This window comes from Microcoleus sp. MOSTC5 (genome assembly GCF_036701825.1).
In the GTDB taxonomy this organism is placed as follows: domain Bacteria; phylum Cyanobacteriota; class Cyanobacteriia; order Cyanobacteriales; family Microcoleaceae; genus Microcoleus; species Microcoleus asticus.
In genome coordinates this window covers 57,053-114,723 of the sequence record NZ_JAUBRK010000009.1, presented here as the reverse complement: position 1 = coordinate 114,723, position 57,671 = coordinate 57,053, and the positions used below count along the sequence as shown (strand labels likewise).

Annotated in this window: 53 protein-coding genes and 1 pseudogene (2 of these 54 running past the window's edge); 22 read left to right on the top strand and 32 right to left on the bottom strand. The window is 45.3% G+C overall.

Going from position 1 to position 57,671, the window contains the following annotated elements; translation table 11 throughout:
- Both QUA54_RS06785 and rnc read left to right on the top strand, forming a co-directional pair.
- Nucleotides 1-461 carry the 3' portion of an NYN domain-containing protein gene (locus QUA54_RS06785; protein WP_333413927.1) on the top strand. The gene continues 94 nt to the left of window position 1, outside the view, so the window shows 461 of its 555 coding nt (coding positions 95-555); its start codon lies beyond the left edge, outside the window; the stop codon is at nt 459-461.
- 333 nt (nt 462-794) lie between these two features.
- A complete protein-coding gene (gene rnc / locus QUA54_RS06780; protein WP_333413926.1) occupies nt 795-1,508 on the top strand; it encodes a ribonuclease III in 714 nt (237 codons plus the stop codon).
- A 40-nt stretch (nt 1,509-1,548) separates the two neighbouring features.
- Here the strand turns inward: rnc and QUA54_RS06775 are convergent, their stop codons facing one another.
- Nucleotides 1,549-1,728: a hypothetical protein gene (locus QUA54_RS06775; RefSeq protein ID WP_333413925.1), complete on the bottom strand. Its 180-nt coding sequence runs from the start codon at nt 1,726-1,728 to the stop codon at nt 1,549-1,551.
- On the opposite strand from QUA54_RS06775, the gene QUA54_RS06770 reads away from it, so the two are divergent.
- Complete coding sequence (locus QUA54_RS06770; protein ID WP_333202220.1) at nt 1,727-2,155, top strand: DUF1824 family protein; 429 nt, start codon at nt 1,727-1,729, stop codon at nt 2,153-2,155. The genes QUA54_RS06775 and QUA54_RS06770 overlap by 2 nt on opposite strands.
- Nucleotides 2,156-2,427: 272 nt before the next feature.
- On the opposite strand, the gene glgA is transcribed toward QUA54_RS06770, so the two are convergent.
- The 3 genes from glgA to hemC all read right to left on the bottom strand — a co-directional run bounded on the left by glgA (nt 2,428) and on the right by hemC (nt 6,494).
- Nucleotides 2,428-3,855, bottom strand: coding sequence for a glycogen synthase GlgA (gene glgA / locus QUA54_RS06765; protein WP_333413924.1), 1,428 nt, complete (start codon nt 3,853-3,855; stop codon nt 2,428-2,430).
- Nucleotides 3,856-4,249: 394 nt separating this feature from the next.
- Nucleotides 4,250-5,077: a S1C family serine protease gene (locus tag QUA54_RS06760; RefSeq protein ID WP_333413923.1), complete on the bottom strand. Its 828-nt coding sequence runs from the start codon at nt 5,075-5,077 to the stop codon at nt 4,250-4,252.
- Nucleotides 5,078-5,522: 445 nt separating this feature from the next.
- Nucleotides 5,523-6,494, bottom strand: coding sequence for a hydroxymethylbilane synthase (gene hemC / locus QUA54_RS06755; protein WP_333413922.1), 972 nt, complete (start codon nt 6,492-6,494; stop codon nt 5,523-5,525).
- Between the two features lie 542 nt (nt 6,495-7,036).
- On the opposite strand from hemC, the gene QUA54_RS06750 reads away from it, so the two are divergent.
- Complete coding sequence (locus QUA54_RS06750; RefSeq protein WP_333413921.1) at nt 7,037-7,492, top strand: type II toxin-antitoxin system antitoxin SocA domain-containing protein; 456 nt, start codon at nt 7,037-7,039, stop codon at nt 7,490-7,492.
- Between the two features lie 34 nt (nt 7,493-7,526).
- On the opposite strand, the gene QUA54_RS06745 is transcribed toward QUA54_RS06750, so the two are convergent.
- From QUA54_RS06745 to QUA54_RS06730, 4 genes are all read right to left on the bottom strand, one after another.
- Nucleotides 7,527-7,964 (bottom strand): type II toxin-antitoxin system VapC family toxin, encoded by a 438-nt coding sequence (locus QUA54_RS06745; protein ID WP_333413920.1) that lies wholly within the window; start codon nt 7,962-7,964, stop codon nt 7,527-7,529.
- Nucleotides 7,961-8,197 carry a type II toxin-antitoxin system prevent-host-death family antitoxin gene (locus QUA54_RS06740; RefSeq protein ID WP_333413919.1) on the bottom strand — a complete coding sequence of 79 codons (237 nt, stop codon included), beginning with the start codon at nt 8,195-8,197 and terminating at the stop codon, nt 7,961-7,963. The genes QUA54_RS06745 and QUA54_RS06740 overlap by 4 nt, the downstream gene beginning before the upstream one ends.
- 92 nt (nt 8,198-8,289) lie before the next feature.
- Entirely contained in the window at nt 8,290-9,291 is a 1,002-nt protein-coding gene (locus QUA54_RS06735) for a hypothetical protein (RefSeq protein WP_333413918.1), read from the bottom strand.
- A gap of 145 nt (nt 9,292-9,436) precedes the next feature.
- Nucleotides 9,437-9,997, bottom strand: a complete 561-nt coding sequence (locus QUA54_RS06730) for a hypothetical protein (protein ID WP_333413917.1) — start codon at nt 9,995-9,997, stop codon at nt 9,437-9,439.
- A 191-nt stretch (nt 9,998-10,188) separates the two neighbouring features.
- On the opposite strand from QUA54_RS06730, the gene QUA54_RS06725 reads away from it, so the two are divergent.
- Nucleotides 10,189-11,274 carry a T4 RnlA family RNA ligase gene (locus QUA54_RS06725; RefSeq protein ID WP_333413916.1) on the top strand — a complete coding sequence of 362 codons (1,086 nt, stop codon included), beginning with the start codon at nt 10,189-10,191 and terminating at the stop codon, nt 11,272-11,274.
- 165 nt (nt 11,275-11,439) lie between these two features.
- Nucleotides 11,440-12,288, top strand: a complete 849-nt coding sequence (locus QUA54_RS06720; protein ID WP_333413915.1) for a phosphatase domain-containing protein — start codon at nt 11,440-11,442, stop codon at nt 12,286-12,288.
- Nucleotides 12,289-13,474: 1,186 nt separating this feature from the next.
- Here the strand turns inward: QUA54_RS06720 and QUA54_RS06715 are convergent.
- From QUA54_RS06715 to QUA54_RS06695, 5 genes are all read right to left on the bottom strand, one after another.
- Nucleotides 13,475-14,854: an amidase gene (locus QUA54_RS06715; protein ID WP_333413914.1), complete on the bottom strand. Its 1,380-nt coding sequence runs from the start codon at nt 14,852-14,854 to the stop codon at nt 13,475-13,477.
- Nucleotides 14,855-14,890: 36 nt separating this feature from the next.
- Nucleotides 14,891-16,264 (bottom strand): cystathionine beta-synthase, encoded by a 1,374-nt coding sequence (locus QUA54_RS06710; protein ID WP_333413913.1) that lies wholly within the window; start codon nt 16,262-16,264, stop codon nt 14,891-14,893.
- A 63-nt stretch (nt 16,265-16,327) separates the two neighbouring features.
- Entirely contained in the window at nt 16,328-17,608 is a 1,281-nt protein-coding gene (locus tag QUA54_RS06705) for an aminotransferase class I/II-fold pyridoxal phosphate-dependent enzyme (RefSeq protein ID WP_333413912.1), read from the bottom strand.
- Nucleotides 17,609-18,025: 417 nt separating this feature from the next.
- The gene (locus QUA54_RS06700) at nt 18,026-18,154 is read right to left on the bottom strand and encodes a hypothetical protein (protein ID WP_333413911.1); all 129 of its coding nucleotides are present in this window, start codon (nt 18,152-18,154) and stop codon (nt 18,026-18,028) included.
- 32 nt (nt 18,155-18,186) lie between these two features.
- On the bottom strand, nt 18,187-19,131 hold the full coding sequence (locus tag QUA54_RS06695; RefSeq protein ID WP_333413910.1) for a DMT family transporter: 945 nt from the start codon (nt 19,129-19,131) through the stop codon (nt 18,187-18,189).
- A 230-nt stretch (nt 19,132-19,361) separates the two neighbouring features.
- On the opposite strand from QUA54_RS06695, the gene QUA54_RS06690 reads away from it, so the two are divergent.
- From QUA54_RS06690 to QUA54_RS06660, 7 genes and pseudogenes are all read left to right on the top strand, one after another.
- Nucleotides 19,362-20,984: a mechanosensitive ion channel family protein gene (locus QUA54_RS06690; protein WP_333413909.1), complete on the top strand. Its 1,623-nt coding sequence runs from the start codon at nt 19,362-19,364 to the stop codon at nt 20,982-20,984.
- Between the two features lie 50 nt (nt 20,985-21,034).
- Nucleotides 21,035-21,259, top strand: a complete 225-nt coding sequence (locus QUA54_RS06685) for a hypothetical protein (RefSeq protein WP_333413908.1) — start codon at nt 21,035-21,037, stop codon at nt 21,257-21,259.
- A gap of 614 nt (nt 21,260-21,873) precedes the next feature.
- Nucleotides 21,874-22,152: a hypothetical protein gene (locus QUA54_RS06680; RefSeq protein WP_333413907.1), complete on the top strand. Its 279-nt coding sequence runs from the start codon at nt 21,874-21,876 to the stop codon at nt 22,150-22,152.
- A 188-nt stretch (nt 22,153-22,340) separates the two neighbouring features.
- On the top strand, nt 22,341-23,741 hold the full coding sequence (locus tag QUA54_RS06675) for a hypothetical protein (protein ID WP_333199434.1): 1,401 nt from the start codon (nt 22,341-22,343) through the stop codon (nt 23,739-23,741).
- Between the two features lie 56 nt (nt 23,742-23,797).
- The gene (locus tag QUA54_RS06670) at nt 23,798-24,787 is read left to right on the top strand and encodes a DMT family transporter (protein ID WP_333413906.1); all 990 of its coding nucleotides are present in this window, start codon (nt 23,798-23,800) and stop codon (nt 24,785-24,787) included.
- A 230-nt stretch (nt 24,788-25,017) separates the two neighbouring features.
- Nucleotides 25,018-25,189 (top strand): annotated as a pseudogene (locus QUA54_RS06665) (transposase family protein); the annotation flags it as partial.
- Between the two features lie 68 nt (nt 25,190-25,257).
- A complete protein-coding gene (locus QUA54_RS06660) occupies nt 25,258-25,425 on the top strand; it encodes a hypothetical protein (RefSeq protein WP_333413905.1) in 168 nt (55 codons plus the stop codon).
- Nucleotides 25,426-25,450: 25 nt separating this feature from the next.
- Here the strand turns inward: QUA54_RS06660 and QUA54_RS06655 are convergent, their stop codons facing one another.
- The 6 genes from QUA54_RS06655 to QUA54_RS06630 all read right to left on the bottom strand — a co-directional run bounded on the left by QUA54_RS06655 (nt 25,451) and on the right by QUA54_RS06630 (nt 31,978).
- A complete protein-coding gene (locus tag QUA54_RS06655) occupies nt 25,451-25,744 on the bottom strand; it encodes a TIGR03792 family protein (protein WP_333199438.1) in 294 nt (97 codons plus the stop codon).
- A 263-nt stretch (nt 25,745-26,007) separates the two neighbouring features.
- Complete coding sequence (locus tag QUA54_RS06650) at nt 26,008-28,218, bottom strand: PAS domain S-box protein (protein WP_333413904.1); 2,211 nt, start codon at nt 28,216-28,218, stop codon at nt 26,008-26,010.
- Nucleotides 28,219-28,800: 582 nt separating this feature from the next.
- Nucleotides 28,801-30,009 (bottom strand): AAA family ATPase, encoded by a 1,209-nt coding sequence (locus tag QUA54_RS06645; protein WP_333191097.1) that lies wholly within the window; start codon nt 30,007-30,009, stop codon nt 28,801-28,803.
- Between the two features lie 71 nt (nt 30,010-30,080).
- Nucleotides 30,081-30,626 (bottom strand): RNA 2'-phosphotransferase, encoded by a 546-nt coding sequence (locus QUA54_RS06640; protein WP_333413903.1) that lies wholly within the window; start codon nt 30,624-30,626, stop codon nt 30,081-30,083.
- A gap of 26 nt (nt 30,627-30,652) precedes the next feature.
- The gene (locus tag QUA54_RS06635; RefSeq protein WP_333413902.1) at nt 30,653-31,192 is read right to left on the bottom strand and encodes an SMI1/KNR4 family protein; all 540 of its coding nucleotides are present in this window, start codon (nt 31,190-31,192) and stop codon (nt 30,653-30,655) included.
- Nucleotides 31,193-31,297: 105 nt separating this feature from the next.
- Complete coding sequence (locus QUA54_RS06630) at nt 31,298-31,978, bottom strand: methyltransferase domain-containing protein (RefSeq protein ID WP_333413901.1); 681 nt, start codon at nt 31,976-31,978, stop codon at nt 31,298-31,300.
- Nucleotides 31,979-32,497: 519 nt separating this feature from the next.
- Here QUA54_RS06630 and QUA54_RS06625 point away from each other — a divergent pair.
- Complete coding sequence (locus tag QUA54_RS06625; RefSeq protein WP_333413900.1) at nt 32,498-35,353, top strand: diguanylate cyclase; 2,856 nt, start codon at nt 32,498-32,500, stop codon at nt 35,351-35,353.
- Between the two features lie 146 nt (nt 35,354-35,499).
- Nucleotides 35,500-36,081 carry a Uma2 family endonuclease gene (locus QUA54_RS06620; RefSeq protein ID WP_333413899.1) on the top strand — a complete coding sequence of 194 codons (582 nt, stop codon included), beginning with the start codon at nt 35,500-35,502 and terminating at the stop codon, nt 36,079-36,081.
- Nucleotides 36,082-36,347: 266 nt separating this feature from the next.
- Here the strand turns inward: QUA54_RS06620 and QUA54_RS34405 are convergent, their stop codons facing one another.
- Entirely contained in the window at nt 36,348-36,506 is a 159-nt protein-coding gene (locus QUA54_RS34405) for a DUF6888 family protein (RefSeq protein WP_445301533.1), read from the bottom strand.
- Nucleotides 36,507-36,779: 273 nt separating this feature from the next.
- Here QUA54_RS34405 and QUA54_RS06615 point away from each other — a divergent pair, with 273 nt between their 5' ends.
- From QUA54_RS06615 to QUA54_RS06605, 3 genes are all read left to right on the top strand, one after another.
- A complete protein-coding gene (locus tag QUA54_RS06615; RefSeq protein WP_333024767.1) occupies nt 36,780-37,073 on the top strand; it encodes a hypothetical protein in 294 nt (97 codons plus the stop codon).
- Nucleotides 37,060-38,223 (top strand): DUF6745 domain-containing protein, encoded by a 1,164-nt coding sequence (locus QUA54_RS06610; protein WP_333413898.1) that lies wholly within the window; start codon nt 37,060-37,062, stop codon nt 38,221-38,223. Before QUA54_RS06615 ends, QUA54_RS06610 begins: the two co-directional genes overlap by 14 nt.
- Before the next feature lie 232 nt (nt 38,224-38,455).
- Complete coding sequence (locus tag QUA54_RS06605; RefSeq protein ID WP_333413897.1) at nt 38,456-39,820, top strand: DUF6745 domain-containing protein; 1,365 nt, start codon at nt 38,456-38,458, stop codon at nt 39,818-39,820.
- A gap of 598 nt (nt 39,821-40,418) precedes the next feature.
- Here the strand turns inward: QUA54_RS06605 and QUA54_RS06600 are convergent.
- The 4 genes from QUA54_RS06600 to QUA54_RS06585 all read right to left on the bottom strand — a co-directional run bounded on the left by QUA54_RS06600 (nt 40,419) and on the right by QUA54_RS06585 (nt 46,164).
- On the bottom strand, nt 40,419-41,264 hold the full coding sequence (locus QUA54_RS06600; protein WP_333199458.1) for a nitrate ABC transporter ATP-binding protein: 846 nt from the start codon (nt 41,262-41,264) through the stop codon (nt 40,419-40,421).
- A gap of 184 nt (nt 41,265-41,448) precedes the next feature.
- On the bottom strand, nt 41,449-43,449 hold the full coding sequence (locus QUA54_RS06595) for a nitrate ABC transporter ATP-binding protein (protein WP_333413896.1): 2,001 nt from the start codon (nt 43,447-43,449) through the stop codon (nt 41,449-41,451).
- 285 nt (nt 43,450-43,734) lie between these two features.
- Nucleotides 43,735-44,580, bottom strand: a complete 846-nt coding sequence (ntrB, locus tag QUA54_RS06590; protein ID WP_333191107.1) for a nitrate ABC transporter permease — start codon at nt 44,578-44,580, stop codon at nt 43,735-43,737.
- Between the two features lie 189 nt (nt 44,581-44,769).
- Complete coding sequence (locus QUA54_RS06585) at nt 44,770-46,164, bottom strand: CmpA/NrtA family ABC transporter substrate-binding protein (protein ID WP_333413895.1); 1,395 nt, start codon at nt 46,162-46,164, stop codon at nt 44,770-44,772.
- Between the two features lie 812 nt (nt 46,165-46,976).
- Between QUA54_RS06585 and QUA54_RS06580 the strand changes: the two genes are divergently transcribed.
- A complete protein-coding gene (locus tag QUA54_RS06580; protein WP_333413894.1) occupies nt 46,977-47,396 on the top strand; it encodes a hypothetical protein in 420 nt (139 codons plus the stop codon).
- On the opposite strand, the gene QUA54_RS06575 is transcribed toward QUA54_RS06580, so the two are convergent.
- Nucleotides 47,364-47,657, bottom strand: a complete 294-nt coding sequence (locus QUA54_RS06575; RefSeq protein WP_333413893.1) for a hypothetical protein — start codon at nt 47,655-47,657, stop codon at nt 47,364-47,366. The two genes, QUA54_RS06580 and QUA54_RS06575, sit on opposite strands and share 33 nt — an antisense overlap.
- Entirely contained in the window at nt 47,650-49,104 is a 1,455-nt protein-coding gene (locus QUA54_RS06570; protein ID WP_333413892.1) for a methyl-accepting chemotaxis protein, read from the bottom strand. Before QUA54_RS06570 ends, QUA54_RS06575 begins: the two co-directional genes overlap by 8 nt.
- Before the next feature lie 420 nt (nt 49,105-49,524).
- Between QUA54_RS06570 and QUA54_RS06565 the strand changes: the two genes are divergently transcribed.
- Entirely contained in the window at nt 49,525-50,547 is a 1,023-nt protein-coding gene (locus QUA54_RS06565; RefSeq protein WP_333413891.1) for a cysteine peptidase family C39 domain-containing protein, read from the top strand.
- A gap of 132 nt (nt 50,548-50,679) precedes the next feature.
- Here the strand turns inward: QUA54_RS06565 and QUA54_RS06560 are convergent, their stop codons facing one another.
- The 3 genes from QUA54_RS06560 to QUA54_RS06550 form a co-directional block, all read right to left on the bottom strand.
- A complete protein-coding gene (locus QUA54_RS06560) occupies nt 50,680-50,817 on the bottom strand; it encodes a glutathione S-transferase C-terminal domain-containing protein (RefSeq protein ID WP_333413890.1) in 138 nt (45 codons plus the stop codon).
- A 76-nt stretch (nt 50,818-50,893) separates the two neighbouring features.
- On the bottom strand, nt 50,894-51,382 hold the full coding sequence (locus QUA54_RS06555; RefSeq protein WP_333413889.1) for a hypothetical protein: 489 nt from the start codon (nt 51,380-51,382) through the stop codon (nt 50,894-50,896).
- Between the two features lie 170 nt (nt 51,383-51,552).
- Nucleotides 51,553-52,581 (bottom strand): isochorismatase, encoded by a 1,029-nt coding sequence (locus QUA54_RS06550; protein ID WP_333413888.1) that lies wholly within the window; start codon nt 52,579-52,581, stop codon nt 51,553-51,555.
- A gap of 100 nt (nt 52,582-52,681) precedes the next feature.
- On the opposite strand from QUA54_RS06550, the gene QUA54_RS06545 reads away from it, so the two are divergent.
- Nucleotides 52,682-53,413 (top strand): TVP38/TMEM64 family protein, encoded by a 732-nt coding sequence (locus QUA54_RS06545; protein WP_333413887.1) that lies wholly within the window; start codon nt 52,682-52,684, stop codon nt 53,411-53,413.
- Between the two features lie 16 nt (nt 53,414-53,429).
- Nucleotides 53,430-54,965 (top strand): mercuric reductase, encoded by a 1,536-nt coding sequence (locus QUA54_RS06540; RefSeq protein ID WP_333413886.1) that lies wholly within the window; start codon nt 53,430-53,432, stop codon nt 54,963-54,965.
- Nucleotides 54,966-55,291: 326 nt separating this feature from the next.
- Here the strand turns inward: QUA54_RS06540 and QUA54_RS06535 are convergent, their stop codons facing one another.
- The 3 genes from QUA54_RS06535 to QUA54_RS06525 form a co-directional block, all read right to left on the bottom strand.
- Nucleotides 55,292-55,669, bottom strand: a complete 378-nt coding sequence (locus QUA54_RS06535) for a hypothetical protein (protein ID WP_333413885.1) — start codon at nt 55,667-55,669, stop codon at nt 55,292-55,294.
- A gap of 64 nt (nt 55,670-55,733) precedes the next feature.
- Nucleotides 55,734-55,985, bottom strand: coding sequence for a hypothetical protein (locus tag QUA54_RS06530; protein ID WP_333413884.1), 252 nt, complete (start codon nt 55,983-55,985; stop codon nt 55,734-55,736).
- A gap of 182 nt (nt 55,986-56,167) precedes the next feature.
- Nucleotides 56,168-57,671: the 3' portion of a histidine phosphatase family protein gene (locus tag QUA54_RS06525; protein ID WP_333413883.1), read on the bottom strand. Its footprint extends 386 nt past the window's final position; only the last 1,504 of its 1,890 coding nucleotides appear in the window; its start codon lies off the right edge, out of view; it ends in the stop codon at nt 56,168-56,170.

Genomic DNA, 57,671 nt, shown 5'->3' with positions numbered 1-57,671 from the left:
AGCAAGCTGAATTATTGGTCACTTTTGCCAAATCAAAAGGGCGCTTTGAACCGCCGAAAAATTACTATAACTCGCAGCAAAAAAATCAAGTTAACGACAAATTTCGGCTAGAAAAGCTGGGTTTTCTTGGCGTTGATGTTCCCGATTCAGGCAAAAATAGTGCAGATAAACAATTGGTGTTTGACTGTATCAAACGAGTTACAACTAAGCCTTCTCCTGACATAATTATTCTCGTCTTAGCAGATCGGGACTTTGCAGGTTTAATCACCGTTTTGATGGGTTTGGGTATAACAGTCATCGTTTTTGCACGGCGCAAAAGTGCCAGCAAAAAATTGATTAACCTTGTTGGTGAGGATAACTTTCATGATGTAGACGAATTGTCTAGTTTGTCTGCAGGATTGAAACCGCAACTTGAAAATCAAAAAAAGTTATCAATTGAAGCAGACAGTTTATCTGCATAAAGTTGCACAGTCCGCCAGGGAATGAATTCCCTGTCTAATAGCTAAAGTCGGTTAAAACCGACTGACATACAGTTAAAAAAACACAATTCTCAGTCCTCTTTAGAGGACTTTAGCTATGAGCCAGGGGTTTTAACCCCTGGCGGACTGGCGGACTAACGGACTAACGGACTAATAGTATAACGGCCAAATATCTGTTAAAATTACCCCGCCGCAGATAGCTAAAATGCAGTTTATTTGATAAACTAGATTCTCCAAACCTACCGCTATCTGCGGCTCTTTCATGTCCACATAATAACACCCAACTCCAAAAACAATAACCATTACCAAACTCCTATGCCATTAACTAATCCAACACAAGAACTCAAAATTACCCTTCCCGAATTCAAAAATGAAAAACTGCTGCGCCAAGCCCTCACTCACCGTTCCTACGTCAACGAAAACCCCGCATATCGCGAAGAAGACAACGAACGCTTAGAATTTCTCGGCGATGCTTTGCTGACTTTTCTCAGCGGCGAATATCTCTATCAGCGTCACCCAGAAATGGGAGAAGACCAACTGACTCGCAGACGTTCAGCCCTAGTAGATGAAAAACAATTAGCCAGATTTGCTACTGAAATTAATTTAGATTTAAAAATGCGGCTCGGAAAAGGAGCTTATCGAGAAGGTGGGATTACCAATCCAAATTTGCTCAGCAGCACTTTTGAAGCATTTATTGGCGCTTACTACCTCGACACGCAAGACATGGACAAAGTTCGCAACTTTGTGCAACAAATGTTTGATTCTGTTCCCGAAAATGTTGTGGAAACTCGATCGACAGTAGACTCGAAAAATCGGTTTCAGGAATGGGTACAAGCCAACGGTGACACGACTCCGCCCAAATACGTGACCATCCAAGAAGGAGGCACACCCCACAAGCCGGAATTTCTCGCTAAAGTTTATGTCGCAGAGAAACTCTATGGAGAAGGTAAAGGCAAAAGCAAAAAAGATGCTGAGAAAAATGCGGCAGAAGATGCGCTAGCAAAGCTGAAAAAACGCGGACTGATCTAAATTTGAAAACATCGGTAAAAACTACTAGCTTTTTTGTGCGCTACGGGCGTTGGCGAAGCCCTCGAAGACGATCGCCCGAATTGATTGCCAGAGTCCACAATGGGCTATAATCTGGACTTGCGCAAGTGTTACCGCCGTCGATCGAAGGTGGCAATAGCAGAAATTCATTGACGAGTACCGAGTGTCGATCGTAATTTTGGGAAATATTAGAGCAATTCATGTCTACTCAAAACCCGACTACCCTAACTGTTGAAGAAGCACAGCAAATCCTCAAGGATTTCACTTGTCTGGATATGCAATCTGTAGCATCACCGCTGGAAAAACAGGCGCTACGTCAAGCTATTTTGCTGGTAGCAAGTTTGTCGGATTATCAAATGTTGGGAGTGTGCGCTTCTTCGACGGATGAGGGGTTTTTAGCTTTAGAAGCTTATTTGAAAGCTTTGGGATATCAAGCTGTTTTAGATCCCAATGCTGTCTCGACCTTTGCTGGTTCGGTTTATATTAAGTTCAATACTTTGAAGGGTTCGTATTATGTTGACGGTTATATCGGAACTTACCGGGGCGTTTTGATTTCGTGTCAATCTTCCTCGGAAGGTGGAGTTACTGGCACTTACGGTCATTTACCTCTCGATTTATTTGTTGATTAATTTGTCAGTAATCAGCAGTCAGTCGATCGATTAAATTGAGTCAAAAACTGACTGATGCACCTTACTAAGCTGTAGGGTACGTCAGCCGATCGCCTCTAGATTCCGTCGAATCAAACACCGACTGATATCAATTCCGTTAGCATCGGAATGATATAAACGGAGGACACGGCAGTGCCGTGTCCCTACCGCGATCAATTGTAGGGAAACGGCACTGCCGTGTCCTCTATATCATTCCGGTGCAGCCGGAATTGATATGACGCACGTTACTAAGATTAACTTTTACCAACGATCAATTCTGGCTGTGGTTCCGGTGCAGTTTCTTCGGGTGGCAGTCCCAAAATATCGCTGTACAAGTTGACGTATTTCCGGGCCGAAATATCCCAGCTAAAATCTTCTCTCATGCCGCGCTGTTGCAGTTCTTTCCACTTATCTTTGTAGCGGAAACCTTCCCAAGTTCTGATCATGCAGGTGAACAAGTCAAGGGGTTCGTAGCGATCGAAACAGTAACCTGTACCAGTGTTATTGATCGGATCGTTGTGGGAAACCGTATCGACTAAACCGCCTGTACGGCGAACCATTGGCACGCACCCGTAGCGGAGGGCGAGCATTTGGCTGATGCCACAGGGCTCGAAACGGCTGGGCATCAGGAAGGTGTCGCAGCCTGCGTAAACGCGACGGGAGAGGGCTTCGTTGTAGAGTAATTGGGTGGACATCCGACCGGGATAGCGGGCTGTCATTTGCCAGAGTTGGGTTTCGTAGTAGCGATCGCCCGTTCCGAGTACAATAAATTGAGCGTCGGTATAGGCCATGAAGCGATCGAGCATTTGAATAATCAAATCCAATCCCTTCTGTTCTACCAGCCGCGTCACCATGCCCATTAAAAAGGCACCTTTATTCACTTCTAAACCGACTTCTTCTTGCAGGGCAATTTTGTTAGCTGGGCGCTTTTCAATAGTATCAGCACTGAATTGTTGATGGATGTACTTGTCAGTTTCTGGGTTGTAAGATTCTGTATCAATTCCGTTCAAAATGCCCGAAACCTTGCCGCCGATGAAAGACAGCAAACCTTCCAAAGTTTCCCCGTAAGCTGGGGTTTTGATTTGCTCGGCGTAAGTCGGCGAAACTGTATTTACTCGATCGGCAAACTGTACTGCGGCAGCCATTGTATTGTGACCTTGCATATACCAAGGACACCAAGTCATCTGCTCCAAACGCCAGCGCCACGGCCCTTGATAAGCTAAATTGTGAATAGTAAAAACCGTGCTGATATCGGGGTCTTGGCTCATCCAAACAGGTATCATCCCGGTATGCCAGTCATGACAGTGGATAATTTGGGGCTTCCAGTGATTCCAGGCAAATTCAGCCGCAGCATTGGCAAAGAAAGTGAACCTCCAATCTTCATCTACACCGCCGTAAACGCGGCGCGGCAAGAAAGATGGATGTTGCAATAAGTATAAAGGTACATCGGTTCCCGGCAAAACAGTTTCAAAGACGGAGAAGCTTTGGAACATGGCCGCCCCATCCCAAACAGGTTTTTTGGGAACGTCCATTTTGTCGGGGATGAAACCGTAGTAGGGCATGAAGATGCGGACATCATGTCCCATGCGCCGCAGAAATTTAGGCAAAGCGCCGACGACATCGCCCATACCGCCGACTTTGGCGAGGGGTGCTGCTTCGGCGGATACAAATAAAATGCGCATTATTTTTTTGTGTTCCTTGAGATTGTTAGTCTAGATTAAGTTTAAATGGCGAGCGGCACAATATTAACGCAGCGCCCAAAAACAAGTATAAATCTGAGTTGCTGTAGCGATCGCCCTTTTTCCATCCGTGTTTATCCGCGTTGCGGAGGGCTGAACAAAAGAGCGATCGCCGGGACTCTCCTCCCGCCACAATTTTCACGATCTAATCAAATTTATATCTCACTTTTTGATTGACGGTAAACATCAAAAATGGTATGAAGTTTGATAATTTTTACGCCTTAGTAAAACTGAACGCAAAGCCATCAGTATCGAATTAAGGAAATAGCGATCGCCTTTTGCATCCCTATCATAAAAAGAGCGATCGCCCGAATCACATATTACCGACAACTCCCGACTAATTCTGAGAATCCTCCTCAAAACTTTCTTCAAATCCAGCTAAAAAATCATCCAAAGCTTCAGAGGCGATCGCCAAATTAATATTATCAGCATCTTCCCATCCCCACGTATTCACCCCAACCACTTGACCGGCCATATTAATCAGCGGCCCGCCGGAATTTCCCGGATTAATCGCCGCATCAGTTTGCAACACCTTCACCTCAGCAACATCATCTTCTTCTTCGTCGCCTTCTTCATATTCATCGGGTTCGCGAATTGCACTAATAATACCTTGAGTTACAGTTGAAGCAAACTGCCCCAAAGGATTGCCCACAGCAATTACTGTATCTCCCACTTTCACATCAAAAGACAACTCTAGGGGAGGATATTCCTGGGGAGATTCGACTTGTTCCCCTGTTTCCGGGTTGAAGGTAAAATCGCTAATTAAGAGCAACACTAAATCTTCTTCCGCATTACCGGTAAACACCACCTCTGCCAGTCTCAATTTTCCGTCGTAAGTTTCCACTAAAACCTGTTCTACTTCATCTTCTTCATAGAAGTAATCTTCATCGGCAATATCTTCGACCACGTGATAGTTCGTGACAATTACGTCCGGCGATACAAAGAAGCCACTCCCTGAAGAAATCTCTTCTTGTGTCTCCCAATCCATTACGTAAACTGAAACTACGGACGGCAAGACTTGCTCGACTACATCCGAAAAATTTCCTGCCTGAGTTTTAAACTCTTTCAATTGCTGCTGCAAAGCTTTTTGGTCTGCCTGCATTTTGCTATAAAGTTGCTGAACTTTTTTCAATTCCAGCTTTATTTGAGTTTCCCTAGCGCTCATATTTTGCCTTTCTCTGAAATAGATTGCTGATTAATTGCGGATGTTTGATTGTAGATTTTGGATGGGTCTATTGATAATTATAGGACTTACGAAAAAAATCGGTTTCTGGGAGAAATCTTGGGTACTAAATCGAAATCTCCACCCGTGCGCAGCGTCCTAAATTAGTCAGAATTTTTTGAAACCGACGGTCAACTTTATGCTCTAATAGGACTTACGCTCAGAAACCCGGAATCAGCGAAAATCCTTGGTTTGACGACCAGATATAGAACAAACCGGGTTTCTGAGGTCGGGATCGTAAGTCCAATCTAAAATCCCATCAAAAATCTACAAACATACTGCTAGTGTATCTGTGAAAGCAAAAGCGAACCGCCAGTTATTTTTATTTTACAAAAGGCGATATCTCTAGATTAGTCTAAAAGCATTGACAAATAGATGCCGATCTGGTTTAGGAACCGCGCTGAACTTGGACAAATATTTCCTCCAAAATTTCACTAGCTCCCTGTTGGCGCAGGCGGTGAGCGAGGTCAATTCCCAGCAGTTCAGCAGTCTCGGCAGGGCCGGAAACAGTATCTTTGACGAATCGCTTGCCGTCGAGACTCGATACCATTCCCGTTAAGGTTAATTGACCGTTTTCTATTTTGGTATTGACGCCGATCGGCACTTGACAGCCGCCTTCTAATTCCCGCAGAAATGCGCGTTCGGCATAACATCTTTGGGCGGTTTCCGAGTGTTCGAGAGCTTTAATCACTGCCATGATTTCTGTATCTCCGGCGCGGCATTCGATGCCCAAAGCACCTTGTCCGACGGCGTGAAGGGAGATTTCAGCAGGGATAATTTGGTGGATGCGATCGCCCATTCCCAATCTTTCGAGACCGGCAACTGCTAAAATAATTGCGTCGTAACCGCCCTCATCTAATTTAGCGAGTCGAGTATTGAGATTGCCGCGAATATCTTTAAATTCAAAATGAGGGAAATGGTGCCGCAGTTGAGCTAGCCGCCGCAGGGAAGAAGTGCCGATTACTGCACCTTCTGGGAGGGTGTCTAGTTGCTTGTCTTTGTGCTTGGAGTGAACTACCAAGGCGTCAGCGGGATTTTCCCGTTCGGTGACGCATCCTAAAATTAAACCTTCGGGCAAATTGGTAGGCAAATCTTTGAGGGAATGAACGGCAAAGTCCGTTTCATTGTTAATCATTCCCGTTTCTAATTCTTTGGTGAAAAGTCCTTTATCGCCAATTTTAGCGAGGGCGACATCAAGAATTATGTCCCCTTGGGTGGACATGGTGTGGACTTCAAAAGTGTGTTCCGGGAAGTGTTTCTGTAGCTGTTCTTGCACCCAGTGGGTTTGCACGAGAGCGAGTTGGCTTTTGCGGGAACCGATGCGAACGGTTCGGGAAGGGGCGGATGTGGTTGGGGACATAAGATCGATCGGAGGATAGCTTGAAATCAGCCAATATATTCACCTGATCTAGCGTACCGCAGGTGGGGACTTTAATTGCTGGTTGGGATAATTCGGGCGATAAAATAGAAATACCAGATTTTGACCGCCAGTTTGAAAAAATGATGCAACGGTAGGCAAGCTCCAAACCTTTACATAATAAGCCATTGCCAATCTAAAATCTAAAATCTAAAATCTAAAATTGTATGACCGCCAGTCGCAGTTAGCCTTGATGATGTTTCCCATCCTGCATTGGGCGCCGCTGGCATGGGGGCGATCGACATTCCGAAGCAAAGACTGCCGGTCATGTAAGATTTACCTAGCGTCGAGCCGGATGAACCTGGTTGGCATGAGGAGTTAACTCAGCAGCAGCGAGAAAGAATTAGCTCAAAGGTGGCCAGATTTGGGTAGAGAAATGTAGTTGCGAGGGGAAAAGAGCGATCGTAATAGCGATCGTACTTCTCAAGCAACCAAATAGCTTAGCATCAAAAGTGAATTTGTCAAATTACTAAAATCCTAAAACTATGAAAAGTGCTCTTGACGTAGCTCGTTACTTTTTATGCCGTGTCGATCGAGAAGCAGGCGATACCATTTCTCCTCTGAAACTGCAAAAGCTCGTGTATTATGCACAAGCTTGGAGTTTAGTCTTTAGAAGCCAGCCGCTATTTGAGCAAGATATTGAAGCTTGGGTTTCTGGCCCCATTGTCCGCGATGTTTGGGATGAGTACAAAGCTTACAAATATAGCGATATTCCAGCTCCCGATAATTTTGAAAAAGAATTTGATGAAGATGAAATCGAGGTACTCGAAGAAGTTTGGAATGCTTATGGAGAATTAAGTGCTAAACATCTTGCAGAATTGACGCAATCAGAGACACCTTGGCTCAACGCCCGCAAGGGATTAGAACCTGCGGAAACATCAACTAAAATCATCTCCCACGAGGATATGAAATCCTGCTATGCACCTTTGGTGGAGGCATAAGTGCAGCTTCGCTGACAAAAGGTCGATCTACCTTTTAGCCCTCAGCTACGGCAATTAATAACTGAACTTCAATTCCTAAAGTCCGAGCACTGCGAGCCAAAGCCTCATCGCCAGTCACCAAAAGCAACTGATTAGAACTTGCTACTGCTAAATGCAGTGCATCTAAGGTACGCAACGGTACTTCAAAACTGCTAATCCAATCGCGAGCTAAATTGTAATGAATAGGCTCTAACTGGATGCGAGTATAAAAATCACTGTCCAAGTCTGCCTGAAACTCTATTACTATTTGTCTTGCCCTTTCCTGAGAAATTTCTCTCATTCGCACTCTGCGAGACAGTGCGGAAAAAAATTCTACCTCAACTAGCTGGCTCAAGCCTCGTTCAGTCTCAGTCCTCAGTAACTGCTGAGATGCTTCGCTGAGACGTTCTGGCCAGTAATTGGGAGCAATGACGCTAGTATCCAAGTAAATCAATAGCGTTCCTCCTGTCGCAGCCTAATGACTGTTGCACTCAGGGGTTCACCCTTTACTTGAATAGAGTCTCGGAATCTCTTGAGTTCAGCTAACCGCTGCTCCTTCGTGAGCGGCGGGACTACGCGAGCTACTACTTTACCTTCGTGTACGATTGTCACTTCTTCTCCCAAAGCCACCTTTTCCAAGATAGCTTGCAGACTCTGCTTGGCTTCTTCAACGCTAATCGCAGGCATCTCTTTAGTTTTTTAGGTACTTTTTAATTGTACAGCAACGGGATATTTAATGCGAAAAAGGTCGCTCGACCTTTTTCATTTCCCACCACAATTTAACGTTGCCCTGCTTGAAGTGCAGAATTTGCTATCTCTACAACTTCTTGCTGCCGTCCGTTTTTCCTTGTGACTCGGTACAGCACCCCCAGCCTTTGCCACTCAACAAAAGCAGTGCAGTAAGCACCGCAATTATTGAAATAAATCCCCCTTATTCCGCCCGCCAATTCAATGCTTCTGTAAGTATCCTGCGGCAATTGCGAAGGAGGCGAAAACGGTTCATTTCTTTTAGCTTCGATTGTGCCGAAATAACAGGCTCCGGCGCGGCATCCTTTGCCTAAATACATTCCCACAATGTAACCGTAGGAACCTGCTTGCACATCAAAATCAACTTGCTGAGTGTCAGACAAAGGAAGTATATTCGGCAGAAAAACAGGCACTCGCGTTTTACCTTTGATTTGCCGAAAAATGTTACTTGCAGGAAAACTACTGTTAGCTTGGTTTGCTAATTTATCCGGGGTTGGGGGAAACTTTTGCACAAAATCCCTCCACTGCAAAACTCTATTTTTAGCAATGTTGAGAGTGGGAATTGAATATTTTTCTGCAGCAATAGAAGGGCGGCTGTTTTTCAGGTTGAAGTGGCGGCGAATCACTGTAATTTCTGATTTCCCTAACCCGTAAGCTGGAGCTATGGAACGGGCTAGATTGCAGCTAATTTTGAAGCGTCCCATCTCAATATTGCCATTTTCCGCTTGATAAGACCAATTGTAACCCTCAGAAGCCCGATCGCGATCGCACAGAAAATGAGAAATCTCAAACATCTTGGCAATATGAACATCGTACAACCGCAACTTGCGGCCGCCGGTAGATTTTGCCGTGTTGCGATCGGGTACAATAAATTGTATCGGTTGCCAGCTATCTTTAGGGGAAAAATTAAACCAGTGGATTTCTGTTATCGAGAGTTCTGTCCTTGCTAACGCTGAGTTGGGTGTCAAAAGTGCGAGCGTAAAAGCAGTCACCACACCAGCAAAAATCGCCGCAAATAGCCATCTTCCCCTCATCCTGATTTCCCTCTAAGTAGGTCAGCGCAAAAAAACCATAGCATTTTGTAAGAGGCGAATGCGAGTTAAGATATATCATACAATAACTGTAAGGTACGCACAGAGCACCCTACAGATAGAAGTTGTGCGTCCCCGACTACAGAACTTAACGCTTCCGAGCTAGAATAGCAGAATTTGCTATTAAAATTAAATCTGATTGCCTTCCGTTCTTCATTGCTACGGTATACATAAAATTCTGACTTTTCCACTCGATAGTTGCTGTGCAGTAAGCGCCGCAACCATTGTGAAAAACTCCTTTCACTCGGTCAGCCAGTTGAACATTTTTTAAAGTCTTAGTTACCCCTTCTAGTTTGGTAGAAAACTCACCGCCTTTCTGACCTCGAATTTCCCCAAAAGTGCAAGCTCCCGCACCTCGGCAATCTGGTGTATACTCCATAGAAATAGTATAGCTGTCTCTTTTCGCTTGGCTTTGATAGTAAAGCTTCTGCGAAATAGGAAGCCGGCTGGGGAGGAAAATGGGTACTTGTGTTTTGCCTTTTAACTTTTGCAAAATTTGACTTACCGGAACAGCCGTACCCGCTACAGCAACAGATTTGGTTTCCGGCGGTCGCTGCGACAATTCGGACGCACCAAAAACTCGCGATACAGGTACTAAAGCAGTCAATACACACGCCGAAGTCGCCAAAAGTAATAATTTATTGTTCACTCTTTTTTTGCTTGATGTCGAAACATTCCAGTTTTTCGGTAAAGCGCATTCACCTATTTACAACGATACTCCACAATACAAAGCTCACAATAGGTATCCCGAAAAAAAAGCAAGTTTAATTTTTTTTACACATTCACTAAAATCTGCCGTTCCCGATAAAATAGAAAAGGCGACAAATTTAGGAAGAGAACGTGGAACTGCAAGATTATTTACGCCAGCACGGATTGGAAACCTTGTCCGAAACTTATCATATCAAAGTTACCCGCCACCGCCAATATCCCGATTTAGTCTGTCTGAAATACTCGCAGATAGAATCTCCATTGGGCGAAAAAATAGTCCAGCAGTGCCGAGGCATTATTTTAGATTCATCTCAAGATTGGCAGATAGTTTCTTATCCCTACGACAAATTTTTTAATTATGGAGAAATTCACGCCGCTGCAATTGATTGGAGTCATGCCAAAGTTTACCAAAAACTAGACGGTTCTCTGACTGTACTTTATTTTTACAAGGGAGAATGGAGAGTGCAATCTAGCGGCACTCCCGACGCCGCCGGCGAAGTTAACGGTTTTGGATTCAGCTTTGCCGAACTTTTTTGGAAAGTCTGGCAAGAGTTGGGATATCAATTACCGCAAGAAACTGACCAGTGTTTTATCTTTGAGTTGATGACGCCTTACAATAGAATAGTTGTACAGCAAACGCAAAATCAAATCGTGCTGCACGGGGTTCGCAACACTCAAACACTGCTAGAAACCGACCCGAGTATGTGGGCAAATAAATACGGATGGGAATTGGTCGCATCTTATCCTTTAACTAGCTGGAAAGAAGTTATCGAAGCGGCTCAACATTTAGATCCGATGGATTCGGAAGGGTATATTATCTGCGATGCTAACTTCAACAGAGTTAAAGTTAAGTCTCCGCAATATGTCGCTATTTCTCATCTCCGCGAAGGGTTTTCGACCCGCCGCCTGATCGAGATTGTTTTAACTAATGAAGGAGAAGAGTTTTTAGCTTATTTCCCTGAGTGGACTGAATTGTACGAAAAAGTTAAGGAGAAATATCAATGTTTGGTTAGAGAAATCGAGGAAGTTTACCGACAGCACGAAAATATAGAAGTTCAGAAAGATTTTGCTTTAGCTGTGAAACATTTGCCGTATTCCGGGATTTTGTTTTCTTTGCGGACCCGAAGAGTTGCGGGAGTGAAAGAAGCTCTCCGTGATGTTACGATCCATAAAATAGAGGAGTTATTGGGTTTAGATTACATCCATCTAGGTCTGTAAACAAACTAATAAATTTTTTCCATCAAAATCGGCGGTTGAAACCGCATCTACACTTGGCTCTCGTTCCAGCAGAAATAGACGAATAAGTGGTAAGGTGCGCATTGTACAACCTACAAATGCGAGTTCCTGCGTCCATAACTGATCAATTAGCCATTACCAATTACCATGAAAAGAGTTATTGTACTTGTTGGTTTACCTGCTTCTGGAAAATCACAATTTGCTAGAGAATTGCTGCTGTCTGAACCTGCAAAGTGGGTTCGCAGTAATAAAGATTTGCTCAGAGAAATGGCTCACGCTTCTCATTGGTCGCCCGCGAATGAAAAGTTTATTGTGCAGTTGAGAGATACGATTATTTTGATGGCTTTGGAAAGCGGCAAGCACGTCATTGTTGATGATACTAATTTCGGGCCTCACATCGAGCATATCAAACAGTTAGTTAAAGGTAAAGCCATCGTCGAAGTTAATGATTCTTTCCTGCAAGTTCCGGTTGAGGAATGTATTAAAAGGGATTTGAAAAGGCTTAATTCGGTGGGCAAAGATGTGATAATGAAGATGTACAATAAGTACGTGCGGGTTCCCGTTGTGCCGCCGGAATATAACCCGGATTTGCCGGAGGCAATTATTGTCGATATGGACGGTACGCTGGCACTTCTCAACGGCAGAAATCCTTTTGACGCTTCGACGTGCGATCGCGATTTACCGAATCAGCCTGTCTTAGATACCATCCGCAAGTGGCAGTCCAGCGCCCATATTATTGTAGTCTCGGGTCGAACAGATGATTGTCAGCCTCAAACTGAAAAATGGTTGCAGCAGTACGAGGTTAATTATGCTGCTCTTTATATGCGGAAAACCGGAGATATGAGGAAGGATGCGATTATGAAGGAAGAGTTATATCGGTGGCATATTGCAGGGAAATATAATGTTAAATTTGTGTTGGACGATCGCCAGCAAGTTGTTGATATGTGGCGGTCGTTGGGATTGACTGTATTTCAAGTAGATGAAGGAGATTTTTAAGGCAGCGCTCTTGTGTCACTTTGATGACAGCGTTAGATTAAAATTGATTAGCGATCGCCCCCTTGGTAGTTTCAAATTTTTTAAAGTTTCAGCAAGGGACACTGAAAGGTAGAAGGCTTTATGAAATATTAATTTTTTGCTCCTAGCTTTGATGCTATTGAAGCCAATTTGTATGTGGGTTTTTCTAAAGCGGAAGGGGGCTAACATTATTTCATCCTGATACCAATTCTCCTTGAAGACGCACTAAAATATTAGAAACAGGAGCAAGAATATAATGAATCAACAATGTATCGTTAGTGACAACGGTACAAGCCAGGGGGCATGGAGGCATGACTCGAAGTAAAAACAGCCCCAGGAAAACCTGCCGCCCTTCCAGAAAAAGTGATGAGCCAACGGAGCAAAGGTCTGGAGATGCCTCAAGGATTCAAGAATTACCGTCAAATTCAAGAGTGGATTACTCAAGAGTGCCAGGTTGTAGTTTCAGACAAGACTGTAGATACAATCCTCCTCTATAAGCTCAACGCCAACGCCAAAATAAAAGTACCCCGTACGACATTGAACAACCTGTTTACTATTTTGAATAAAGTCAGTTCCATGGCCTTAAATAAATGTTTTACCTCCAGGCCGCTCGCAGTCGCCTTCTGAACTTTAAGTAGCGATCGCGGACTCCTGAGCGAGCCCTTGTGCAAGTGGCGATCGTACCAATTGAAGTCACGTTTATTAAGTGCGACTTCATAGAGAATTGGTGTCAGGTGTATTTGATTAAAAATATCATTTTTTGTGCTGACTTAAAGTAGGAAAATTAGGAAATTTTTTTTTCTGTTTTTTTTATTTTATATTAAAATTTAGGGTTGTGAGTTTCTGTTTATTAAAATTATAACTTAAAAAGTATATGCTATAGTTGAAAGATAAGACAGCGATCGCAACGATATAAACTTTAAGCGATCGCTTTGCCCGCCTAAAAAACGACTGTCTGTGATTTTATCAATCGCTCCTTTGCTCTATCAAACCTGAAAAAATAAAGCATTGGTTTTTATTAGAATAGCGCGAGCGATCGAGAACACTCGCACCGACAGATTCGGCTCAAAGACTTAAACGCAACAACTTTATGGGCTGGGACAACGCCAATGGCTCTCGGTCGTTGCTTCTGCAGCCAGATGCCCGACACCAATGACAAATGACATTTCTAATACCCAGGTGGGCGTTGAAAAAAACCAGTTACTTGAGTTAATTTTTCCGCAATCTCTAGCAGTTTCAGATCGCTTCCGCGCCGTCCCACCACTTGCACGCCGATGGGTAGTCCTTCTTGTGACTGTGTAAAGGGCAGCACTACGGCAGGGTTGCCAGTTAAATTAAAAATTGTTACGTAAGCACCTATTGTTTTCAAATAAGAGAACTCGCGACCATCAACCTCAATTGGTGCTCCTGGCTGACGGTGGGTGAAAGCAGGCACTGGCACCACTGGACACAGCCAAGCATCCCAATTAGATAAGAAACTTTCGATATTAGCAATCAGAATATCGCGCTCAATGAGGGCGGTGACATATCGTTGTTGCTGTTGAATCTGCGTCAAGTCTGCTTGGGATAAACCCAATTCAAAATTATAAATATTGAGGTAAGTATCGCGTACCACATTGCTATCAAAATTTGGCGGCTCGTTGTGTTGCTCTACACAGCATCCTATATCTGTCAGGGATGATGCTAATTTTTCTAGAGCAGCTTTGGTTTGAGCTGTGGCTGGAATCTCACCAAAACCTTCTGTCCAAGCGTAGCGGTACGATTGTAGCGTGGTTGCTCGGTTAACTTGTGTAGATATCGGCATTACTTCCGGCTGGCGGGGGTCTGAGTCTTGAATCAGCGACAGGCACAATCGCAAGTCTTCTACAGAGCGGGCAAGAGGCCCTATTGTTTGTAAGTGGTGGATAGTTTTAGGTGTTCCTGGTAATTCTGGAATATGTCCAAATGTTGATACGCGATTCTGGGTTGGTTTCAAGCCGAAAATGCCACAGAAGTGAGCTGGAACGCGGATTGACCCACCAATATCACTACCAAGTTCTAGAGGGGATAACCCAGCAGCGATCGCACTCGCACCACCCCCAGTGCTGCCGCCTGGGGTACACTCATGGTTCCAGGGGTTGTTTGTTCTACCAAACAGAGGACTGTTGGTCTGAAAGTTATCAGCTAGTTGTGGTGTATTCGTCTTGCCCAAAATAATTGCTCCAGCGGCGCGCAGTCGATCGACGACGGTAGCATCTTGCTTTGGGACATAATTAGCTAAGGGTTGATAACTGCTGGTTGTGCGTAATCCTTTGGTTTCGAGGGTGTCTTTGATAGTTACGGGTACTCCATGTAAGAACCCCCAATTTTCTCCTTGAGCTAATGCTTTATCTGCCGCTTTCGACTGCGCGATCGCATTTTCCGCATCCAGAGTCACAATCGCATTTAGTCCTGAGTTGTATTGAGCAATCTGACTCAAATAAGCTTCTATTACTTCTGTTGAAGAGACTTGGCTATCGCGGATTGCTTTTGCTAATTGATGAGCAGCTAAAAAAACTAAATCATTCATTCTACTTAACTGTATTTTTAGGAATAAAACTATTTCTCATTCATAATTCAGACGCTCCGTTTGGCTTGCCCAATATTTAATTAAATCAGTTCTAGTAATTAATCCTACAGGAATACTATTTTGTTCAACTATAATACCATTAGTTCCTGATAGAAGAACTCTATAAGCTTCGCAAATATCGACTTTCTCATCTAAACTCGGTAAAGGTTTACTCATAACAGGCGCAACTTTTTGGTGAGAAAAATTAATCCCTTCATGCAGTAGTTTCATTAAAGCTGCTTCATTTAAACTGCCAATGATGTGATGGTTTTCAATAACTGGAACTTGTGAGATGTTCAGTTTGTGCATAACTTCGATGACTTGACTCAATGTATCCTGCGAACTCACAGAAACGAGTGAGGGAAAATCTTGTTTCTGGGCAAGTATCTTTTGAAGTCTTATTGTTTTTTTGGTTGGTTCTTCCCAAAAACCATTTTCCTGCATCCAGCTATCAGAATAGATTTTATTTATGTAGTTTCTTCCTGTATCTGGTAACAGCACTACAATCTGTTTCGGTTCTGATAATCGGGCTGCATATTTAAGGGCTGCTGCTACTGCTGTACCGCAAGAGCCTCCCACCAATAAACCTTCTTCTCGCGCTAGACGGCGAGCCATATTAAAAGACTCGCGATCGCTAACTCTGACCATTTCATCTATTACTTGGCGGTTAAACGTCTTCGGAATAAAGTCTTCACCAATTCCCTCAACTTTGTAAAGTTTGGGGGTGTCACCAGAAAAGATTGAACCTTCTGGATCTGCACCAACAATTACTATATTTGGATTTTGTTCTTTCAGATATTTGCCAACTCCAGAAATTGTGCCGCCTGTTCCCATCGCGGCAACAAAAACATCAACTTGCCCATTACTGTCTGACCAAATCTCTGGCCCAGTCGTTAAATAATGGGCTAACGGATTATTAGGATTAGCAAATTGATCCGGTCTATAAGCTCCTGATATTTCTTTACTAAGTCTTTCTGCTACACCGTTGAAACTTTCTGGAGAGTCAGGCGGAACTGATGTCGGCGTAATTACTACTTCGGCTCCATAAGCTTTCAGTAAGTTAATTTTATCCTGGCTCATTTTATCCGGCATCACAAATATGCAGCGATATTTTTTTATCGCAGCGATTAGCGCCAGACCAACTCCCGTATTTCCTGCTGTTGCCTCAATTATTGTCCCACCGGGTTGCAGTTTTCCTGCTTTCTCTGCGGCTTCAATCATGGACAGAGCTATCCTATCTTTCGTACTACCACCCGGATTGAGGTATTCTACCTTGCTATAAATTGTTGATTGAATTTCTTGACTGATACTATTAAGTTTAATCAGGGGAGTTCTGCCAACCGCTTCCAGAATATTATTGTAAGTTGCCATCCGAATGTCTCTAGTATTTTCTAATGTTGTATTGCCGTTTGATGCTGGGAAAAAAACTTCAGACTAAACTCCACCAAATGCTTTGGCCGTAGCGTGTTCTATAGCTGCTTGAAATTTCGGCAGGGCACGGGAAATCATGTCTTGGTTGGCAGTCAGAGAGATGCGGAAATAACCCGGTATTTCCTGGGGCGTTCCAGGGAAGACAAAAACATCGTGGCTGGCTAGTAACTCGGCAAAAGCACAATCGTCTGACCAGGGTGACTCTACTAACAAAAAGAATGCCCCTTCCGGAATTTGCAACTTGTAACCCATTTCCTTGAGTGCCTTCACCATCCAATCGCGTTTGCGTTGTAGATGCTCCATATCGATGGTGAGTTCATCCAAATCTGTGAGCGCATATTGCATCAATGCACTGGGGAAACACCAACCAAAGGGACTGCCTTGCAGTGTACGAATTATGCGCCGTATTGATTCCCGTTGAGGCATTGTGGGTGGCAAGGCAATATAACCGATGCGTTGACCGGGAGCCATCCAGACCTTACTGTAGCCATAGATGAGGAAGGAAAACGGGTAGAACTGGGTGGGACTGGGACAAGTTCGTCGATCGAATACAATGCGGCTGAAGGTTTCATCGGAAATCAGGTAGATTGGTTTGCCGTAGCGATGGGAGGCATTGGTGAGCAGATTTGCTAATTGTTGTAGGGTTGTTGCTGAAAAAATCTTGCCTGTGGGGTTGTGGGGTGAATTGATAACGATCGCTCTGGTACGTTCAGTTATGGCAGCGGCGATCGCATCGAGATCCAGATCGAAAGTAGTTGGATTAACTGCAACGCCAACCGGAACCGCACCAGCGACATGAATCATCCGCCTGTAGTTTAGCCAAGGTGGGGTGATGATAATCACCTCGTCTCCTATTTCGGTCAGCATCTGAAGACAAATAGTCAGACTAATCAGACTACCGTTGGTCAGGAAAATATCTTCTGGTGCGATCGCGATCCCGCGTTGCATCTTCAGACCTTCTGACACAGTGACTCGTGCCTGTGGAAGGTTGTCTTTGTAACCGAACCAACTCTCATTTTGCGGAATGCTCCAGCGCTGAAGGGCTTCTACAAAGCCTGGTGGGGGAAGTTCGTGAGCGTCACCCTCAGTAAAATCAATGCTCCCCGGTTCATGCTTGCGATTCATGTAGTTTGCCTTGGCAAGGAGTTCGCTGGGGGTCGGGGCTTGAATCGCTTTGAGCAGTCGGGACGAGATTGTATGAGTTTTTATATCGGAATTCTCTTTAGTATCGGCTTCTTGTGCCTCCTGTGGCGTTTTACTTGGTGGTTGTTTTTGATCTGCCATAATATGAGTTAAGTTGACCTAGTTATGTTAATCATAATCGCTGTTAGGACTTACGCACTGAGTGCCAAATTGCGTCATTCTGAGCGATCGCATTAGCGCAGTGGCTCCGCAGAATCTAGAACCTCAAACCCTTGTTCTGAGAATTACGGTGCATAAGTCCTAGTTAGGTTACAAAAGTTTTGGCGTTGGTGAACTGAGGTATGATTTGGCTCTCACCGATGACGGAGGCAGGTCGAATAGCGTTCAAATAAGAGTATCTAAATGATTACTTGAATATGGAATGGGAACTTCCTCGAATTTGAGGAGCGTAAATTAGTAAACGAATTGAATGTTTGAGCATTTCTTCGGATTTAGAATTAAAAAAGAGTTTTTCTCTTCAATCGATCCAGATCGTGTCTGAGTCTTGTATTTTCACCTTCAGCAGTTGCGATCCAAGCAGGTGTTCTGGACGACGGTTGCTGTGCTAATTCCTGTTTGGCTGTCATACTTTTTAGCAAATGTATTGACATCGAGTTGTGCTGATTTTTTGAGCCAAGTCTTTTTCACTTGCTTACCGTTGAAAGAAACAGTAATGGTGACTAACCGCTCTCTAGCCGATTTTGTGGGAGACGAACAACAGCTTGGCTAGATACGGCTAGGTATAGACCGATGAGAACTAGGGCAAAACCTACCCAATTCGAGAAACTTAACTTTTCCCAAAAGATTGCCCAAGCCAAAATGCTGCTAAATACTGGCTCTAACAAATGTACTAAGGAGACAACCACTGAGGACAAGCCACCAACGCTATAGGTTAAAAGTCCTTGACCTAAAACTTGGCAGACGAGGGCGAAAAAAATGACGAACAGCCATCCATTCAGTGAAGAAGGAAAAACCCGCTCTTGAGCGAACACAAGCATCGGCAAGATGGATAGGGTAGCGATCGCACAAACCCACAACTGAATTGTGATGGGGTCAAATTTGGTTCTCAGTTGTTCTACTACCAGCAGATATGCACTCATAAAAACCGCAGAGACGATGGCAGCTATGCCTCCTGTGACCTCACCAGCAGCCATGTGTATTTGCTCGATTTCAATGGCGATCGCTCCCCCAATGGCGACGACCATCCCAATCAGAAATTGGCGGTTAAAGCCTTGACCGAATAACAACCACGCTCCTAAGCTGGTAAAGATCGGGGTGAGATTGTGTAGGATTGTCGAGATAGCGACGCTGGTTTGAGTCAGCGACCAAGCTACAAAGGCTAAGGTGGCAGCAAAAAAAATCCCAGCACCCAGCAATAGCAAAAGCTCCTGACTGGTGTATGAATGCTGTTGAAGGGGTTTGTCACCAGAAAGTCTCTGACGTATCGCCTTGTATCCTTGCCACAGCCCAAAGACGACACTACCTAGCCAAAAGCGATTAAATATTGTAGCATTGGGACTTAGTTCAGCTTCACTCCATCTAATGAAGATAGAGCCAAAAGATAGGGCGACTACACCGACAAATAATGAGGCGAGCGCCATCGTCGTTTTATTGGATTCATTCATTAGGGGTGAAACAACTATAAAACATAAAAAATTATGATTGGCTGTGAAGCAACTGTGCTTCGTGGCGATCGAGAAGTCTTCTCTAGCAAATCCAGGAGCTAAATGCTGGTTTTAGTTTTTTTATATTTCTATTTTTGAAAAAGCATCCCTTTCATTAATTAACACCTATCTAATACTATGTCAAGCACTATTTTTTACATACTTTACGGATCTGTGGAGCCGGTTTCCAAATGAGGACGATCGGCAACTCTACGTTTCTGTTAGCTATTTTGCTTGCTCCAGGATGGGGTGCATTTTTGCTTAACTTCGGCATTCTTGGTGTTGTAGTTATTGTTCTCTACCTACTGTTTGGTATTTTGCGGAGGGTTTTCCGTCAATTTACCTCCGACCTAGTGTTAGTTGCACTCAACGTCTCACAAACGCCGCTGACACTCATTGTGTTCGCGATCGGTTTCAAGCTGGCATTGCAGACGCGATCTATCGCTCCTACAATTTACATTACTTGGTTCCAGCGAGGCTTGACCGCTTTTCTTGTCCTTATCGCCACCTTTTGGGTGGTTCAATTGCTCACCGAGGTTGTGCCTTATGCTTTTAGCGAGTATGCCGCACGCTCCGAGGCAATGTGGGATGATGTTCTCACTCCGATACTACAAAATGTTCTCCCTTTAATTGTTTACTTGGTGGGTGGACTGCTGTTTCTCCAGGCATTCGGTGTTGACATCCAAGGTTTGTTAGTTGCCATCGGAGGAATCAGTTTTATCTTGGGGTTTGCGCTAAAAGACATTCTGGCAAACTTCTTCAGTGGGTTAGTCTTGCTCATCGATACACCGTTTCGCTTTGGGGATGTGATTGAGCTAGCCAACGGTAGAAGAGGCGTGATCAAACACATTGGGCTGCGATTAACCGAACTGTATCTCATTGACACGCACTCACAGATTTACATCCCCAATGCCGCGTTTGAAGGGCAGGAAATTATTAACCTCAGCCGTCCGACCAATCATTACTACTACACGATCGCCATTCCGATCAAAGCAGATGTTGCGCCGGCTCTAGCCATCTCCATGATGGAAAAAGTCGTGCTGGCGCACCCCGATACCATGGGCGAAATTGACAAGAAGTTAGAATTAGTTGACGAGTTTTATGGTTGCTCTATACCTGGGGTAAAAGCGCAACAGAAGCGAGAAACGGGACGGCAACGCTTGTTAGCTGAGACTGAGGTGAATACTTTACTAGCTGAGATTGAAATGGGTTTGGCGCACCTAGCCGATCTCATCTCCCAATTAGAAAGGGGTGGATTAGATGTAGAGGAGCGGCGAACAGTGCAAGCATACTATCTGGAACTTTGTCAAAAGATTGGACTGGAATCAAAAAAGTTCGATCGGCACGACCGTCGCAGACGCTTGCTCAGTGAAGCTACGGGAACAGTATCCGAGAGTACGTTGATTGGGCTGATACGCCGTTGGTATCAATACTGGTTGAAAGACCCTGACCTATTTCAAGAAGACCAGCAAACGTTGAAGCAAGAGTGGGAACAGAAGATTGATTTGTTGAAGATCAAAGTTAACAAGCTGTTATGGGCAATTAGTAATCCCAAAGGGTTAGACACGCGATTAGACGAATTGGTAGAACGCTTTCGCGAATGGTTGCGAGAAAACTTCAAGAGTTCACGCAATGAATGGCAAGACCCCAAAATCTGGATCAATGACCTGAAGGGAGATTACACGCGAGACACGCTGGTGCGGTTCTATGTCGATGACATCAAGTTGGAACATTGTGAACGGGGACAGCGAATTCTCAGTGAAATGCGGCGCGAGCTCGTCTGGCATTTGCGTCAGTCATATTTGTCTAATTGATTGTGAGAATGTCGGTCAATATTCTCAAGGCAGCTTCACGCTAGGTAGGGGTGGGAGCAACATTGCAGAAGCTGTTAGACCTTCGCGATCGCAAACGTATTAAGGAGGCTTGCACGATCGCCGAAGAATACATCAAGGATTTGGAATCGGCTCTCATCAGCGGCAAATTCCTTCACGAGACATACCGTTTTGACCTTACGCTGGTTGATAAAGCTCCATACTTTTCGCCGGAGGAGGAGTTTGCCCGCAGCACCGTATTCGTGGAACTTGCATAAATATCACATTCTTTGCCTCACCTGACACAATCGGTTTAAACTGACATCTTGCATCATTGTCAATAAGTCTTTAAAGGATGGGCATCCTGCCGCCCCACAAGAAAATTCATCTTTTGTGGAACAGGCCGGAAAGCCTGTTCTTGAGATTGGTGCAAGATGTGAATTTAAGTAGACCTCTGGTCGCATTCTTAACACTCCCCTTCTCTTGTAAGATGATGTTAGCGAATCAGGGGTGATATCAAATCCGGCTAATTGCACTGACTTCCCTGATACCTCATGCGCCATGCCTCATATCCCCTGCCCACTTCCTTGTGTGGCTGATTAACCGGATTTGATATTATCAGACCCCGGACGGCTTCCATTTTCTCGTTTCTCGTTCCCAGACTCAGCCATATCTTAATTACTTAATTTTTATAAGTATGGTAAAATTCGACGAACATAAACTCAAAACATAAGTTGATAAATCAACAAAGGATAAGTGATAAATTTGACAAGCAAGATGAAAAATTTTTCTCAAAATCAAGCTTGGTAATCAAAGCCGGGTAAAAGACTTTCTCCTCACGGATCAAGTTGTATCAAAAATTTTATCCCAGGTATCCCAAGAGCCTGATATAATGTCAATCTATCGTGATTTGTTTTCATCGGAAGGTAGCGAACTGTATGTCAAGCCAATATCGCTTTACTTTCCCCCAGAACAGATTAGCAACCTGACTTTTGCTGATTGTGTATTAGCTGCACACAACCGTAATGAATTGTGTATTGGCGTAATAATTAGTGCCAGAGTTCAAGATAAAAATCAAAGCTTTAGTATTGATTTTATAGCGAGTTTGGATAACCAGTTAAATCTCACCTTAGATGATGGACTGATTACTTTAGCTGAGGATGAAACTTGATGGCGCTATCGATGTACAATGTACAATAGTTGCAATAATACGGAGCGATGAACTTTGGTCTGAGAGGGGGTATATAAAGTTAATCTAAATTTTTTACTCATTTAGAAAATAGCTTGTTGAGTATACATACTTTGTGCAGTTCCTGTGAGTACAAGCTTAAGTTTTCTAACAACAGAACGAGATAAATTATGAGCATAGAATCTATCAAAGTTCAACAATATACAACCACCACAGCCGACTGGCGACTAACTCCTGGCTACTTGCATGAAGGCAGATCGGATTTTGAATCGGCACATATTTTGTTAGGTCGTTTTTTAGCCGATAGAACTTCAGAAGACCCGCTTTTGGAAAAAGAACTATTTGCCAGCGACGGCATTTTTGAGTGGGGACACGCCAAGCCTTTAGAAAAAGTGATTAATTCACAGTCAGACTTGGAGTTTCTACTGTTGCATCCCAATTTGTTACGCAACTGTATTACTATTATAGAACCTTGGGAACACGTAGGCGTTAACGCTAATGGCGAAGATGTTCGGGCTTCCAAAAATGTCGCATACATTGCTCAGAAAGTCGCCGATATGGACTCAGTATTACTACCTGTTTGGTCAACAGGAGTCCTCGATCCAGAAATAGTTGTTCCGGCAATTAACTCTGGTTATGCAGTGGTAGTCGAAGGTGGCCATCCATCGACATACGATGCCTCTACCTGGACAAGTCCGGCCTGTCCGCGAGAGGATATGTTTGCATTAGTGGAAAAATTATTGATCTCGCGATCGCCCACCAGTGCCCCGGCAATATTTATCTGTGTAGGACACCAGTTAGCTGCTGAATGTCACATCCGACTCATCCGGCGTGCAGTCAAACAAGTCCTCAATATGACATCTTTAGAACGCGATAAGGAGAGCAAAGCACTCAGATCGTTGCAAGGAGTCTGCCAGCGCATCGAAGCAATGGGCAAGACACTCGAAGTCAAAAAGCGTGATGGACGAGTTGTTGCTACAGGCTGGAATGACGAGCATTTTGCCGTGACGCGCAATGAATTAAAAGAAGTAGGCGATCGTGTGTTGTTGCCTTATCAGTCTCCTGACGGCGATGCTTTAGGTATTCCTTGGGAAATTATTCATGCTCATGATGTCACAGCCGACAGCCATGAAGGCGTGATTGACACAACAATTCAATATGAGGCAAGAGTGTCAATTTCGATGTTTCATTCCGATGAAGTCAACGAAGAAGCAATATTGTTTGCCAACTGGGCTTACCGCAGTATTCATGACGCTATTGTTCCCTATCGGCACATCATCGCTGGTAGCTCTCTGAGTTGGCTAATACAACTGCCCGACGCCATTGAAATTCTTTGTTCAACAGCAGAGGAAGATGGTGAAATAGTTACCGAATGTTCGGCAACCTGCATTAATTACAAAGACTTTGAAACTAAGAAAATTAGACGCTCGTTTACTTGCCAATTTCATCCAGAACTGCTCTCGGATTTGCGTGCGATCGGTAACAGTAAAGCTCCCTCCTATTCAACTTTGAAAAATGATGATGGTGTCCGCTTATTTGTCCGACTCCTGTATGCGGGAATGCAAGAGTAATGCTATTAGCTTGCGCCACGATTTGCGTGGCGCAGATACTACTTTGAGAAGTGAAGATGACAATTGAACTGAAACCATCACAGCAACAGATAGAGCAGACACCAGGTGCGATCGCGCAGCGACTCCAAGGGAGTATCGGACTAACTTCATTATTTCTGGCAATCCTTGCTTTATCCTTTGCCGCCATCTTCATCAGATTGAGCGAACGGGAACTGGGTCCGGTTGCGACAGTATTCAATCGCTTCTGGGTAGCCACTATCATTTTAGGATTAGGGAAGGTGTTCGAGACCTTTAGGGAAAGACACTCCCACGACTCCTTGCTCGAAAAGGAGCATTACACAGTCAGCGATGTAGTCTTGTTGCTAGTAATGAGTTGTTTGTTCTCAGGCACATTAATAACCTGGGCTTGGTCACTCACCCAGACAAGTGTGGCTAACTCTAATCTGCTGCATAACGTAACCCCGCTGTTCACGACTCTGATGGGATGGCTGTTTCTCAGTCAATGTTTTGAGGGCAGATTCCTCATTGGCATGGTAATCGCCATCAGCGGATCAATCTTAATTGGACTGGGCGATTTGCAGGTAGCGAGTGATAACTTTACAGGTGACTCGCTTGCCCTACTATCTGCTGTCTTTTCTGCAGCCAATCTGCTAACTGTAGAAAAACTTCGAGCCAAGTTTTCAGCAACAACCATACTTTTGTGGTGTTCCTGCTGCGGGGCACTGTTAACTTTCCCCATCGTTCTGCTAACGGAAGATGTGCTTTTTCCCTATTCCTGGGCTGGCTGGTTAACAATAATTGCCCAAGCCTTGGTCTGCCAAGTTTTGGGTCAAAGTCTTCAGGCTTATAACCTGAAAGGATTTTCTTCTGGGTTCGTTGCCGTGTTCTTGCTGCTCGATCCGGTGATTACTGCTATACTTGCTTGGATAATCTTTTCAGAACAGTTAAGTCCTCTGAACTGGTTAGCTTTTTCTATAGTTTTGGCAGGCATATACATCGCCAAGCCTAGTCAAGTAGCCGAAAAAGTTACCCCTTTTGGAAATTAAAAGTCAAAAAATATTTCTTCTGTGTTTAAGTAATGGAGGTTTTTAGTCAGGGTAAGCTCATCTAATTTGGTATAAATTGTACTTGACAATGAGTCAAATAAGTGAGGTGACAACAATGCCAGCCCATAAAATATTTAGGAATACACTTTATGTCTCAGGGTTTTGAGAGCAAATCTACCTCTGCCAAAAAAAGCTCTCTTCCTCAACTACCGCTTCGGGAAGTAGCAGAGATTCAAGATATTCAACGCCCGTTTAGTCGCACATTTTGCAGATATTAAAGACCCCAGAGTCGAGCGAACTAAGAAACATCAACTCACCGATATCCTAGCGATCGCAATTTTTGCTATCATCGCCGGAGCGCAAGGGTGGGAAGACATCGAGAATTATGGCATTAGTAAAAAAGGCGTTGCTTAATCAGCGTATGAAAAAAATAACTTATAAATCCCGAAGTTTTGTGGATGCTGGTTTCTATGACTTGCATATTTAGGCTTTCATACCCTAAATCAGCAACGCCGCAAAAAGATATGCCGATAGCAGCCATTGCCTTATCCGTCGGTGCTACCGTTATCACTAGCAAACAACGAGACTTTTGTCAAGTTCCCAGACTCTCGATCGAAGATGGGACGCTTGATTCCTAACTCCTAACTAATCACTGCTGACTAACTAATGCAAAAACTTGCGAACTTGATATTCGCGACTTTCGGCGATCGCAATTTGCAAATCGCCCATTTGGGCATCCAACTCATCTATTGTGCTTTGCGGAACCGACTTCCACTGCTCCCTAGTTTCCCAGCGAATCAACATCACCACCTCATTTTCCACCGCATCCACCCAAATTTCTTTGCCCAAATAACCTGGGAAATTTCTTAGTCCGGCCGTCCAAACTTCTTCATCTCGCCGAATAAACGCCTCCCACTTTTCGGGAGGTACTTTAAATCTCAGCCACTCAATTATCATATTATTTTACCATTTTTAATCACTCGATTTTAGATTTTAGATTTTATGTTTTAGATTTTAGCATTGACTCTAAAGCCGCACTCTGGGCGCTTAAACAGGCGTTACTAAAAAAATGTTGGACGCGCGAATTATAGCGGTAAGGTGCGCCGAAGAACACCATACATAGAAACGTTCTGCCTCCAAGACTGTTAAACTAAAATCTCAAGTTTTTTGCTCTTGGTGACTTTGGGCGGGAGCTTGTCTCCAGCTTTGGGTGAAGTCAATTAATCGTTGCCGATCGCAATTTTAATTATCAACTCAGTTCCCTGTCCCGGACGCGAAACACAGTGCAACTTACCGCCGTGCTTTTCTACTACTAAATGTTGGGATATTGCTAGACCCAAACCTGTGCTAGTGTCCGGACATTTAGTGGTAAATAAAGGGTCAAAGATGCAGCCGAGGACTTCTTCAGTCATGCCAGGGCCGTTGTCGCTAATGGCGATCGCAACTTCCTTTCCCTCTACCACGGAGGTCCGAATCCGAATTTCGGGATTGAACATTTCAGATGCCGGCCTGACCGAAGACAAGAAAGATTTATTTGGCATTTTACCAGGCTTTTCGGAATTTCTCCCCCCTTCTTCTAAAGCGTCGATCGCATTTGTCAACAAGTGCATGAACACTTGGTTTAAGTGTCCCGCATAGCAGCGGACTCGCGGCAAATCCCCGTATTCTTTAACTAGAGATATCCCCGGGCGTCCCCCTTTAGCTTGCAGGCGATTTTGCAAGATCAGCAAAGTGCTGTCCAAACCTTCGTGGATATCTGCAGGCTTCATTTGGGCTTCGTCGGTACGCGAGAACAAGCGGAGCGATCGCACGACATCCCGAATCCTTTCGGAACCGACTTTCATTGAATTTAACAATTTCGGCAAGTCTTTTTTGATAAATTCTAAGTCTAATTCGTCCATCAGATATTGAATTTCCGGCACGGGATGGGGATAATACTTTTGGTAAAGGTCGATCGATCGCAGCAGTTCTTGAATGTAGCCCGTGGCGTGGCTGACATTTCCGGAAATAAAACTAACTGGATTGTTAATCTCGTGGGCTATTCCTGCTACTAACTGCCCCAGAGAAGACATTTTTTCTGTTTGAATCAGTTGAGTTTGAGTTCGCTGCAAAATTAACAGCGTCTGCTCTAATTTCGCCGCTTGCTGTCGCAGGCGTTCTTCTGATTCTTGCAAAGCCAAAAGAGACTGTTTGCTTGCTGTAATATCTACTCCCACAAATACCGCAGCCGCACTTTTATGGTATTTTTGAGCGACAATTAAATAAGTTTTATTTTCTCCTCGGATGTTCGCTGTTACTTCTTGAGATGTCTTCTTTTCAGGGTTGGCAAAGAAATCGTATACTAAATCGTTGAATTTGGGACTTGTCTCTAAAAAACCTACTTTTTGACCGGCAAATAGTTCGGCAGGCATTTTGTAAGCGCTAGCTAAATGTCGGTTTACTCCCAAGTAGCGCAAATCGGAACTTACCCACGAAACTAATCCCGGCACGGCGTCCAAAACAGCTTGAAGTTGCTCTTTCGCCTCTACAAGCCCTGATTCTGCTACTTGGCGAGCGGAAATGTCGCGGGCGATCGCGCAGCGGTATTCGCAGCCGCCGTATTCTAAATAATTGACTTTAACTTCGACGGGAAAACTGGCGCCGTCTTTAGTTGTATAACTGGTTTCAAAAGTGAGGTTGGTTTGCTGCTTGAGTTGCTCCCAGTGTTCTGGCCAATCCGATGCTGACAACTGCGAATCGATGTCGCTCACCCTCAGGTTAAGCAGTTCCGATTCCGAGTAGCCGAAAAGATGGCAAGCAGCTTTGTTCGCATAGCAAATTTCACCGTCGGAGGTAGTAAAAAAGATTGTATCAGCAGCATTTTCGAGGGCAATTTGAGTTAGTTGCGGTATTGTTTCTAACTGCTTGCTTTTGGCCTCGGACTGAAATTTATTATAGCCATGTGTTTGAGCGAGATCCTCAGCTATCTCAGAGGCCAACAGGATCAAACCGCCGATCGCACCTTCGTTATTTTTCCAAGGCTGAAATATCCATTTTACCGACGCGCTGAAAGAACCGCCTGCGATTTTTCCTGATACAGATGCGATCGGTTGCCCTGTCACAAACTCGCTGTATTTCAAAACTCCGGTCAAACAAGCCTGGGCGTTTTGCTCCCAATATCCCGGGAGATTCGGGAACAGTTCCCAATGAGACCGGCCGATCGCCTCCCCGCGGCCAATCCCGCAATCTGTTTCCCAGCGACGAGAAACCGACAGATAGCGCATTTCACAATCTACCATTGCCACGGCGTCGGCGGAGCGCTCAACAAACCGCCGAAATCTGTCTTTACTATCGGACACGGCTGCCTCTAGGGGTTGTTGGGCGAGCGGGACAGTCCCGTCGGCGTACTTTCCCAGTCCCTGACTTTTTTGCTGAACTGGCTTAGTTTGCACGGTTTGGGATTTCCTCCATAGCTGTCTAGTTTGAAAAATTCTGTTTGAGACCAAAAATGCTGTGTTTCCCTGATTGGCTCTCTAGGACGATCCCCTTAGAGGGTATCACCCATCAGTGATATCATTTTTGATGGGGATATGTCTATAGGCATTACTGTCAACTTAAGAGCAAATCTAGTGTCCGAGTGCTGTTTGACGATTAGCCACAGATCGGCGGAGCGCCCCCGAATACTCGCAGGAGACTGGAGTTCTCTCTTGCGTCCCCCGACTATTCGGGGGCGCAAGAGGGGAACGAGACTAGGCAAAAACGAGATAGACAAAGGGTTTTAGGGGATAGTTGACACCAATAGTCTATAGGTACTCAAGAAATTTTTCCCCAAACTTGGAGATTGAGAAGATTTCCTGGTAATTGTTCGGTATTTTATACAATTTCCCAAAAGAATGCAACTGTAGGCCTGCGATCGAAACCTTGAGCTTCATCAGTCATTCCCCATTCTTTAATTGAAAATCGAAAATGGAACATGGTATGAGATCGTGTAGCCAGTGCGATCGCTCAGATAGATTGAGAATTTAAGAGACCGCTCAAACAAATTTGTGCGTAAATTCACTGGTAAAATCCACTCTCCCTTTGCGTAACATTGCAGGATCTAATCTTTCAGTAGTGTTGCAAGTCATCAAAACTACGAGCTTTTGTCCAAATTGAATCCCGTTATCGTCGATGACACTTTGATACAAAGTTCCATCCAGCAAACTCAAAATGTGTTCAGTTTTGTTAGTGCGTTGACCCTCTGCGGTCGATCGATCTTGAGCCAAATTATCAGCCTCATTGATAATAATACAAATCCGCTCTAAATAACTCGGAGGCACAAAATTTTCCACAGCATCGTGGTCTAAGATAAAAATTACATAACCCAGCGGCACTAAAATTTCCTTTGCTACCGCTTGCGTCCAAGCAGTTTTGCCCGTCCCCGGTTCGCCGCTGACCAAAACAGCCAACTGATTTTGATCCAGAATTGCTTGCTGAACTGTATCGGTAAAACTTTGAACCTCCGCAGAAAACGTCCGAATTGGGAACTGGCTGTGAACCTGACCGACGCGGCTTTTGTACCCGCCCAGAATCACCGCTAAATTGTAAGTTGCCTTGCTAACGAGCGGCGCAATATCTTGGGAAATCAGAGTGTAGCAGCGTCTTCCCCTGTCGTAGCTGTCAATTTGCAGCCAACAGCCTAATCGGGCCCAATAAGCATAAACAGTACCCAAAACTTCCAAGCGTTCCCAGCTAATAAATCGCTCCGGGGAATAAGAAAAATGTCGCTCCATAAAAGACTGGGTGATCGCATCCGGTTTTCCCAGCAAATCCAGAACTTTGAAAAGAGTAATTTCTTGGAGTTTGTTGAGAACGTAGTCGATGGGAATGCTAGCGCGGCTGACCAATTGTACCACCGGCGTTTCGGTAACTAAAACGTCTTTGTAGCGGTAATCCGGGTAAACAGGCTGCGGAGTAATGTAATCCCAAAACTCATCAATTTCGTAGCGAGTATTTTCCGAGAATACATTTAAAATATTTGCCCACCAGGTATATTGATGTCGTCCCATTGCATCGGCAATGTCGCTAGCTGCACCTAAAGTTTTTTGAGCTAGTTCTAAGGGGTCGCTAGACGCTAAGTGTAGCAGGTGATCCCAATCAAATTGACGGTAAAAAGGTCGCCATCCAGAGCCGAGCAACCCTCGATTTTGAGGATTGTTTTGATTGAAATTGTTTTCGCGATCGCCCATATCTGCCGCACTCATTTTGCAAAACTCCTACTTACTCTTATGTTAAAACATTTTTTGTACATTTTATACAAAAAACCGAAAGTTTATCAACTTATTTTTAGATAATTGGGTGGCACAAAATCTACTAGCCAAACTTTGTTAGCTGAGCAGTAAAATGTATGGCCGTCGCGTTGCATTGCTGCGGCATCTACAGTAAAGATAGCCGGGATGCCATGTCTTCCACCTACTTGGCGCGCCGTCGGGATATCTACCGACAAATGAACATGATGCCGCGACATTTTCCTAATTCCTTGACTGAGAATAGACTCTACGGCAGTGCTACCTGTTCCGTGGTATAAAATATCCGGGGGAAGTGCGGGTTCTAACTGTAAGTCAACCTCTACACTGTGTCCTTGGTTGGCACGAATTAGAGTGCCTGTCGGGTTGAATGAAAAGCGTTTTTTGTCGTTTTGCACGACTACTTCCTTGAGTTCTGCAAGCTGAACAGGGAAGTTATTTTTTTGGCACGCAGCGAGGAGTTCGCTAACAGGAACCCAGCCGCCGGGAGCGAGTTGAATGCCGATGCGATCCGGAGCGTGTCGCAGATGTCGGCTGAGGTATTTGCTAATTTTGACTAAGCGTGAATTATTCATTTTGTTTTCTCAAATATCTTTTTTTATCATATATATTTACCAGTTTCTAAATCTGTGGCTAACTGTTCTAACCATTCTCGCCAACTTTTAGCAATAAAGCCTCTGTAAGCATCATCGTGGCACATAAAAATAAGTTGCCCAACTTGACCTCCTGGTGCTGGATCTAAATCCAAACAAAGACTGTCGCTGTTGAGGTCGGAAGCGATCGGAATCCATTTAGGATTCCACCACAATTCTGTCCGAATCAGTCCATCTGAAGCGCAGCCATAATCATTGCCATCTTCCTCATTAAAGTCGCCTGTATCCAGTAATTCTTTCCAAGAATTCCACTCTCTTATCATTCCTTCTAAACAAAGAAACTGCCCGTACGGCATTACTGAATATCTCTCTTCAAACTGACCGTTATGAATGCGGTAAGATGATTTTACATCTTCAGGAAACTCGATTTCTAAAAATTGTTCGGCTGCTTTTATAGCTTCAGGGGTTGCTCCCGGTTGCAGATTGTTCAGAATTTCTGGCGCATTAGCGGCAAGCCAAGAATCAATGCGATTCCAGATGGTTTTCATGATAGTGAAACGTTAATTTATGGCATATTTAGATACTGAATTCCCTCGGTTAAGATTTTTTTCGCAATCGCAGATTTATCCTAAGGCAGCCTCACCCAGTTGCATTCACTTCTTAACTCCGCCAAAAATAGCAAAATTTAGGTAGCGCCAGTGACATCCGGCGTCTGCAAAACCAGCTTCTGCCAGCCACTTAGTCTGCTCTTCCACAGAGGAGGGAATATCTTCTTCTAAATATTTTTGGAACCAGGCTGCATCGTCTTCTCCGTTAGCTTTCATGTACTGCCGCCACAACTGTTCGTATTGCTCAGTCAGCCGGGGAGTAGCACCTGTGACAATATCTCGAATTAGCAAGATTCCCCCTGGATTCATGGATTGGAAAAGTTTGTGAAATAGCTGTTGTTTACCTGCGCTGTCGAGGTGGTGGATTGCCAACCCAGAAACTACCAAATCGTAGCCGCTGCCGAAATCATCTTCGGCAAAGTTTCCTTGCTGCAAGGTCAGCCTTTCTCCGAAAGCGGACAAGTTAGTTTGGCAAATTTTTAGCATATTTTCCGCCATATCAAAGGCGAGGACAGTTGCCCGAGGAAATGCTGACAAAATCACAGCCGACAGTATGCCAGTTCCCGCGCCTAAATCCAGAACTTTTATGTTAGCATTAGTTTCAGAAGCGAGTAACTGCAATATTAACTCGTGTTGCTCGCGATACTGCGGAATGAGGCGAGTAATTAAGCCGTCATAATTAAATGCTATTTCTTCAAATTGCTCGCGTACAGCGTCTAAATTCACAGACTATTTTTCTCAAAATGTTAATAGTTGAGTGCGTCAATACACTTTGGCTGCTCTCGTTTGAGGGTATACTACAATTTATAATACAAATAATATACAGACCTGTCAAGATCTAGAAGAAATTAATTTAACAGAAGTTGCGGACGATCGCCAGACACGGACTTTATTCGCCAATGATTTGGGAACTGTCTAGCCCTGCATATATATCTGCTGGAGAGGATATGAGGTCAAAAGCCACAGACTCGAAAGCCTGCGCAAGAGGAGACTTTGCGCCAGATCCGAGGAGTAATTGTGAGAAAAAAATTGACGCTTATGATACCAGTTTAAAACAAGGATGCAACTTGAGGCTCGCGATCGACACCCTAAATTTCTCCGTAATTCCCCCTCGTAAAAGATAAAAGATCGAAGATCAAAGCAAATTAGCCAGCAGCCGATGGTCGGCTAGATATCAGAAAATCAGTCCTCAGATTGACAAAGTTTAGCCAACTATCAACAAAAATTGAGGTGACTCCCGAGTGGATGTGGTACCTGCCAAATTTTCAGGAAGATGTAGAGATACAAAATATTACACCCGCCGGCGCGGGAAGCAAAATAGTGATAATGAATCAGGATGCGAGTAGATTAGGTGTCAGCCGTCAGGGGAAAATAGAAGCAATGGAAATCCAACAACGGAGCAAGGATAAGACCGATCGCCAGCAACCGGACACGACCGATCGCCCAGGCAAAATTTCTACGGTAAAAGAACTAGATTCGTCGCTGCAAGAATGTTTAGATTTTAAGGGGGCGATCAACAGATCGGCACTTGCGGTGAGGACGAACGCGCGAGGAATTATCACCTACGTCAGCGATCGAGTTTGCTCAATGTCCAACTATTCGCGCGCAGAATTGATCGGCAGCCACTTTGGCATCCTCCATTGGGAATATAAGTCTTCGGAATTAATCAAAAATCTGCTGTCAACAGTTGCCAAAGGTGAAGTTTGGCAAGGAGACATTAAGAATAAAACCAAGAATGGAAGTGATTATTGGGTGTACGCAGCAGTAGTTCCGCTGTGGGGCTGCAAGGGAAAACCCTGTCAGTATTTGGCGCTCGGATTCGACATCACCGATCGCAAAGCCGTTGAAGCAGCCCAAGCCGAAGCAAACCGGGCAAAAGACGAATTTCTGGCGATCGCCTCCCACGAACTGCGATCGCCCCTGAGCGCGATTTTGGGATGGGTGCAGCTAGCTCGATCGCGCCATTTAAACGAAGCCACCACCAGCCGCGCTTTGGAAATCATCGAGCGCAACGCCAAATTACAAAACCGGCAAATAGACAATCTCCTCGACCTCTCGCGGCTGCTGCGGGGGAAAGTGTGCCTGAACATCGGCCGAGTTCACCTCCCGTCTATCATAGAATCTGCGCTCGGCACCCTCCGCCCCGCCGCCGATGCCAAAAACATCCGCGTAGAAACACATTTTGACCCCGCCGTCAGCTACGTTTTGGCAGATGCAGAACGCTTGCAGCAAGTAGTTTGGAACCTCCTTACCAACGCCATCAAATTCACCCCTGAATCGGCACGAAACCCAGTTCAAGTGCGGACCGAGCCTACTGCGTCGGGCGTCTTGATTCGCGTCAGCGACAGCGGTTGCGGGATCGATCCCAAATTTCTGCCACACATCTTTGACTACTTCCGCCCCGCAGAGAGCTTCCAGACCAAGGAACAGCACCGGCTTGGCCTGGGGCTCTCAATTGTGCGGCAGTTGGTGGAACTGCACGGGGGAAGTGTTTGGGCTTCGAGTCCCGGCCTCGGTCAGGGGGCGACCTTTGGGGTGCTGCTACCGATTGCCAAGAAAAATGCACCCGACGATCGCACTGCTGCGATCGCCCAAATGGAAAGCAGACCTGGATCGGTCTCCAAACCCCTAGCGGGAAAGCAAGTCCTGGTGGTGGAAAGCACCGCCGAGATCCGGCAATTTCTCAAAACTGGCCTCGAAGCATTTGGAGCCAAGGTAATAGCAGTGGGTAGCGCCGGCGAAGCGATGGCCGAGTTGCAACAGTCGCGGCCCGACGTGTTGGTGAGCGATATGACGGTTTCCGGAGCCGACGGCTGCGATTTGATCCGCCGCATCAGAGCAATGGAAATGTCCGAACACAGGGAACTGCTGCCGGCCGTGGCGCTGACGGCAGGCATCCAGGAAGAAGATTCGGCATCGGCGCTGGAGGCTGGGTTTCAGAGGCATTTGTCGAAGCCGGTGGAAGCGAATCAGTTGGTGAGCGCGATCGCCCAATTGGCAGGACTGACTGGATTCGGCTCCGGAGAGTGGGGTACGGGAAATAGCGGCGCGATCGCACCCCACACCCCGCTGCCGGAACATCACTGTTTTGACGACCAAAATAATGGCGAAGAATTAACACCAGACAGCAGAGAATTACCGCTGTTGCTGGTAGTAGAAGACAACGATTTTCTGCAGGCTTACCTCCAAACTTTATTAACTCCGTACTATAGAGTCGCCCTGGCGAGTGACGGGGTTGAAGGTTTAGAAAAAGCAAAAACTTTGCAGCCAAATTTGATTGTGAGCGACCAAATCATGCCCAGACAAAACGGACTGGATTTGCTCAAGGAGATTCGCAGTACGCCAGAATTGAAATCGACTCCGGTAATCTTTTTGACAGCGCGATCGGGGATGGAAGCTCGGATCGAAAGTTTGGATGCGGGTGCTGACGATTATATTGCAAAGCCTTTTGACGAGAGGGAATTGCTGGCGAGGGTGAGAAATTTGTTGCGCTCGCACTCAGCCGAACAGCAGTTGGCGGTTCTCAACCGTCAGTTGCAGCAGCAGAAACAGCAGTTGGAAACTGTGAATCGAGCCTTGCAGTATTTAGCAACTTACGACAGTTTGACTGAGGTAAGAAACCGCCACTCTTTTAATGAATACCTCGATACTGAATGGCGGCGTTTGGCGAGGGAAGAAGCACCGCTGTCTTTGATTATGTGCGACATCGATTATTTCAAACTTTACAACGACACTTACGGGCACCAAGCGGGGGATGAATGTTTGCGGCAAGTGGCGGCGGTTCTGCAGCGTTCGGTAAAGCGATCTGCCGATTTAGTAGCGCGTTACGGTGGAGAAGAATTTGTAGTAGTTTTGCCGAATACGGATATTCAAGGTGCTGCTTGCGTAGCTGAAATGATCGCACAACAGGTGCGGGGTTTGCAGATAGCTCACGCTAAGTCTGCAGTCAGCGAATACGTGACGCTGAGTTTGGGTGTAGCTTGCTGCATTCCGGCGCCGATGTCGCAGCCGGGGACGCTAATTGCGATCGCCGACGAGTCGCTTTATCGGGCGAAAGAATCAGGGCGCGATCGGGTTTCTGTTGCCTCATTTGAAGGATAATATAATAGTTAAATCAACTTGTATGGTGTGTCTGACATCGATCGTTTCGATTTAAACAGGTTTTTTGGATGTCGCGCACCATACCAATGTGGTTGTAAAATTGTGCGAATTTAAATTGCTATAAAATAGTTAAAAGATGTCGTGCCATGACAGCAACATTAGACAAGCCAAAAGACCAGCGCCTAATTCACTCCGGGATTGATTGGCAACAATTCAAGCTAATCGAGCAGGGGTTTTCAGACTCCCCCGGCATCCGACTTTTTTATTTCAAAAATCAGGTAGAAATCTTGGCAGTTTCGCCAGAACATGAAGTCTTCAGCGGTGTCATCGCCCTGTTGCTGGGTACGTATTTTGTAGAAAAAGAAATCGATTTTACTCCCACAGGAAGCTTTACCCAGGAAAAAGAAAGAAAAGCATCCGCACAAGCAGACCAATCTTACTTAATTGGCAGAGCATCCGGAGGCATTGCAGACCTCTCGATCGAAGTTGTATTTACTAGCGGCAACGAGAGCAAGTTGAATCGCTACCAAGCCTTGGGAGTTCCCGAAGCTTGGTTTTGGGAGGATGGAGTATTTGGCCTGTATCATTTGCGATCGCACGGTTATGAAAAAATTGACCAAAGCGAAGTTCTGCCCGGTTTAGACATCAACCTGCTGTCTCGCTGCTTGCTGATGGCTTCTAAGGTTGAAGCAGTTAAGGAATTTCGGCGCGGGATTTCTGCGGTTTAGAGGAAAAGTGGCTTGGGCGATCGCTCCCCCATTTATAAATATATTGTTAGGATACAATACTCACCTTTATATTCTTTCATTTGCTGGCGCCTAGCTGCCTCAATTTTAGGAGCAAAATCAGAATTTTCCACTTTTGCTACGATTGAATGCGAGCGCTTTTTCCGCCTGTCTAATTAGACTGGTCGTGCAGCTTTGTTCCGGCTATTTTTAAGGAAATAACGCTTCAATGCTGTATCGAAATTTGCAGTATAATCTACTTGGAGCATTTAAAAAAACTCCCCATTAGGAGAAATTTTAACCTCAATCTCTTCCTGCGACCCAACCAATACAAATAAGTTGTAGGTTCTCTCGTCAACAAAGATGATGTGAATAGGTTGCAATGCCAAATAGGTCAAGTAATAACTGCTTCGATAAATTAACCACAATATTTGTAGGGGCGGCTTTCACCAACAATCTTTCATTCACATCGACAATATCTATCAAGCCACCCTCACCCAGGCAACTCGAAACTCGCCTCTATTATCGCATTTCTGTTTGCGATCGCACTTTCACGCTCGAACATAACGTCTGTCAGTGCAGCAAAGAGTTATTGAACTTGGTTTGTGGCTCTTGACACCAGTGTATTACGAATGTAGTATAGAGTTGCGGTAGAAAAGCTCGATCGATAGACACCAGCAAACAAAATTTAGAAAAAACCTATGCAACCCATCCGACAAGGCGACGTAATTCTCACCCCCGTACCCCAAATCCAAGGAGAAAAAAAACCTCACCTGACTCTCGCCGAAGGTGAAGTCACCGGACATTCTCACCAGATTATTGAGGGACAAGCTGAACTTTACGAAAAAGACGGCACTCTGTACTTGCGGGTGCTTTCGCCGACAGCTTTATTGAGTCACGAAGAACACCATGCGATCGCAATTCCCGAAGGTAATTGGATGGTGCGAATTCAGCGGGAATATGAGCCGCAAGGTTGGCGGTATGTCGCAGACTAAAGTTAAAAAACTCACGCCAGAACAAGCAGCTTTGATTCCAGTTTATCGCGAAAAGTGGAGAGCGATCGCGCTTTCCACTGGGCCGATAAATCGCTCGCAAGCTGCGGAAACAATTAAATCGGCTTACAGTGCGATCGGCAAAAAAGCACCGGAAATCATTTTTGTCGATCGCCCCTACGAAGCTGCCGATATAATCGTCAGTCAATTTGACAATTCCAGCAGCGAACTCCGGAGCCAATTCGAGACAAAACTGCGCAGCCAGCTAGAAAAACAACTGCGGGGTTATTTGCGGAGCCAACTAGAAAGCGAACTGCAAAGCCAACTGCAAACTCAACTGGAAGCTCGACTTTATACTCAACTGCAAACGCAAATGTGGGAGGCGCACCGGAATTATTTAGCTGGCTTCATAGCAAGCCAATTGCCACCGGAAGAGGTGTTCAATGAGCCGAGTCGAGACTTTTACTGGCAAAGATTAGGAAGAGAACTATTCAGTAATTGCATTCAACCAGTATTGTGGGCTGCTTATGGCAGTTTGTTGGATTTTTGCATTTCCGTTCTAAATTTACCTCATTCCTACGCCAGAAATTGGATAGTTTTTCAATCGATTGTCCGGGATTGCGGCTTGATTTATCCCTATGACAAAGTTTGCATTGTCTGCTCCAAGCCGATCGCACTTTCTGCCGACAGCAACCACCGCTTGCACGCCGAAGGAACACCAGCGGTACAATTTGCCGACGGTGTTTCGATTTACGCCTATCACGGCGTGATTTTGCCCGAATGGTACGGTAGGCTGCACCCGCACGAGTGGCAGTCTAAGTGGGTGTTGAAGGAACAGAATGCAGAAGTTCGGCGTGCGTTAATTCAGGGAATTACTTACGATCGCATTTGTCAAGAATTAGCGGTGACAGAATTAGATAGTTGGCAGGAATACACTCTATTAAGCATCGAGTTTGACGATGATTTTGATCGGGAGGGTAATGCAAAGCCTGTTTATTTGTTAAAAATGACTTGTCCAAGTACGGGATTTATTCACGCTTTGCGAGTGCCGCCTGATGTGCGATCCTCTTCGAGGGCTTCGCTAACGGCTCTTGAGGCAATTCGCTGCGTAAATTGGGGAATCGATCCAGAGGATTTTTTCGTGCAAACTTAAAGATTTTCGATCGCCCTGATAGCCCGCCTGGGGTTTAAACCCCAGGCTCAAAGCTCAAGTCAGTTAAAACTGACTGTTAAGATCGTAACGCTGCATGAATAGACAACAAATATTGTACGCGATCGCGATCTAACCATTTAATTTCAGTCGGTTTCAACCGACTTAAGCTGTGAGGCAGGGGTTTAAACCCCTGCCGGACTGAAATTTTACCAAAATGGAGTCAGAATTTATTATGCCAGAACCACAAGCAAACCAACCAATTAATTTCAGTAGCTTTGCCGATTGGTGCAAGCACAAAGATAGTCTTTCAGCATCGGCAAGGCATACAGTTGAGATGCTGTTAAAACAGGCTGGCACTTGTGATTGCAATGAAGCCAATCGGATACTATCAAATAGGACTACGCTGCATCTGGAAAACCATCAAATATCAGATATAACACCCTTGAAATATCTGACTAAATTGGAATGGCTGCATCTGGAAGACAATCAAATATCAGACATAACACCCCTGAAATCTCTGACTAATTTGGTCGATTTGTGGCTGGAAAACAATCCAATATCCAAGCTAACTTCCCTGCAATCCCAGTGGGAAGTTATCGCCCGTTCTACAGATCGAATCGATCGCACCCGTGCCGCAGCAGCGATCGAATTTGCCTGTGCAGCCGTCGGTGAGACAAGTATTAACGTTATTATTTGCGGTAGCCCTCATGCAGCCATAGCACAGTTAAAAAAACAGCAACATCTCACTCAGGAAACTGATTTTATCGATCTACTTCAGAAAAAGCTAAAATATGAGTGCTTAATCACATATAGGAATGGTGATTATGAATTAGGGAGATGGGAGGGACAGCTAGAACAAGAATTGGGAGGAGATTTTTCAAACTACAGGAACCGCTCAAGACCTATTATTCCGCCATACTTGTTGGGTACAATCTGCGTGGCAGAACTTTGTGTTTCTACATTCGGAACTATTTTCAAACCTGGGGCACAGAAAGCCTTAGAATGCTTTCAGCAGCTTTTAACAGAATGCGGCTGGATTTTTGCGTTTTATGATGTTTGCTACGTGTGCGATCGCCCAACCAAACTCTGCCTCGACAGCGAACATCGCCTCCACGCAGAAGGAGAATCGGCAATTGAATTTTCCGACGGCTACAAACTCTACTCATATCACGGAGTAACACTGCCCGAAGCATACGGACAAATTCACCCCGATCGCTGGCAAGCGACTTGGCTTTTAGAGGAAGACAATGCGGAAGTTCGGCGAGTGTTAATTCAGGGAATTGGCTACGCGAAAATTTGCTCTGAATTACAGGCAACAGAATTAGATTGCTGGAAAGAATATACGCTGCTAAGAATTGATGCTGATATTGATGGCTTCGATCCTAATGACTTAGACCCTACTTTTTTCGATCCTGTTTATTTCGATGGCGATGGTAATCCTCCTGAAAAAGAACCTATTTATTTGTTAAAAATGACCTGTCCGAGCACGGGATTCATTCACGTTTTGCGAGTGCCGCCTGATGTGCGATCGGCTAAAGAAGCAATTCGCTGGGTAAATTGGGATATTGACCCAGAGGATTTTTCCGTGCAAACCTGAGTAATACAAATTTAAAAAAGTGTTGCTACAATCATCAGTCTTATACCAATTGTTAAAAGTCACAGAGCCCCGCGCCGGACTTAGGATCGGCCGTTTCCCTACCCGAGCGTCTGTACTTCACTCAACTGAAAACCGCTATTTTGACAAAAACCTTAATTCATCAAACAGTAATAACATCCCCGCATTGTGCCAGTTCAAAGGGTGGAATGCACAAACCCTCGATCGCCCAAAAACGGTTAATAACATGAAGAAGAAGCCCACCCTCGATCCGAGGGTGGGCTCTGTTCATGCCAGCTTACCGACAGCTAGGCAATCGGGTCTCTTCGCTGGTAGACGTAAAAGCTCAGAAAAAGATCCGAACGTCCGAAAAAACTTATCGCCCACCATTAAGCTTCAGTTTACCCAACCGGATCGGGAAAATTGCGCCTGCAGCGCTGTTCCCCTGACATCGGGGAACACTGGGGCTTCAACTTTTCAATAGACTTCTGCAAAAAAGCGCGTCTTGGGCCGGCAGGATGCCCAACGCCTACTCCCCACCAGAATTAAAATTGTTCGATAAGTCTCATATTCTCCTGTTTAACTTTGATTTCTCAACCGATTAGGCATCGTGATCGTGTGCAAAGCGACGGAACAGGAAATCTAGGGCGTAGTTCCGCAAATTGTAGTATTCCGGATCTTCCATCATTTGAACCCGATCGCGCGGACGCGGAAAAGGAATTTCTAGAACCTCGCCAATTGTCGCCGACGGGCCGTTAGTCATCATCACCAGTCGATCGGCCAAAAACAGCGCTTCATCAATATCGTGAGTAATCATCAACACCGTACAGCGGTGATCGTTCCAGATTTTCAGCAACTCTTCTTGCAATTCCTCCTTAGTAATTGCGTCCAGAGCACCAAAAGGTTCGTCTAAAATCAGCACTTTCGGGCGAATTGCCAAGGCGCGGGCGATCGAAACCCGCTGCTTCATCCCCCCCGAAATTTGCGGCGGTCTTTTCTCAGCAGCTTCTGTCAATCCCACCATCGCCAAATGCTCTTTGACGATCGCATTTTTTTCGACCTTCGACTTATTCGGAAATACAGCATTAACCGCAAGGTAAACATTTTCAAACACCGTCCGCCAAGGCAGCAAAGCGTAACCCTGGAACACCACCATGCGATCGGGGCCCGGCTTCGTAATCGGCTGCCCGTTAATCGACACGGTGCCCTGGCTGGGATGGCTAAAACCCGACACCATATTTAACAGTGTTGATTTGCCGCAGCCCGAGTGTCCGATCAGAGTAATAAACTCTCCCTCAGCTACATTCAGATTGACGTTTTCTAAAGCCCTGTAACCGTTTGGATATTCTTTGTAAACATTGTCCATCACCAAAAAAGGTTGGCGGCGGCCTTTTCCCCGCTGGATTTGAGTTTTGGTGTTCGTCTCGTTTTTAGTGGTGTTGAGCATGGATTTAGGAAATTGTGAGTGGGTGATTCGCAAAGAAAGAAGGAAGTTCGGCAACGAGCAATGTACGGGATTTAACGGATGTAACGGAGGTCATGAAGAGGGAATTGCTCACTAGCAATTAACAGCTAAAAACCAACAACTAACAATTAGCAATTCCCCTGTTTTTATCCAACTAAAAACTGCTCTAAGCAGCTCTGCGGCCGGAATCGAGTACAACTTCCGCCATCGTGAAATCGCGTTTAATCGCCAGATTGTTGAGATAGCCGATCGGATCGTCAGCATTAAACACCGAGCCGTCAAACAAGCTGAGAGAACCGCGAGTGTAATTAATATCAGCCATCCCCAGCTCTCGCGCCGCCGTGCTGAACGCACCGACTCGCACCACCCGTTCCAGAATTTCCACCCAGTTGCGCGGGAACACAGTATCGCCCCAGCGCGCCATCTGCACCATGTGCCAGAGTTGTTCGGTGCGGCTTGGGCGATTAACCCCCTCTCCAGAAAACAAGTGGTGGGCGTATTCCCGCATCGGAGTATCGAGGTTGCAAGCAAAAGAGTTGGGGTCGCCGAGTTGGATGTAATTCTTGTCGGTGGCGACGTACTCCCTTCCCGCGACAATTTCCGAAACCTCCGCGGCGTGATTTGGATCGGCGCAATAGTTGCAAGCTTCCAGCAAAGCTTTGACTAGAGCAATGTGAGTGTTGGGATAAGCATTTGCCCAGTCTTCCCGAACGCCGAGAATTTTCCCGGGGTGTCCGGGCCACAGTTCCAAATCTGTCGCCACCGTAAAGCCGACTCCTTCCATCGAGGCCCGCAAGTTCCAAGGTTCGCCGACGCAGAAACCGTCAATAGTGCCGCCCTGCAAGTCAACAATCATCTGAGCCGGTGGGATATTTTTCAGCAACACATCGCGATCCGGGTCAATGCCGCCGGAAGCCAGCCAGTAACGCAGCAACAGGTTGTGCATCGAAGAAGGGTGCACGATCGCCATACGGTGCGTTTGCGCGGGCGTTCTCTGGAGCATTTTTTTAAAGTCTGCCAGAGTGTAGATCCCTTGGTCGTAAAAGCGCCTCGCGAGGGTAATTCCGTTGCCATTGCGGCTCATGGTGAGGGCTGTAACCGTCGGAATCGGCTTCTCTTGGTGGCCCCCCAAGCTCAACCACAGCGCCATTCCAGAGGGCATTTGAGCTGCGTCTAAGTAACCTGCTGCGATGCCGTCTACGATGCCGCGCCAGCTTGTTTCCCGCACGAGGTGGACTTCATCGAGGCCGTGCTTGGCAAAAAAGCCTTTTTCTTTAGCGACAGCGAGGGGAGCGCAGGCTGCGAGGGGGACGAAGCCGAGTTCGAGGTTGACTTTTTCTAGGCCGTGACGGGCGATCGCGGGTACTTTCCGCGCCCGCAGTTTTTTGACGCGCTTCTGCTGGTTGAGGAAGTAAATCATTTCGCTACGTAGAGCGTAGTAGCTGGGGTGTGAGACTACTTCCATCCGTTTGCGGGGGCGGGGGATGTCTACTTCGAGAATCCCGCCAATCTTCGATTCTGGGCCGTTGGTGAGCATGACGATGCGATCGCTCAGCAACACCGCCTCATCCACATCGTGCGTTACCATCAGGGCGCTGATTTCGTACTCTTGGCAAATTTCCATCAACTTTTCTTGCAAGTTGCCGCGAGTCAAAGCATCCAAAGCGCCGAAGGGTTCGTCTAAGAGTAACAGTTTGGGGCGCAGGGCCAGAGCACGGGCGATCGCCACGCGCTGTTTTTGTCCGCCCGACAGCAGTGCAGGTTGCTTCTCGGCGTGAGCCGTCAAGCCCACCATATCGATGTGTTTTTGAATGATTTCGAGGCGTTCCGCCTTGGGTAAGCCGCTCATCACCGAATCTACAGCTAGAGTAATGTTTTCTCTGACCGTCCGCCAAGGTAGCAGGGAATAGTTTTGGAATACTACCATGCGATCGGGGCCTGGCTGGGTGATTCTTTGCCCTTCAATTGTCACCAATCCGGCTGTCGGCAAATCCAAACCTGCCACCATATTGAGCAGCGTAGATTTGCCACAGCCCGAGTGTCCAATTAATGAGATAAATTCGCCTTTTTTAATTTCCAGATCGATGCCTTTGAGGGCTATGTATGTGCCACCGTCTGATAAGTTAAAAACTTTTTCGACTTGTTCTACTGCAATCAAAACAGACATGATTTTCTTGCCTTTTTTGTAGGTTTGTTATTTTGCTAGATCTTGATTGTTGACTGTTGACTGTTCGCTGTTCGCTGTTGATATATAACAGCTCATAGCTAATACATTCCTGGAGGCATAAAACTTGTCTTTAAACTAACCAAAATACTTTATTGAATCCTTCAAGAATAGTTTAAAAAATTGGTTTCTGAGCCTCGGAGTTCGTAATTCCTGTAACAGTCACCCGTCAACCGTCAGCAGTCAACAGTCAACAGTCAACAGTCAACCGTTAACCCATCGAATTAGCTACTTTCCTTGAGGGGGAGCAATCTTTTGCTGCAACCAAGCCATCATGCGATCGAGCAACAAACCAACAGCCCCAATGTAGAACACCGCTAACAGAATTTCGCTGATGTAGTTTTGCTGGTAAGCATTCCAAATAAAGAAGCCGATACCCGTAATCCCCGACATCACAATTTCTGCCGCAATAATCGCCAGCCAAGCCAAACCGATCGCAATTCTCAATCCTGTGAAGATATAAGGAAGCGCCGACGGAAACAAAATATTCATGTAATATTCCTGACGAGAAAGTTGCAGCACTTTCGCCACGTTGTTATAGTCGTCGGGAATTTGGCGAACACCTTCAGCCGTGTTGATTAAAATCGGCCAAACTGAAGTGATAAAAATCACGAACAAAGCAGCAGGTTCGTTTTGTTGCAGTGCAGCCAGGGCAATGGGCACCCAAGCCAAAGGCGCCACCATCCGCAAAAACTGGAAAATCGGATCTAAAGCCTTGTTCAAGAAGGGATTCGTACCTACCAAAACACCCCCAGCAATTCCCACAGCAGCGGCTAGAGTGTAGCCTTTTGCCACCCGTTCCAAACTAGCCAAAGTTTGCCAAAACAAGCCGATCCCGTAGGTTTTGGAATTCATGAAAGGATACAGCAACAAAATCCGCGTCCGTTCGTCAGTCCAAACGCTGAGCGGCCCCGGCAGTTTTATCAGTCCCGTACTTGACAAGAATTGCCAAACCAACAGAAACCCCAAAACTCCTAAAATTGGCGGCAAGATATTTGGGGAATGCTTCTTCCAAAACTCGCCAAATGCTCCTTGGACAGCGACTCCGCCTCTCCGATTTGTGCTGACAGCCATCTTGATAATCTCCTATGTTTCTGCTGTTTTTTTCGAGAATAAATTAATGGTAGGGCGTGCATTGGTGTTAACAAACACGTTAAACCTTTAGTCCCTAGCGGACTGAGAGAAAGAGCGTTAATTTGACACCAATGCGGGGCAGTATCCACCCTACAATTCGAGACTAAATTATGCGAATCTAAGACCTCATCACACTTTTTTAATTGCTAAACTCTTGAGGTAAGCTTCTGGCTGAGCCGGATTAAATTCTGTACCGTCAAAGAACTTCTCAACGCCGCGAGACGTACTTTTCGGAATGTCAGCATCCGCAACTCCGGCTAATTTTGCTGCGGCTTTCCACAAATCTTCGCGGTTGACTTTATCGATAATTGTCTTAGAATCTGCCAAGGTTGTTGTCGGCAGGAAACCCCAGCGAACGCTTTCGGTTAAAAACCACAAATCGTGACTCTTGTAGGGATAAGAAACGTTGCCGAGGTCGTCTTTCCAGTACAGCGGACTCATCTTGAAATCGTCGATCTCTGGTTGGCCGTCACCCATGAGGTACTTGCCCTGGTAGGGAGGTGTCAAAACTGCCGGAGCTACGTCAAAGTAGTTTCTGCCAGAAGTAATGGCTACTAATTCTGGGCGATTTTCTGGTTTGTCGCACCACTGCTGCGCTTCTATCAGTCCTGCTAGCAGGGCTTCTGTGGCCTTGGGGTGTTTGTCTACCCAGTCGCCACGAATAGCGAGATATTCCTCTGGGTGGTCTTTCCAGATTTGGCCAGTCAGGGCGGACATGAAGCCGATGTCCTCTGTGACGATTCGCAAGGGCCAGGGGTCGCCGGTACTGAAACCGTCCATGCTGCCGGTTTTCATGTTGGCTACGGTTTGCGCTGACGGTACTGTTAGCAACTCGGCTTCTGTGTCGGGATCGATGCCGTTAGCTGCTAGCCAGTAGCGAATCCAAAAGTCTTGGTTGGCTTTGGGGAAGGTGTAGGCTGCTTTGAAGGGCGTGCCTGCTTTTTTGAGGCCTTTCATGTAGTCTTGGGCCGCTTGGTCTAGTTTGAGCCCGATGCCTTTGCCTCGGTGTTTGGCTGCGATCGCAATTCCATTTCCCTGAGTGTTCAACTGGGCTAGAACATACATCGGGATTTGGACGCTGTTTTTGGTAATCAACCCTTTACTAATTTGATAAGGCATGGGCATTTGCCACTGGCCGCCGTCTATACCGCCGCCTGCAGATCCGATTTCTACGTTATCTCTTGCCGAACCCCAGTTGGCTTGCTTGGCAATCGTGACTTCGGTCATGCCGTATTTGGCAAAAAAGCCTTTTTCTTGGGCAATGATTAAAGGTGCTGCTTCGACGATCGGGATATATCCCAATGTGATTTTAGTGCTTTCAATTCCTTCGACTCTTTTCTCGTTGGCAACAGCCACTACTGAGGTAGCTGCGGGTATCGCGCCGTCAGCACCGGCAGTTGCACCGGGTTCTGGGGGATTTCCCAAACAACCTTTGAGCAGTATTGAACCCAGGGCAGATGCACCTGCTGTAACGATAAATTTACGCCGAGAAAGCGCAGAAAATTCATCTGAAAATCTTGTCATAGCCTAGCCTCGCTGCAATTCATAATCTTCTGTAACAACATTCACTGAAGGTTATCAAGGCGCTTTTCTTCTGTTCGCTAATTGGGTTGAGCGAACTGTTTTGAGCGCAGGTTGGCAGGAGGGAGCCAAAGATTTATCGCTAGTATAAGTCTTTAAACTATCCCTGCTGATTTGACTTGTTTGATTAATATCGATATTTCGATCGGCCGAGTTGTGTGAACTCACTTTTTGCGAGCCGCACGTTTTCTTGACTTGGTTATTAACTCTACCGTACTCTTGCGGAAATTATAAAACAATTATTAAATTTGATTGATAAGTAAATCTTTTAGGATGACGCTATCGATAACGAACCGTTGTGAAGGGCGATCGGGTTTGCTTATCAAAACTGGTTCAAACTAAGACTTGTAGGGTAAGGGTTGTAGCGAATGGCGATCGGGGGGCATTCAAATCTATTGTCAATAAGCGGCCAACATCTGAGCCACCGCACATTTACTTTGTTAATATATGTCTACTTTTTTAAGGTGGCGGTTAATTGTATTTTAAAATACAGAAATAATTAATGTTTTACGGTATTGCGGTTTTCGGTTTAATGGGTAGTGGTAGGGTGAGTAATACCAATTTTTCCTGAGGCTGCATAGAATTAGAGCCCCCAGCCCCCTAACAAAGGGGGATCAAGAATTCTTTCGTCCCCTTTGGTTGGGGCGATTGAGGGGGATAGGGAGATGTGCAACTTCACATTAAATTGGTATAAGACGGCAAATAACTTTTTTTTCCAATATAGTTACCACCTAACCCACCCTAAAAATTAATTTATGAATTTGACAAAAGGTGCAGCAATAAGACTAACAATTCTCTTTGTTTGTCTCGGAATAGGTGGTGCTTATTCATGGTCAATCATGTTAAATCCGGCTTCTTTAGAACAAGCTGAAGCACAAGCTAAATTATTAGAGCAAATCTATGTAAATGGCAATTATATTGAAGCATTCCTCTGGTTTTCCTTTGGTATGGGTTTCGCTCTTAATGCCGGGAAAACCTCAGGAAAAATCAGAAATCATCGCCTCATTACTACCCTAATTTTTTTCTTGTTTGGTGGCTCAGATATTGTCGAAGTACAAACCGGCGCGTGGTGGAGTCCTTGGTGGTTATTTGTTTGGAAAGCTTCTTGTGTTGTATCTATGGTGATCTTGTTTTGGGTTTATTTACGCGATCGCCCCCTTGCTAATAAACCATAAATAACTGGTTCCCTGGAAGAGCCAGGGAACCGATGTCCAGAGTCCGAGCCTCGCTCTTCTAGCAGGAAAATCGGAGGCAGATTCCGGATCTGTGTTACCAGGCAATCCGATCGCTCTGGCTTTCGCGATGCCATCGCCTGTGATCGTTTTGACTTCGATGCCGGAGGTTTGACAAGCTGGGAGGGCTGCCCGATCAATTGATGACTCAATGCTATCAATTGTTAGTCTGCTAGTCCCAAAAACTGAGCGCCATTTAGACAATTGAATTTAGATTTTGGGCTGCATCGTTCAATTGTTGAGTGCCTAATTTGGTTTGAGTAATACCACTAGCGGTTTCTTTTGCCGATAGATTGAGGCTGTTCATAGCATCGACTACTTGTTGAATGGCAACTGCCTGTTGTTGGGCAGTTAGAGAAATTTGTTGATTGTTCAATACCACATTGTTAACAGCCTTTGCCACTTCCGAGAAAGCTGCTGCCGTTTCTTGACTAATTTTGGTTCCTTCTTCTACTGTTTTAGTTCCTTCCATTGTCACCGTTACGGTGGAATCGATCGCATTCTTGATATCAGCGACCAGGTTGTTAATCTTCTCGGCAGATTTCTTACTTTGATCTGCTAGTTTGCGGATTTCTGTGGCTATGACAGTAAAACCTTTGGCGTTTTCGCCCGCCCGCACCGCTTCTACTGAGGCATTCAGTGCCAGCATATTTGTTTGATTGGCTAAATCTGTGACAGCACTAGAGATATTGCCAATCAGATTGGTTTGTTCGCTCAATTGCAGAATTTGTGACGCTATCGCCCCGACATTTTCTTTCAATATTGCCATCGATTCCAGGGTTTGCTCCACTGCTACTGCTCCCCTTTCAGTGATCTTTAAAGCTTGCCGTGCAGATTCAGCACCAGCTTGGGCTTGCTGAGCTGATTGTTGGGAAGCAGCGCCCAACTCATCCATTGTGATGGTAGTTTGATTTACAGAGCTAGATTGCTGCGTGGCTGTGCGTTCCTGCTGTTCAACTGTGGCAGCAATCTCTGTGGAAGAACTAACAATCATATTGACTGACTGATTCATTTTCTCTGCAATGCCTGAAGCAATCCACAGAGCGATCGCAATTGCCGTAAGTGCAGCTAAAGCAGTGCTTAAAATCACCACTGTACTCAGGAACTGCAAAGCTTGAATCTGTTTTTTTTCTTGATCGGTTAAAATACTTTCCTCGGTGCTTTGAAACTCCTTAGCTATAGCATCAACCTGACGAAGCTTTGGTACAACTTGGCTTTTCCATAAATTAAGTCCATCGTCTTGCTTACCTCGATCGACCAAAGAAAAGGCTTGTTTATAGCCTTTGTCTATCTGATCTTGTAAGACATTCATTTCATCTAGCCGCTGGCGCTGCTGTGGATTTTGAACCCGCTTGAGTAAATCCTGATAGAAGTAGTCAAAGCTGTTTACCGCTTCATTGTATTCAGTTAAGAAAGAACTATCTTTTGCCAAAAAATACCCGCGAGCAGATTTTTGCATACCTGCAAATCCTAGCTGTTGCTCTTTCAAATCTATAACAACAGCATGAGAATTATTTAGCATTTTTCCTTTTTTTTCTACTTCTTTAGCATTTAAAAAAACCAAAGTAGCTGCTCCAACTGAAAGCAAAATCGGTATGGAATATCCCCACAGGATACGCTCTCTTAATTTTGGGGCTTTGAAGTTAATCATCTTAAATTTTTCCTATATTTAAAAAACAAACAACTTAATCGCCTCCAAAGCAAGGGGAACTGCATATCCGAGTAGCCTGCGGTTTCTCAGCTTTAAGTTGGCAAACATGGCAAGAGATCCTGTTGGGTTAGGTAGCGGAACTATCTGATTCTCAACCATTGACTCAGACTCATCAAGAAAAACCTGAAAAAACTTAATATCGAGGAAGCTATGCAGGTCAAAGTCTTTAGGATTGATGGTTGTTTCGCCTGCTTCGATTTTGGATAAATCCTGTTTATTCGATTGTAGCAGGAAATTCAGGAACCAAACCCAAACATCGTCAAATTCTCTCCCCCACTTTTCCTTTCTCTTACTATTGAGTGGGGTTCAAGTGGATCGCATAAATGTTACAACCTAGTTAAGCAACAAAATTTTGAGTTCATGGAAATAGTAGTGACGCTGGTGCTGGGTTCGGTGCTGTTTGTCTGGGGAATGCGGTTCGGACGGGTGTTAGTTCGATCGGGAGTGACGGCTAATGATTTGTTTAAGGGCAGAAATTCGATCGCCCTGCTGTTTTTGGGTTTTTATATTGCTTTGCTGCTACTGGCTCTAAATATGCCTCAAATGCCTGTTTTGCCGATCGAGTGGCGGTTTCACGGGATGCGAGTTACTTGGACTTTGCTACGAGTGATGCTGATGGGAATCTGCGGTATTGGCTTTACTGTAAGCTGGCAGACGGCGCGATCGCAAGTAATAGCAGTAATTTTAATTTGCTTGTTGGGATTGGGAGGATTTACCAGCGCTGAAGCCTATTTTCTGGCGCCAATTTACGCTGATTTAATAGATAATTTGCGGCCAAACGGTGTGTTTCGGCAAACATCTAACAGCAGTTGCGCGCCGGCGGCGCTAGCAACAGTGTTAAGGCGTTGGGGAATGGATGCGACGGAATCGAGTGTCGCTAGGGAGGCCGGCACCAGTCGCTTGGGAACTTCGATGCCACAGATAATTGTGGCAGCAAGAGCTTTGGGTGTTAATGCGATCGAACTAACGCCGACTTGGGAGCAAATTCAGCAAATTAATCGCCCCGGAGTGCTAGCAGTTTGGCTGTTTGACGGCCCTCGGAAGTTACCGCACGCGGTGGCTTTGCTGGGAATGAATGACAGTGTAGCTGCCATTGGAGATCCGGCGCGCGGCAGGATTTTCTATTTAGATAGGGCAACTTTTGCTCAGATTTGGCGAGAGGAATACGTGCCTATTTTTCGTTCGGCCGATATCTTGTTAAGTGACAAACAAGCTATTGATTATTTGAGTAAATTAGGATATAATAGCGGCGATCTTAAAGCAGATATCGAGCGCTTTCAAACTGATAAAAAATTAAAAGTCAGCGGCAATTTAGACCGGATGACTGAGTTAATGTTGAGCGGCAGTTTTTTGGAAGGAGTCCCCAGATTGGATGGCAAATAGTTAGGGAAAATCATCAACGGCAGAGGCGTTCTTGACGCAGAGGGAAGAGAATCTCTGAGGTTTTTGTCAAACAATAGTTGAGCCATTCGTTGATAGCGATCGCCCCAGCAGACGATCGGCGATCGCACCTTCCTAGCGCGATCGCATGAAATTACCAATGTAACCGCAAGCAGTTGCATCTAATGTGGCGCGTGGAGCTCCCATAAAAAACGGTTTATTTGCCAGAAAGTCCGAGAACACTTGGAAATCAGCGTAGATAATCGGACTCATTTTTTCATGACTATAACAACCGATATCCTACATTTTCATCCTATATTTTTACGGTCGAACGCAGCTTTGCCACGCCTCACCGTTTTTGACAATTGGGAACAGTTGAATCGCTCATTTTAGGCTCAGACAGCTTAACTTCCCATCCATTTGAATTCCACCAATTAACTCGCTGATTCGGCTGAATCCAGAAGTTTAGTTTCGCAATTTTGCCATCCTCAAATCTGAGTGTAGGAAAGGTAGGATAACTGGTATCATCGGTTTCGCGATAAGTGCGTCCCATGTAATTTATGCAGGTCGTTAATCCCTCAGCAATTCCCAATTCTTCCACTCCAGTTCCCTTCAATTTCGCATCATCGTAGCTGAAAGAACCGTTGAATGAATTGCCTGCTAACCTGCCTTTGGTAACAGTGACGGTGAAATCGTAGGTGACGGGAACTGCGTAGGCTTGGGTTGCAGTTACAACTGTGCTCAGAAGAGTCGTGGCGATCGCCACCGATAGTTTTGAAATTGCTCGCACGCTCGCATCCCGAAAAAGAACAACACTATAAATTTCGATTTCAATCATCGGGAAACTCCTTAACTACGCTTCTGTCGTAAGTGATTTACCGGCTATGATATCATAAGTAATGAGTTAAATGCGATCGCAGCAGACTGCCAAGGCAACAAAACTTACCACCTATAGTTAATAATGTATACTTTTTTGGTACTGCAAACCCCCACAGAAAACGCTAGTTTTTAATCGCCCAGAATTAACTGAGTAGATTTAACCACATTCATTCCCGCCGCAGCAAATCTTTGAAAAGCTGCATCTGCTTCTTCTGTAAAATCAACAACACCCGGAACAACCACAGGCGAAGTGCAATCTTCCAGCAAATAAACCTTGTTTGCCAAATTCGGATCTCGCCCTAAAATTTCAGTCAGCAAATCATCAATCGTCCAAGCAACGCAGTGACTTTTCGCTTGTCCCGCAATAATTACCGCATCAAAACCTAGCAACTTATCAATAAAAGAAGCATTTTTTTGAGCAATAGAACTGCCATCCGGCCCGTCTAATACTTCAGGCCGCAAAACCGAATAGTTTTCAGTTAAGGGATTGCCGCCTTTAATCTCAAAAAGTGCTTGGCTGTTGCGGGCGATGCCGTGAAAAAATATTGCTTCTTCCACAGCGGAAACCAGGGCGTGTCCGACGCCGCCCAGCATTGAGTGATAGGGCCAAATTGTCAGGGGATATTTGCCCTCGTCGCTGAGTTTCTGCACGTAGTGGAGTGCGTGTTTTTGCAGTGCCGAATAGTTACCGTTGGCGATGCTTTGGGCGACGGCGGGATTGACTTTCCAGATGCCTTGCTGCACGTCTTCTAAAGTAATTGATGTGGCGGCTGGGAGGGGGTGTTCGCCTGCTTCATTTATCCAAAAGATTGGATGAAAAATTTGCATGGCGGTGTGGGTGTCCATTGTCGGCGCAATGGTTGTAATTGCATTTAAATTGCTGTAGATAAATTCGCACAGCCGCAGGTTGTCATCGACAGCACCGCTACCGGAACGCCCGCCCACAAATAGTTCAAATTCGGGCAAGCAAAAGGTATTTTGGGCGTCGATTATCAGCAAACAAATGCGGTTTTTGTCGTTGGCGGCGGGCTGGATGCTGTATTTTTTCGCCCATTCTTTAGCTTCAGCGGCGCGTTCTCGGTAGGGAACTCGCCAGACTTGGCCTACTTTTTTGGTGTCGAAATAGTCGGGGGTTGGGAGTTGGGTTTTTGCTGTCATGGCTGATTTATTTTGGGGTGAGTTATCGGATTTGAGAGTTTAGATTTGATATTTTAGATTGAAGAGTAGTATAATGCTGAGAGCTATTTGCGGGTGAGTCATGCCAATCAAACAAATTCAAGATTTTGCTAGGGTAAGTTTTAAACGAATATTATTGCTTTTTTCCCTCGCAACTTTATTTGGTATTTTAATTCTAGCAACTAGGTCTTTTTATGTTCAAGAATTTTTAAGAAATGTCTTAATGCAGATCGAGCATTTAGGTGCTTGGGGCCCAGTAGCTTTTATTGTCACCTACAACCTAGCTACTGTACTATTTATACCTGGTTCTGTGTTGACTCTTGGAGGCGGGGTGATTTTTGGTCTGTGGTGGGGCTCGGTTTATGTGTTTGTCGCGGCAAGTTTAGGTGCTACGTTTGCTTTTCTGATCGGGCGATACTTGTCGCGCGATCGCGTGGTAAAATATATGGAAACTTATCCCAAGTTTAAAGCTTTCGATCGCGCAGTTTCTCAACAAGGATTTAAAATAGTTTTTTTGACTCGTCTCTGTCCTTTATTTCCTTTCAATTTATTGAATTACACTCTGGGAATTACTCAGGTTTCTTTAAAAGATTACGTGTTAGGTTTTTCGGGCATGATACCGGGAACTGTTATGTACGTTTACTCAGGTTCTTTGGTGGGAAATATTGCAGCGATATCTACGCTAAATCTGCCTGAAAATCCGCAAGCAGAAGCAGCAAAATGGTTGATTAATATCATCAGTTTTACGGCCGCTGTCGCCGTCACTTTCTCGCTCTCTCGTATTGCTCGCAAGGCTTTAGATGAAACTATTTAATTAGGAAAATTTGTTAATGTCGCAGTCAAAAGTCGATCGCGTAACAGTCCCCCCGATGGACGAACACAACCAAAAATTAGTCTCCTATTTGCATCCGTCAGATTGGGTAAATCCGCAGCCCGCTAGCAGTTATAATTTAGTAGTAATTGGAGCCGGCCCCGCCGGATTAATTGTGGCTGCGGGTGCCGCAGGTTTGGGCGCAAAAGTTGCTTTAATTGAAAAACATTTAATGGGCGGCGACTGTTTGAATGTTGGTTGCGTGCCGTCAAAAGCTTTAATTCGATCGTCCCGCACTGTCGGCGATATCTGGAATGCCAGTAAGTTTGGCGTTCATGTTTCTAACGGTGCAGAAGTAGATTTTGCCGCTGTGATGGAACGGATGCGCCGCATCAGGGCGGGAATCAGCGATGTTGATTCTGTTCAACGCTACCAGCACAAATTAGGAGTAGATGTTTTCTTAGGTTCCGGTCGTTTTATTAGCAATAATACAATCGAAGTTGCAGGTCAAACTCTCCGCTTTAAAAAAGCAGTAATCGCCACCGGTGCAAGGGCGCTACAACCGCAAATTCCCGGTTTACAAGAAGCTGGATATCTGACAAATGAAACTGTCTTTAACCTGACAGAAAGACCTCAGCGTTTGGCAGTAATTGGTGCAGGGCCGATCGGCTGCGAATTGGCTCAAGCCTTTCGGCGGCTGGGTTCGGAAGTTTTCTTGCTGCACAAAAATGCTCAGATTTTAGACAAAGAAGATGCGGATGCTGCTAAAATCGTGCAGCAGGCTTTTGTACGCGAAGAAATTCAACTAATACTAGAATCCCAAATAGAGCGCGTTGAGAAAACAAATGCAGGCAAAGTAATTTATTATAAATCCCAAGATCAGGAAGCATCGGTAACAGTAGATGAAATTATTGTGAGTACAGGGCGATCGCCCAACGTGGAAGGATTGAATTTGGAGGCGGTCGGGGTCGAATACGATACACAAACGGGCGTAATTGTCAACGACAATTTGCAAACTACTAATCCCCGCATTTATGCTGCCGGCGATATTTGCATGAAACATAAATTTACTCACGCTGCTGATTTTGCCGCGAGGATGGTGATTCAAAACACTCTATTTTTCGGACGCAAAAAGCTCAGCGCTTTGACGATACCTTGGTGTACTTATACTGACCCGGAGGTGGCCCGCGTCGGAATCGGCGAACACGAGGCTCAGGAAAAAGGAATTGATGTCGATACATTTTTAATTCCTTTCAGTCAAGTCGATCGGGCAATTATTGACGGTGAAGACGAGGGCTTTGTGAAAATTTACGTCAAGAAAGGCAGCGATAAAATATTAGGTGCAACTATTGTGGCGCGACACGCTGGGGATATGATCGGCGAGATTACTTTGGCAATGGTTAACAATATTGGTTTGGGAAAGATTGCTAGCACAATTCACCCGTATCCCACGCAAGCTGACGCGATTCGGAAAGCCGGGGATGCTTACAATCGCACTCGTTTGACTCCGCTTGTCAAGAATTTGTTTAATAAATGGCTGGCTTGGACGCGATAGATTGAACTGTATCGAATCAACCTTATTTCGTCTCACCCGCCCATACAGAATGTGCTGTCATCACCAGATAAAATTGGTGAAAAACAATGAACCGTAGGGGTGGGTTCACCAACCATCTATGGTGAACGTGAATAATCTCGTCTCGCCCGCCCCCACCCGATCGCAAATACAAATCTACCCTTAATTTATTGGATAAAATCTTGATCTAAAATCGGGCGGGTCGGGTTTATCAGATTGTTTGATTCGTGCTCGATATTTCGGCGAACCCGTCCCTACGCGGATTGCGGTTTTCGACATTCCCATTTACGTTTTTGTACATTGATTGACTAATCAATTAAATGCAATCTATTCTCATAACCCCGCATTATCTTCTGTAAGACGTGCCTTAACCTTTCAAAGTCAGCATCTTCTAAGGAGAAAGTAATTGCAACCTCATCACACTCTGGAAGAGTTATTGTATCGGAACCGAAACGAACAGTAAATTGATTGCGACTAAGAGTAACCCAATCGATGCCTGCATCTTCTGTCCAGTATTCATCGTCCAATTCTGCATAGATGTTTTTTCTGTTAGGAACAGTCTCTTCTTCAGACCCTTCTTGTCGTGTCAGGAGGAAATAATGTTCGCCCCCTTCCGCTTCAGAAAAACCCACATACAAATTGGCTTCAATAGCATCAAAGCTAGGAGCGAAAAATTCATGTTTCATAAAACATTCTACCTTTCAGTGTCCCTTGCTGAAACGTTAAAAAATCTTTGAACCAAAGAGTCCGTCAGGAGCGATCGCATTCATCAAGCGGCTTCAGGAGGCTTTTGAGTTCATCAACGGGAATATTCAGGTCTTTGGTAGTTGTTGCTGCTTTGGGGTCGGCTGGTTTCTCTGGTTCAACTTGTTCCACCTTTGGAGTGTTGGCATCTTTAGCTGGCTCTTGTTCTTGCTCCTGCGATCGCACTGGAGTCGTCCATACCACGGCAACACAAACGACTGCTGTCAGGATAATTGCTCGAATTTTATAACGTGACATTTGCTACATTCTCCCGATTTTGAGATATAACAAGTTCATTCCAGAACTAGGTTTTTAAATAGAAAATTTGATGTACTGTGGAGCGACTGAATCTGTAAATTGCTCCTGTCTTGAACTTGGAGCTGACAGAATTTTGGGAAATTCTGTCAGCTCCATTAATATCAACTGTGGGCGATCGCCACTTATGCTCCACCTGGGGATGCAGTAGCAGATACGACATTCAGGTTAGCAACTAACCCATAGGTTGATATGTACTCTTCTAACTCTGCTAAATCAACACTGCCATTTTTATCGGAGTCAAGAGTATTAAAAAGATAATCAGTGATGTAACTTCTGACTTCTTCAGAGCTACGTTCGCCTGTTGTCATATCTTCGATTAGGCCTAACAGCTCCATAATCTCAGTTCGTTCTAGCGACTTACTGCCATCCGTATCCAATTGCAGGAATAGCTTTTTGATATCTGCTGTTGCCACTCTCGAAGAACGCAGTGTTTCTCTCAATATGTCATTGCCAAATGAATTCATGAACAATATCTGTTCGATGAGTGGTATGCAGAAGAACCCCAGCGCTGCCCAAAAAATTGCATATTTTACGGCTTCGGGATTTGCAGTTGCACTAACTCCGATGAAAAGAGCCGCCCAAAGGAAAAAGTTTGGGTTCACAAGCAGGATATAAGCATCCCGAGCTTCTGCCTTGCTTAGCTTGCCCTTTGTCACTATTGAGGTTAATGTAGCTACTACGCGCATCGAGACAAATACCAAAGTTGCAATTGCCAATTGTTGCAGACAAGCTAGCGATCGCGCTGTATCTGTTGAGGAAAATATATCGCTGAGGAATGTTGCCGGAGTAAACTGAAACCCGGTTGCCAAAGCCATGAATGCGACAGCAAGCACACCGATAAATTTCCAGTTTTTACTGTGGTGGTTTGATTCCACCGGGGATTTGTCGCGCCAAAACTGGGCGATCGCACCCGGTATTGCCAGACCTAGAATTAGAATGACACCGAAAAAGATCAGGCTGTCAACGTTAATGGGTAAATTGGCAACCTTCAATGTAGCCAGAAGCGCCAGTGGAGCAACGATTGATAGGGTTCTTGACAAGAGAGCCGACGGATAAAGATTGCCGCCCCAAAGCACTGATAAAACTGGGGAAGTCAGGGCTGGCGGAACCATCCAAAACAGCACCCACAAAACTTTGTACAAATCAGCTTCGCTCTGATACAAAAGTCCAGAAAATATTAAAAATAGCCCAACTACCCATCGCACTGCCATCCACCCGTAAACTAGATACTTCACAGTTGAAGTTACTTTGCGTTTACTCGCGGCAAAGTCGATGTCCAGGTAGGTATAAAACGTTGAAGCGGCAAGACACACAACGACGATCGCTCGAAATAGGGCTGACGGAATCCCTCCTGCTGCGCCGCTGATTGCCCCTACCAAGCTTCCCACCAAAAAGGCGGCGGCATAGATCAAAATCGCCCACATAATTGAAAGATCGTTGATCTCTTTACGCAGGGAAGCAGCACCGCCGGATTCCTTGTCTCGAAACTTGACGAGATCCACGCCGCTGAGAGCTTTACCGTTGGGGAGTTTCAGGTGTTTATAAGCAGTAGGCGGTAGACCGCTTAAATAAAGTGCTAGAGGCTCCAACACATATTGGTGGCACACTACTAGAACTGTTTCACCG

Excerpts from the sequence above, each read along its gene's own strand:
- QUA54_RS06750 (WP_333413921.1), top strand. The coding sequence starts at position 7,037 with ATGAAAAGTGCTCTTGACGTAGCTCGTTACTTTTTATGCCGTGTCGAT.
- QUA54_RS06670 (WP_333413906.1), top strand. The coding sequence starts at position 23,798 with ATGACAATTGAACTGAAACCATCACAGCAACAGATAGAGCAGACACCA.
- QUA54_RS06600 (WP_333199458.1), bottom strand. The coding sequence starts at position 41,264 with ATGCTCAACACCACTAAAAACGAGACGAACACCAAAACTCAAATCCAG.
- QUA54_RS06635 (WP_333413902.1), bottom strand. The coding sequence starts at position 31,192 with ATGAAAACCATCTGGAATCGCATTGATTCTTGGCTTGCCGCTAATGCG.
- QUA54_RS06680 (WP_333413907.1), top strand. The coding sequence starts at position 21,874 with ATGTCAATCTATCGTGATTTGTTTTCATCGGAAGGTAGCGAACTGTAT.
- QUA54_RS06770 (WP_333202220.1), top strand. The coding sequence starts at position 1,727 with ATGTCTACTCAAAACCCGACTACCCTAACTGTTGAAGAAGCACAGCAA.
- QUA54_RS06545 (WP_333413887.1), top strand. The coding sequence starts at position 52,682 with ATGCCAATCAAACAAATTCAAGATTTTGCTAGGGTAAGTTTTAAACGA.
- glgA (WP_333413924.1), bottom strand. The coding sequence starts at position 3,855 with ATGCGCATTTTATTTGTATCCGCCGAAGCAGCACCCCTCGCCAAAGTC.
- QUA54_RS06625 (WP_333413900.1), top strand. The coding sequence starts at position 32,498 with ATGTGGTACCTGCCAAATTTTCAGGAAGATGTAGAGATACAAAATATT.
- QUA54_RS06640 (WP_333413903.1), bottom strand. The coding sequence starts at position 30,626 with ATGAATAATTCACGCTTAGTCAAAATTAGCAAATACCTCAGCCGACAT.
- QUA54_RS06760 (WP_333413923.1), bottom strand. The coding sequence starts at position 5,077 with ATGAGCGCTAGGGAAACTCAAATAAAGCTGGAATTGAAAAAAGTTCAG.
- QUA54_RS06705 (WP_333413912.1), bottom strand. The coding sequence starts at position 17,608 with ATGGCAGATCAAAAACAACCACCAAGTAAAACGCCACAGGAGGCACAA.
- QUA54_RS06660 (WP_333413905.1), top strand. The coding sequence starts at position 25,258 with ATGACTTGCATATTTAGGCTTTCATACCCTAAATCAGCAACGCCGCAA.
- hemC (WP_333413922.1), bottom strand. The coding sequence starts at position 6,494 with ATGTCCCCAACCACATCCGCCCCTTCCCGAACCGTTCGCATCGGTTCC.
- QUA54_RS06585 (WP_333413895.1), bottom strand. The coding sequence starts at position 46,164 with ATGACAAGATTTTCAGATGAATTTTCTGCGCTTTCTCGGCGTAAATTT.
- QUA54_RS06565 (WP_333413891.1), top strand. The coding sequence starts at position 49,525 with ATGGAAATAGTAGTGACGCTGGTGCTGGGTTCGGTGCTGTTTGTCTGG.
- QUA54_RS06775 (WP_333413925.1), bottom strand. The coding sequence starts at position 1,728 with ATGAATTGCTCTAATATTTCCCAAAATTACGATCGACACTCGGTACTC.
- QUA54_RS06695 (WP_333413910.1), bottom strand. The coding sequence starts at position 19,131 with ATGAATGAATCCAATAAAACGACGATGGCGCTCGCCTCATTATTTGTC.
- QUA54_RS06720 (WP_333413915.1), top strand. The coding sequence starts at position 11,440 with ATGAAAAGAGTTATTGTACTTGTTGGTTTACCTGCTTCTGGAAAATCA.
- QUA54_RS06620 (WP_333413899.1), top strand. The coding sequence starts at position 35,500 with ATGACAGCAACATTAGACAAGCCAAAAGACCAGCGCCTAATTCACTCC.
- QUA54_RS06690 (WP_333413909.1), top strand. The coding sequence starts at position 19,362 with ATGAGGACGATCGGCAACTCTACGTTTCTGTTAGCTATTTTGCTTGCT.
- QUA54_RS06675 (WP_333199434.1), top strand. The coding sequence starts at position 22,341 with ATGAGCATAGAATCTATCAAAGTTCAACAATATACAACCACCACAGCC.
- QUA54_RS06610 (WP_333413898.1), top strand. The coding sequence starts at position 37,060 with ATGTCGCAGACTAAAGTTAAAAAACTCACGCCAGAACAAGCAGCTTTG.
- QUA54_RS06550 (WP_333413888.1), bottom strand. The coding sequence starts at position 52,581 with ATGACAGCAAAAACCCAACTCCCAACCCCCGACTATTTCGACACCAAA.
- QUA54_RS06555 (WP_333413889.1), bottom strand. The coding sequence starts at position 51,382 with ATGATTGAAATCGAAATTTATAGTGTTGTTCTTTTTCGGGATGCGAGC.
- QUA54_RS06715 (WP_333413914.1), bottom strand. The coding sequence starts at position 14,854 with ATGAATGATTTAGTTTTTTTAGCTGCTCATCAATTAGCAAAAGCAATC.
- QUA54_RS06615 (WP_333024767.1), top strand. The coding sequence starts at position 36,780 with ATGCAACCCATCCGACAAGGCGACGTAATTCTCACCCCCGTACCCCAA.
- QUA54_RS06580 (WP_333413894.1), top strand. The coding sequence starts at position 46,977 with ATGAATTTGACAAAAGGTGCAGCAATAAGACTAACAATTCTCTTTGTT.
- QUA54_RS06735 (WP_333413918.1), bottom strand. The coding sequence starts at position 9,291 with ATGAGGGGAAGATGGCTATTTGCGGCGATTTTTGCTGGTGTGGTGACT.
- ntrB (WP_333191107.1), bottom strand. The coding sequence starts at position 44,580 with ATGGCTGTCAGCACAAATCGGAGAGGCGGAGTCGCTGTCCAAGGAGCA.
- QUA54_RS06710 (WP_333413913.1), bottom strand. The coding sequence starts at position 16,264 with ATGGCAACTTACAATAATATTCTGGAAGCGGTTGGCAGAACTCCCCTG.
- QUA54_RS06535 (WP_333413885.1), bottom strand. The coding sequence starts at position 55,669 with ATGAAACATGAATTTTTCGCTCCTAGCTTTGATGCTATTGAAGCCAAT.
- QUA54_RS06530 (WP_333413884.1), bottom strand. The coding sequence starts at position 55,985 with ATGTCACGTTATAAAATTCGAGCAATTATCCTGACAGCAGTCGTTTGT.
- QUA54_RS06605 (WP_333413897.1), top strand. The coding sequence starts at position 38,456 with ATGCCAGAACCACAAGCAAACCAACCAATTAATTTCAGTAGCTTTGCC.
- QUA54_RS06645 (WP_333191097.1), bottom strand. The coding sequence starts at position 30,009 with ATGAGTGCGGCAGATATGGGCGATCGCGAAAACAATTTCAATCAAAAC.
- QUA54_RS06570 (WP_333413892.1), bottom strand. The coding sequence starts at position 49,104 with ATGATTAACTTCAAAGCCCCAAAATTAAGAGAGCGTATCCTGTGGGGA.
- QUA54_RS06740 (WP_333413919.1), bottom strand. The coding sequence starts at position 8,197 with ATGCCTGCGATTAGCGTTGAAGAAGCCAAGCAGAGTCTGCAAGCTATC.
- QUA54_RS06655 (WP_333199438.1), bottom strand. The coding sequence starts at position 25,744 with ATGATAATTGAGTGGCTGAGATTTAAAGTACCTCCCGAAAAGTGGGAG.
- rnc (WP_333413926.1), top strand. The coding sequence starts at position 795 with ATGCCATTAACTAATCCAACACAAGAACTCAAAATTACCCTTCCCGAA.
- QUA54_RS06595 (WP_333413896.1), bottom strand. The coding sequence starts at position 43,449 with ATGTCTGTTTTGATTGCAGTAGAACAAGTCGAAAAAGTTTTTAACTTA.
- QUA54_RS06540 (WP_333413886.1), top strand. The coding sequence starts at position 53,430 with ATGTCGCAGTCAAAAGTCGATCGCGTAACAGTCCCCCCGATGGACGAA.
- QUA54_RS06560 (WP_333413890.1), bottom strand. The coding sequence starts at position 50,817 with ATGAGTCCGATTATCTACGCTGATTTCCAAGTGTTCTCGGACTTTCTG.